Annotated in this window: 52 protein-coding genes (1 of these 52 cut by a window edge); 29 read left to right on the forward strand and 23 right to left on the reverse strand. The window is 72.0% G+C overall.

The features are described 5' to 3' along the window. Positions 1–174: 174 nt before the first annotated feature. The 6 genes from AB0J86_RS35410 to AB0J86_RS35435 are packed head-to-tail and all read left to right on the forward strand — an operon-like array spanning position 175 to position 5,842. Positions 175–843, forward strand: a complete 669-nt coding sequence (locus AB0J86_RS35410) for a glycosyltransferase (RefSeq protein WP_363862065.1) — start codon at positions 175–177, stop codon at positions 841–843. A gap of 48 nt (positions 844–891) precedes the next feature. Beyond that, a complete protein-coding gene (locus tag AB0J86_RS35415; protein ID WP_363862066.1) occupies positions 892–1,779 on the forward strand; it encodes a hypothetical protein in 888 nt (295 codons plus the stop codon). Position 1,780: 1 nt separating this feature from the next. Further along, positions 1,781–3,136, forward strand: a complete 1,356-nt coding sequence (locus tag AB0J86_RS35420) for an O-antigen ligase family protein (protein WP_363862067.1) — start codon at positions 1,781–1,783, stop codon at positions 3,134–3,136. After that, on the forward strand, positions 3,133–3,975 hold the full coding sequence (locus tag AB0J86_RS35425; protein ID WP_363862068.1) for a glycosyltransferase: 843 nt from the start codon (positions 3,133–3,135) through the stop codon (positions 3,973–3,975). Before AB0J86_RS35420 ends, AB0J86_RS35425 begins: the two co-directional genes overlap by 4 nt. Then, positions 3,972–4,835 carry a glycosyltransferase gene (locus AB0J86_RS35430; RefSeq protein WP_363862069.1) on the forward strand — a complete coding sequence of 288 codons (864 nt, stop codon included), beginning with the start codon at positions 3,972–3,974 and terminating at the stop codon, positions 4,833–4,835. Before AB0J86_RS35425 ends, AB0J86_RS35430 begins: the two co-directional genes overlap by 4 nt. After that, positions 4,832–5,842, forward strand: a complete 1,011-nt coding sequence (locus AB0J86_RS35435) for a glycosyltransferase (RefSeq protein WP_363862070.1) — start codon at positions 4,832–4,834, stop codon at positions 5,840–5,842. Before AB0J86_RS35430 ends, AB0J86_RS35435 begins: the two co-directional genes overlap by 4 nt. Before the next feature lie 71 nt (positions 5,843–5,913). Here AB0J86_RS35435 and AB0J86_RS35440 read toward each other — a convergent pair whose 3' ends face one another. Genes AB0J86_RS35440 through AB0J86_RS35455 form a run of 4 tightly spaced genes read right to left on the reverse strand, consistent with a single transcriptional unit; the run spans position 5,914 to position 8,697 of the window. Further along, the gene (locus AB0J86_RS35440; protein ID WP_363862071.1) at positions 5,914–6,102 is read right to left on the reverse strand and encodes a DUF397 domain-containing protein; all 189 of its coding nucleotides are present in this window, start codon (positions 6,100–6,102) and stop codon (positions 5,914–5,916) included. After that, positions 6,093–6,881 (reverse strand): DUF5753 domain-containing protein, encoded by a 789-nt coding sequence (locus AB0J86_RS35445; protein WP_363862072.1) that lies wholly within the window; start codon positions 6,879–6,881, stop codon positions 6,093–6,095. The genes AB0J86_RS35440 and AB0J86_RS35445 overlap by 10 nt, the downstream gene beginning before the upstream one ends. Positions 6,882–6,922: 41 nt before the next feature. Beyond that, positions 6,923–7,831 (reverse strand): NAD(P)-binding domain-containing protein, encoded by a 909-nt coding sequence (locus AB0J86_RS35450; protein ID WP_363862073.1) that lies wholly within the window; start codon positions 7,829–7,831, stop codon positions 6,923–6,925. Then, on the reverse strand, positions 7,828–8,697 hold the full coding sequence (locus AB0J86_RS35455) for an NAD(P)-binding domain-containing protein (protein ID WP_363862074.1): 870 nt from the start codon (positions 8,695–8,697) through the stop codon (positions 7,828–7,830). The genes AB0J86_RS35450 and AB0J86_RS35455 overlap by 4 nt, the downstream gene beginning before the upstream one ends. A gap of 151 nt (positions 8,698–8,848) precedes the next feature. Between AB0J86_RS35455 and AB0J86_RS35460 the strand changes: the two genes are divergently transcribed. Then, positions 8,849–9,208: a helix-turn-helix domain-containing protein gene (locus AB0J86_RS35460; RefSeq protein WP_363862076.1), complete on the forward strand. Its 360-nt coding sequence runs from the start codon at positions 8,849–8,851 to the stop codon at positions 9,206–9,208. Between the two features lie 220 nt (positions 9,209–9,428). Here AB0J86_RS35460 and AB0J86_RS35465 read toward each other — a convergent pair whose 3' ends face one another. The 4 genes from AB0J86_RS35465 to AB0J86_RS35480 form a co-directional block, all read right to left on the reverse strand. Beyond that, positions 9,429–9,983 (reverse strand): GNAT family N-acetyltransferase, encoded by a 555-nt coding sequence (locus tag AB0J86_RS35465; RefSeq protein ID WP_363862078.1) that lies wholly within the window; start codon positions 9,981–9,983, stop codon positions 9,429–9,431. 89 nt (positions 9,984–10,072) lie between these two features. Then, complete coding sequence (locus AB0J86_RS35470) at positions 10,073–10,690, reverse strand: hypothetical protein (RefSeq protein ID WP_363862080.1); 618 nt, start codon at positions 10,688–10,690, stop codon at positions 10,073–10,075. A gap of 72 nt (positions 10,691–10,762) precedes the next feature. After that, positions 10,763–11,572 carry an alpha/beta hydrolase gene (locus tag AB0J86_RS35475; RefSeq protein WP_363862082.1) on the reverse strand — a complete coding sequence of 270 codons (810 nt, stop codon included), beginning with the start codon at positions 11,570–11,572 and terminating at the stop codon, positions 10,763–10,765. Positions 11,573–11,752: 180 nt separating this feature from the next. Continuing rightward, complete coding sequence (locus AB0J86_RS35480; protein ID WP_363862084.1) at positions 11,753–12,079, reverse strand: hypothetical protein; 327 nt, start codon at positions 12,077–12,079, stop codon at positions 11,753–11,755. A 217-nt stretch (positions 12,080–12,296) separates the two neighbouring features. Here AB0J86_RS35480 and AB0J86_RS35485 point away from each other — a divergent pair, with 217 nt between their 5' ends. The 5 genes from AB0J86_RS35485 to AB0J86_RS35505 all read left to right on the forward strand — a co-directional run bounded on the left by AB0J86_RS35485 (position 12,297) and on the right by AB0J86_RS35505 (position 18,321). Continuing rightward, entirely contained in the window at positions 12,297–13,412 is a 1,116-nt protein-coding gene (locus AB0J86_RS35485; protein WP_363862085.1) for an Ig-like domain-containing protein, read from the forward strand. Between the two features lie 114 nt (positions 13,413–13,526). Next, the gene (locus AB0J86_RS35490; protein WP_363862088.1) at positions 13,527–14,642 is read left to right on the forward strand and encodes an FG-GAP-like repeat-containing protein; all 1,116 of its coding nucleotides are present in this window, start codon (positions 13,527–13,529) and stop codon (positions 14,640–14,642) included. Between the two features lie 55 nt (positions 14,643–14,697). Further along, on the forward strand, positions 14,698–15,825 hold the full coding sequence (locus AB0J86_RS35495) for an Ig-like domain-containing protein (RefSeq protein ID WP_363862091.1): 1,128 nt from the start codon (positions 14,698–14,700) through the stop codon (positions 15,823–15,825). A gap of 102 nt (positions 15,826–15,927) precedes the next feature. Continuing rightward, positions 15,928–17,028, forward strand: coding sequence for a VCBS repeat-containing protein (locus tag AB0J86_RS35500; protein ID WP_363862094.1), 1,101 nt, complete (start codon positions 15,928–15,930; stop codon positions 17,026–17,028). Positions 17,029–17,217: 189 nt separating this feature from the next. Further along, complete coding sequence (locus tag AB0J86_RS35505) at positions 17,218–18,321, forward strand: FG-GAP-like repeat-containing protein (RefSeq protein WP_363862097.1); 1,104 nt, start codon at positions 17,218–17,220, stop codon at positions 18,319–18,321. A 110-nt stretch (positions 18,322–18,431) separates the two neighbouring features. Here the strand turns inward: AB0J86_RS35505 and AB0J86_RS35510 are convergent, their stop codons facing one another. From AB0J86_RS35510 to AB0J86_RS35540, 7 genes are all read right to left on the reverse strand, one after another. Beyond that, positions 18,432–19,394 carry a sortase gene (locus tag AB0J86_RS35510; RefSeq protein WP_363862100.1) on the reverse strand — a complete coding sequence of 321 codons (963 nt, stop codon included), beginning with the start codon at positions 19,392–19,394 and terminating at the stop codon, positions 18,432–18,434. 76 nt (positions 19,395–19,470) lie between these two features. Further along, positions 19,471–22,137: a hypothetical protein gene (locus AB0J86_RS35515; RefSeq protein WP_363862103.1), complete on the reverse strand. Its 2,667-nt coding sequence runs from the start codon at positions 22,135–22,137 to the stop codon at positions 19,471–19,473. Beyond that, positions 22,134–23,747 (reverse strand): phosphate ABC transporter substrate-binding protein PstS, encoded by a 1,614-nt coding sequence (locus AB0J86_RS35520; RefSeq protein WP_363862106.1) that lies wholly within the window; start codon positions 23,745–23,747, stop codon positions 22,134–22,136. The genes AB0J86_RS35515 and AB0J86_RS35520 overlap by 4 nt, the downstream gene beginning before the upstream one ends. A 20-nt stretch (positions 23,748–23,767) precedes the next feature. After that, positions 23,768–24,901, reverse strand: coding sequence for a phosphate ABC transporter permease PstA (pstA, locus tag AB0J86_RS35525; protein ID WP_363862109.1), 1,134 nt, complete (start codon positions 24,899–24,901; stop codon positions 23,768–23,770). Positions 24,902–24,913: 12 nt separating this feature from the next. Next, on the reverse strand, positions 24,914–25,942 hold the full coding sequence (pstC, locus tag AB0J86_RS35530) for a phosphate ABC transporter permease subunit PstC (RefSeq protein WP_363862112.1): 1,029 nt from the start codon (positions 25,940–25,942) through the stop codon (positions 24,914–24,916). A 30-nt stretch (positions 25,943–25,972) separates the two neighbouring features. Beyond that, positions 25,973–26,308 carry a hypothetical protein gene (locus tag AB0J86_RS35535; protein ID WP_363862115.1) on the reverse strand — a complete coding sequence of 112 codons (336 nt, stop codon included), beginning with the start codon at positions 26,306–26,308 and terminating at the stop codon, positions 25,973–25,975. A 50-nt stretch (positions 26,309–26,358) separates the two neighbouring features. Further along, on the reverse strand, positions 26,359–27,081 hold the full coding sequence (locus AB0J86_RS35540; RefSeq protein ID WP_363862195.1) for a phosphate ABC transporter ATP-binding protein: 723 nt from the start codon (positions 27,079–27,081) through the stop codon (positions 26,359–26,361). Positions 27,082–27,565: 484 nt separating this feature from the next. Here AB0J86_RS35540 and AB0J86_RS35545 point away from each other — a divergent pair, with 484 nt between their 5' ends. Both AB0J86_RS35545 and AB0J86_RS35550 read left to right on the forward strand, forming a co-directional pair. Then, a complete protein-coding gene (locus AB0J86_RS35545) occupies positions 27,566–28,756 on the forward strand; it encodes an esterase-like activity of phytase family protein (RefSeq protein ID WP_363862118.1) in 1,191 nt (396 codons plus the stop codon). A gap of 339 nt (positions 28,757–29,095) precedes the next feature. Beyond that, positions 29,096–30,148 (forward strand): substrate-binding domain-containing protein, encoded by a 1,053-nt coding sequence (locus AB0J86_RS35550; RefSeq protein WP_363862121.1) that lies wholly within the window; start codon positions 29,096–29,098, stop codon positions 30,146–30,148. 112 nt (positions 30,149–30,260) lie between these two features. On the opposite strand, the gene AB0J86_RS35555 is transcribed toward AB0J86_RS35550, so the two are convergent. The 5 genes from AB0J86_RS35555 to AB0J86_RS35575 form a co-directional block, all read right to left on the reverse strand. Beyond that, the gene (locus AB0J86_RS35555; RefSeq protein ID WP_363862124.1) at positions 30,261–32,093 is read right to left on the reverse strand and encodes a 3-hydroxybutyryl-CoA dehydrogenase; all 1,833 of its coding nucleotides are present in this window, start codon (positions 32,091–32,093) and stop codon (positions 30,261–30,263) included. A 214-nt stretch (positions 32,094–32,307) separates the two neighbouring features. Beyond that, entirely contained in the window at positions 32,308–33,303 is a 996-nt protein-coding gene (locus tag AB0J86_RS35560) for a polyprenyl synthetase family protein (protein ID WP_363862127.1), read from the reverse strand. 59 nt (positions 33,304–33,362) lie between these two features. After that, the gene (locus AB0J86_RS35565) at positions 33,363–34,241 is read right to left on the reverse strand and encodes a methyltransferase domain-containing protein (protein WP_363862130.1); all 879 of its coding nucleotides are present in this window, start codon (positions 34,239–34,241) and stop codon (positions 33,363–33,365) included. A 37-nt stretch (positions 34,242–34,278) separates the two neighbouring features. Next, on the reverse strand, positions 34,279–35,316 hold the full coding sequence (locus AB0J86_RS35570; protein WP_363862133.1) for an alcohol dehydrogenase catalytic domain-containing protein: 1,038 nt from the start codon (positions 35,314–35,316) through the stop codon (positions 34,279–34,281). A gap of 31 nt (positions 35,317–35,347) precedes the next feature. Beyond that, positions 35,348–36,529, reverse strand: a complete 1,182-nt coding sequence (locus AB0J86_RS35575; protein ID WP_363862136.1) for an acetylornithine transaminase — start codon at positions 36,527–36,529, stop codon at positions 35,348–35,350. A 359-nt stretch (positions 36,530–36,888) separates the two neighbouring features. Between AB0J86_RS35575 and AB0J86_RS35580 the strand changes: the two genes are divergently transcribed. Further along, positions 36,889–38,235: a cytochrome P450 gene (locus AB0J86_RS35580; protein WP_363862138.1), complete on the forward strand. Its 1,347-nt coding sequence runs from the start codon at positions 36,889–36,891 to the stop codon at positions 38,233–38,235. 51 nt (positions 38,236–38,286) lie between these two features. After that, positions 38,287–39,372, forward strand: coding sequence for a Zn-dependent alcohol dehydrogenase (locus tag AB0J86_RS35585; protein WP_363862140.1), 1,086 nt, complete (start codon positions 38,287–38,289; stop codon positions 39,370–39,372). Positions 39,373–39,523: 151 nt separating this feature from the next. Here AB0J86_RS35585 and AB0J86_RS35590 read toward each other — a convergent pair whose 3' ends face one another. Continuing rightward, positions 39,524–40,411, reverse strand: coding sequence for a bile acid:sodium symporter family protein (locus AB0J86_RS35590; protein WP_363862143.1), 888 nt, complete (start codon positions 40,409–40,411; stop codon positions 39,524–39,526). A 285-nt stretch (positions 40,412–40,696) separates the two neighbouring features. On the opposite strand from AB0J86_RS35590, the gene AB0J86_RS35595 reads away from it, so the two are divergent. From AB0J86_RS35595 to AB0J86_RS35650, 12 genes are all read left to right on the forward strand, one after another. Then, positions 40,697–41,800, forward strand: a complete 1,104-nt coding sequence (locus tag AB0J86_RS35595) for a polyprenyl synthetase family protein (RefSeq protein WP_363862146.1) — start codon at positions 40,697–40,699, stop codon at positions 41,798–41,800. Further along, on the forward strand, positions 41,797–43,389 hold the full coding sequence (locus tag AB0J86_RS35600; RefSeq protein WP_363862149.1) for a prenyltransferase: 1,593 nt from the start codon (positions 41,797–41,799) through the stop codon (positions 43,387–43,389). Before AB0J86_RS35595 ends, AB0J86_RS35600 begins: the two co-directional genes overlap by 4 nt. Beyond that, the gene (locus AB0J86_RS35605) at positions 43,379–44,329 is read left to right on the forward strand and encodes a hypothetical protein (protein ID WP_363862152.1); all 951 of its coding nucleotides are present in this window, start codon (positions 43,379–43,381) and stop codon (positions 44,327–44,329) included. Before AB0J86_RS35600 ends, AB0J86_RS35605 begins: the two co-directional genes overlap by 11 nt. Before the next feature lie 41 nt (positions 44,330–44,370). Further along, a complete protein-coding gene (locus AB0J86_RS35610) occupies positions 44,371–45,735 on the forward strand; it encodes a cytochrome P450 (RefSeq protein ID WP_363862155.1) in 1,365 nt (454 codons plus the stop codon). Continuing rightward, complete coding sequence (locus AB0J86_RS35615; RefSeq protein ID WP_363862158.1) at positions 45,732–45,938, forward strand: ferredoxin; 207 nt, start codon at positions 45,732–45,734, stop codon at positions 45,936–45,938. The genes AB0J86_RS35610 and AB0J86_RS35615 overlap by 4 nt, the downstream gene beginning before the upstream one ends. Before the next feature lie 12 nt (positions 45,939–45,950). Next, entirely contained in the window at positions 45,951–47,840 is a 1,890-nt protein-coding gene (gene dxs / locus AB0J86_RS35620; RefSeq protein ID WP_363862161.1) for a 1-deoxy-D-xylulose-5-phosphate synthase, read from the forward strand. 16 nt (positions 47,841–47,856) lie between these two features. Then, positions 47,857–48,822 carry a 4-hydroxy-3-methylbut-2-enyl diphosphate reductase gene (locus AB0J86_RS35625; RefSeq protein WP_363862198.1) on the forward strand — a complete coding sequence of 322 codons (966 nt, stop codon included), beginning with the start codon at positions 47,857–47,859 and terminating at the stop codon, positions 48,820–48,822. 23 nt (positions 48,823–48,845) lie between these two features. Continuing rightward, complete coding sequence (gene ispG / locus AB0J86_RS35630; RefSeq protein WP_363862201.1) at positions 48,846–49,997, forward strand: flavodoxin-dependent (E)-4-hydroxy-3-methylbut-2-enyl-diphosphate synthase; 1,152 nt, start codon at positions 48,846–48,848, stop codon at positions 49,995–49,997. Positions 49,998–50,252: 255 nt separating this feature from the next. Continuing rightward, the gene (locus AB0J86_RS35635; protein ID WP_363862163.1) at positions 50,253–51,341 is read left to right on the forward strand and encodes an AMP-binding protein; all 1,089 of its coding nucleotides are present in this window, start codon (positions 50,253–50,255) and stop codon (positions 51,339–51,341) included. Between the two features lies 1 nt (position 51,342). Then, complete coding sequence (locus AB0J86_RS35640) at positions 51,343–52,746, forward strand: phenylacetate--CoA ligase family protein (RefSeq protein WP_363862165.1); 1,404 nt, start codon at positions 51,343–51,345, stop codon at positions 52,744–52,746. 30 nt (positions 52,747–52,776) lie between these two features. Then, the gene (locus tag AB0J86_RS35645) at positions 52,777–53,793 is read left to right on the forward strand and encodes a TauD/TfdA family dioxygenase (protein ID WP_363862168.1); all 1,017 of its coding nucleotides are present in this window, start codon (positions 52,777–52,779) and stop codon (positions 53,791–53,793) included. A gap of 13 nt (positions 53,794–53,806) precedes the next feature. Further along, a complete protein-coding gene (locus AB0J86_RS35650) occupies positions 53,807–54,190 on the forward strand; it encodes a nuclear transport factor 2 family protein (RefSeq protein WP_363862171.1) in 384 nt (127 codons plus the stop codon). 135 nt (positions 54,191–54,325) lie between these two features. Here AB0J86_RS35650 and AB0J86_RS35655 read toward each other — a convergent pair whose 3' ends face one another. Next, complete coding sequence (locus tag AB0J86_RS35655; RefSeq protein WP_363862174.1) at positions 54,326–54,985, reverse strand: response regulator transcription factor; 660 nt, start codon at positions 54,983–54,985, stop codon at positions 54,326–54,328. 403 nt (positions 54,986–55,388) lie between these two features. On the opposite strand from AB0J86_RS35655, the gene AB0J86_RS35660 reads away from it, so the two are divergent. Further along, on the forward strand, positions 55,389–56,363 hold the full coding sequence (locus AB0J86_RS35660) for a ScbA/BarX family gamma-butyrolactone biosynthesis protein (protein WP_363862177.1): 975 nt from the start codon (positions 55,389–55,391) through the stop codon (positions 56,361–56,363). A 67-nt stretch (positions 56,364–56,430) separates the two neighbouring features. On the opposite strand, the gene AB0J86_RS35665 is transcribed toward AB0J86_RS35660, so the two are convergent. Further along, positions 56,431–56,755 carry the 3' portion of a ScbR family autoregulator-binding transcription factor gene (locus AB0J86_RS35665; RefSeq protein ID WP_363862180.1) on the reverse strand. It continues 323 nt past the right edge of the window, so only the last 325 of its 648 coding nucleotides appear in the window; the start codon falls outside the window, past its right edge; its stop codon occupies positions 56,431–56,433.

Here is a 56,755-nt window from a genome sequence, read left to right on the forward strand (position 1 = left end):
CTGCCCGACGAAGACATCAAGCCTGACGGGATTCGTCGGGCACGGTGGGCCCCACCCCCGACCCGCCTCCCAGCCCCACACCCGACCCGCCTCCCAGCCCCACACCCGACCCGCCTCTCGGCGCCGACCCCGGACCGCACGCCAGCCACGCCGCCCGCCCACACCCCGACCACCGTGCCCACGCCGCGCAACGAACTGCCGGGCGACCGGAAGACCATCGTCTACCTCGGCGTGATCAACCCCCAGGACCACGTCCGCGCCGCGGTGCTCGCGGCCGAGCGGCTGCGCGCGCTGCGCGGCGGGGCGGACTGGCGGCTGGTCGTCGCCGGAGACGGGGACTGCCTGCCCGAGCTGCGGCGGCTCGCCGCCGAGCGGGGCATCGAGGACGTCGTGCGGTTCACCGGCTGGCTGGAGGCGGACGAGGTCGACGCGCTGCTCCGCTCGGCCACGATCGGCATCCAGCCCGACCCGCGTACCCGGATGGCCGAGCTGTCGACGATGGCCAAGACGGTCGAGTACGTCGCCCGGGGGCTGCCGGTGGTCGCCGTCGACCTGCTGGAGACGCGCCGCACAGCGGACGCGGCGGCCCGCTACGTGCCGGACGGGACCCCGGAGGAGCTGGCCGAGGCGCTGCACCGGCTGCTCGGCGACGACGAGGCCCGTACCGCGATGTCGGTGGTGGCCCGGCGACGGTTCGCCGAGCAGCTGGCCTGGGACCACCAGGCCAGGTCGTACATCCGGCTGTGGCGGCGGCTGCTCCCCGGCGGACCGGCGGACCACGGCTGCGTACCGGTCGGCGACGAAACAGACACCGCCCGCACGACACCGGGGCGACAGCACTGATTCCCGTTACCTGCCGACAGTCACTCGCGCCCTAGAAGGGGTCGTTCCATGGACCTTCTCGACCTGCTGAAGCTGATGTTCCGGCGGTGGTACGTCACCGCGCCGGTCGTCGCCGGAACCATCGTCGCGGCGGTCGCGCTCGGCATCTCGATCCAGCCCGAGTACAAGACCAGCGCGGCTGTGCTCCTGGTGCCGCCGACCGTCACGGCACCGGCGCAGCCGGACGGCCCCCCGCAGCCGGGGAACCCGTGGCTGCGGGTCGGCGAGAACGCGATGGCGCAGGCGGTGCAGATCACCGTCTCCGCGCACGACGCGCGTACCCGGGTCCGGGCCGCCGGCGGCGACTCCGGCTACGAGGTCAGCGTGATCACCCGGAGTTCGATCCTCAGCGTCGAGGTCACGGCGGCGAGCCAGGCCAGCGCGCGGGCCACCGTGGTCGAGCTGACCCGGCTCGTCAAGGAGGTGGTCGCGAGCCAGCAGGCGCCGTACCACCCGCGGGCCGGCGAGCAGATCACCACCGAGGTGCTCGATCCCGGGCTGAACATCGTCCAGTCCCGCTCCAACGTGCTGCGGGCCCAGATCGTCGTGGGCGTGATCGGCCTGCTCTTCGCCGCGGCGACCGCCGTCCTCTTCGACGCGGTGGCCCGCCGCCGGGCGGTGCGACGGCACGGCGCCCGGCACCCGGTGGGCTCCGCCGCGCTCCTCGGCGGTGGCGCCGCGGCCGTCGCCCCGGTGCCCGCCACCGGCGTCACCCCGGCTCCGGTACCGGCCGGACCGCCGCTCGACCCGGCCGGCGCACCCACCCAGGCCGGTGCACCCGCCCCGGCCGCCACGGCCAGGCCGGCCGGGGTGCCGGGCGGTCCGGCCGGCGTGCAGCCCGGCGGCGGGCTCCTGCTCGGCGCCGGCCGCAGCGCCACCGAGAGGCCGGCCGACTGAGGTGCCGACCTACCTCTCGGCCCGGCGGTCCACGACCGTCTACGACGGCCTCCTTCCCGCGCGCGGCCGGCTCCGGGGCGCGGCGGCCGGGGTCGTCCTCGCCACGATGCTGGCGTACCTGCTGCCCTCGCGACTGATCTTCCCGCCCCTGAGCGACCTCGGTAAGCCGGGCATCATGCTCGCGCTCGGGCTGCTGGTCTGGTGGGGGCTGAGCCGCCTGCACCCGACCCTGTGCACGACGGGCCGGCAGCCGATGCGCTGGGCCATCGCCGGTTACCTCGTCACCATCGGCGCCTCGTACATCGCCGCGCAGTCGCGGGGCATGTCGCCGCTGGAGTCCAACGGCGCGCACCGAGCCATGATCACCGCGCTGGCCGGGGCCGGGATGCTGCTCACCGCCGCCGACGGGGTGCTCACCCGGGAGCGCATCGACCACGTGCTGCGCTGGCTCTGCTGGGGCGGCACGGTGATGGCGCTCTTCGCGCTCAGCCAGTTCGCGCTGCGCCGGGACTTCACCACCTACCTGCGGCTGCCGCCGCTGCTGGCGTTCCAGCGCGACCTGATCGGCTTCGACGCCCGAGGCGGCGGAGGTCTGGTCCGCGTCGCCGGTACGGCCGGCCACTACATCGAGTTCAGCGTGCTGATGGTGATCGGGCTGGTACTGGCCATCCACTTCGCCCGGTACTCGGTGTCGCGGCGGGACCGTCAGCTCTACGGCGCGGTCGCGGTCCTCCAGGCCGGGGTGATCCCCATCTCGCTCTCCCGTACCGGGGTGTTGGCGCTGGCCGCCGCCATCCTGCTCTTCGTCCTGGTCTGGCCGCTGCGCACCACCTTCAACGTACTGGTGGTCGGCTGTTTCCTGGCGGCGGCGATCCAGGTGGTCCGACCCGGCCTGCTCGCGACGCTGCGGGCGCTGATCCTCGCGGGCGACAACGACCCGAGCGTGCGGGGTCGCCTGGAGGACTACGACTTCGTCGGGCCCTACATCCGCGAACGCCCCTGGTTCGGCCGCGGCTACGGCACCTGGCTGCCCTCGCTGTACCAACTCCTCGACAACCAGTGGCTGGTGACGCTCGTGACCACGGGCGTCGTCGGGGTGACCGGGCTGGTCCTCCTCTTCCTGGCCGGGGTCGTCCTGGCCGGGCGGGTACGCCGCTTCGCCGGCGCCGAACGCGACCGCGACCTGGCGGGGGTGCTCGCGGTCGCGCTCGGGGTCGCCGCGGTCTCCGCGTTCACCTACGACGCGCTCTACTTCACGACCTACCTCCTCACCGTCCACCTGCTGCTGGGCCTCGTCGGCGCGCTGTGGCGGGTCACCCGCGCGGAGCGGATCAACCAGAGTCAGGGAGCGCCGTGACCGGCATCGACATCCTCATGATCACGTACAACCGGCCGGAGTACGTCCGGCTGTCGCTGCCGCACCTGCTCTCCACCTGCCCCGACGACGCCCGGGTCTGGCTCTGGCACAACGGGACCGACCGGGCCACCCTCGACGTGGTCGAGGAGCTGCGCCACCACCCGCGGGTGCACCGCTACCGGCACAGCGTGGAGAACGCGGGGATCCGCGAGCCGACGAACTGGCTGTGGCGCGAGGCGACCGGCGAGTACCTCAGCAAGGTCGACGACGACTGCCTGCCGGTGCCGCCGTGGCTGTCGGTACTGCGCCGGGCGCACGAGGACGTGCCGGACTTCGGCGTGATCGGCACCTGGCGCTTTCCGGCCGAGGACGTCGACCAGCGGCTCGTCGCGGCGAAGCTCGCCGACTATCCGGGCGGGCACCGGCTGCTGCGCAACCACTGGGTGCAGGGCAGCGGCTACCTGCTCAAACGGGAGATGGTCCGGCGGGCGGGCCCGATCGCCGCGTCCGAGTCCTTCACCACCTGGTGCATCCGGGCGGCCCGCCTGGGCTGGATCAACGGCTGGTATCACCCCTTCCTACAGGAGGACCATATGGACGACCCGCGCAGCCCACACACGATCTACCGCAGCGACGCGGAGTTCCTGGCCCGCCGGCCGCTGTCGGCGCGGCGTACCGGCGTGACGACGGTGGCGGAGTGGACGGAGCAGATGCGGCACTCCGCCCGGGTGGTGCAGGCGGCACCGCTCGACCTGCGCGAGTACTCGGGCTGGCGGCGGCACCGCCGCAACGCCGTACGCCGGATCCGGCTCGCCCTGACGGGGCGTGCCCCGTGGTGACCAGCGTGATCATCCCGGCGCACAACGAGGAGCGGGTGCTGCGGCGCGCCCTGGACCGGCTGCTCGCCGACGCCGAGCCGGGCGAGTTCCAGGTGATCGTGGTGCCGAACGGCTGTACCGACGCCACGGCCGAGGTGGCCCGGTCGGTGCCCGGGGTGACCGTGCTGGAGCTTCCCGGGTCGTCCAAGACGGCGGCGTTGAACGCGGGCGAGTCGCTGGCCGCCGGCTTCCCCCGGATCTACCTGGACGCGGACATCCCGCTCTCCACCGCCGGGCTGCGCGCCCTGGCCGCCGCGGTGGGCCGGCCGGGACCGAACGGCACCGAGGTGCTCGCCGCCGCGCCGCGCCGGGTGGTCGACACCACGGCCCGGCCGCTGCTGGTACGGGCGTACTACGCGATCAACCGCCGGCTGCCGGCGTACCGCGGCGCCCTCTTCGGCCGGGGCGCGGTGGCCCTCTCGGCGACCGCTCGGGCCCGCTTCGACCACTTCCCGGAGTCCTTCGCCGACGACCTCTACCTCGACTCGATCTTCCGGCCGGAGGAGAAGGTCGAGGTGAGCACGGCCCAGGTGGTGACCGAGCCGCCCACCCGGACCCGGGACCTGGTCCGCCGGCTGAGCCGGGTACGCGCCGCGAACGCGGCCCTGCGCGCGGTCGAGCAGCGGGTTCCGGGGTCCCGGCGCGGCTCGTGGCTGGTCGACGTGGTGCTGCCCCGGCCGTGGCTGCTCCCGGCGGGCGCGTGCTACCTCGCGATCACGCTGACCGCCGAGGTGCTGGCCCGGCGGGCCGGGAGCCGGAACATCTGGAGCTACGGCCGGGACGAGTCCAGCCGGGCGGCGGCGGGAGGGGCGGGACGATGACCCTGCCGGTGAGCGTGATCGTCGTCTCGTACCAGACCCGCGAGCTGCTGCTGCGCGCGCTGGCGGCGCTGCGGTCGGCGTGCCAGGGCGAGCCGTACGAGGTGATCGTGGTGGACAACGGCTCCACCGACGGTTCGGCCGACGCGGTCGCCGAACTCTTCCCCGACGCACGGCTGTTGCGGCTGCGGCACAACGTCGGCTTCGCGCGCGCGGTCAACGCCGGCGCCGAACGGGCCCGCGGCCGGTGGCTGCTGCTGCTCAACCCGGACACCGAGCCGGTGGGCGACGTGATCGGCAAGTTCGTGGCGTTCGCGCGGGCCAACCCGGAGCACCGCGTCTACACCGGCCGTACGCTGCGCCCCGAGGGCGGCGACGACGGGCACTCGGCCTTCGGCCTGCCGTCGGTGTGGGGGTACGTCTGCTTCGCCACCGGGCTGACCACCCTGTTCCGCCGCTCGCGCTGGTGCAATCCGGAGGAGTTGCCGGGGCTGGACCGCTCGACGCCGAGCCGGGTGCCGGCCGCCTCCGGCTGCCTGCTGCTGGTGGAGCGCGCGCTCTTCACCGAGCTGGGCGGGCTCGCCCCGGACTACTTCATGTACTGCGAGGACATCGACTTCTGCCTGCGGGCCGCCCGGCACGGCGCCGACCCGGTCCTGGTGCCGCAGGCCCGGGTCGTCCACCTCGGCGGGGCCGCCTCCACGGGTGTCGGCAAGCGGGTGATGCTGCTCCAGGGCAAGGTCACGTATCTGCGGCTGCGCTGGTCCCGGCCGCGCGCCGCGCTGGGCCGGGCGCTGCTCGCCGTCGGCGTCGCGGTACGCGCCGCGGGCTCGCGGCTCACCGGCCGGGCCGACCACTGGCCGCGGGTGTGGGCGCAGCGGCGGACCTGGCGCGCGGGCTGGCCGCCGGTGGCGGAGCTGCCGCCCGTGGAGCTGGTCGGCTCGCCGTCCGACGGCGCGGCACCGCCAGCTCGCGTCCCCAGCGATCTTGGTGTGGAACGGCCCCGGTAAGGGCCACTTCGTACCAGGATCGCCTACGCGGCAACGCCCCCGCGCCGGCCGGGGGCGTTGTGGTTCGCGGATCAGCGGGTCTTGACGGCCTCGACGAACGTACGCCACGCCTCGGCGGCGAAGGTCAGCGTGCCGCCGTCACGGTCCTTGGTGTCGCGTACGAGCACGCGCCCGGGGAGGTTGTCCGCGACCTCCACGCAGTCACCGCCGTTGTTGCCGCTGTAGGTGCTCTTGCGCCAACGCGCGCCGATCATGTCCATGATCTTGCCGCTTCCCTGAGCAGGTCCAGGGATTGCGCCTGGGAGAGAGCCTCCGCCCGGATGCGTTCCCACCGTCGATCCAGGGTAGCAACGTCGCCGATCTGCTGGATGATCTGCGCTTGCGCCTGGCTGTCGACGTGTGCGACCCGCTCCCCGCCGGGCAGCTCGGCGATGGTGAACGGGCCGCCCCAGCCGGGATACATGCCCACCGTGGACGGCACCACGTGCAGCCGCACCGCCGGCAGCTGGGCGCACTCCACGAGATAGTCGCACTGCTCCCGCATGAGGTCGCGGTCGCCATAGACGGAGGCCCGGAGAATGCCCTCGTCCACCACGGCGGTGAACAGCGGCGGGCGCTCCCGGCGCAGGATCTGGTGCCGGTCGATCCGGGCGGCGACAAACTGCTCGACCTCGTCCTCGGTGAGCGCCTCGCCCGCGAGCGTGGCCCGCGCGTATGCCTCGGTCTGGAGCAGACCCGGCACCCAGGCCAGCTGGAAGCTGCGCAGCGCGACCGCCTCGCGCTCGATGTCCGTCCACGGGCGAAACCACGCGGGCTCGGGACGTTTCAGAATGTCCGGCCAAAGGTCCACGACCTCTCGCTTCAACAACCGCGCGACGTCCGCGCGATGCCTCGACTGCGGAACGCGCCCGGGGGTGACCCACCGCGCGGCGGTCTTGGGCGTCATTCCGATCTGTGCCGCGAGGCTCTCCGCCGTCTGTCCCGTCTCGACCATCGCCTCGCGAACGTCGATCAGCGGGAACAGCGGCACGTACCGCATGCGTGCCGCTGTTCCCGCTGTCCAGGATCATCTCGGGACGGTCAGCCGCGCGCCCTCATCACCTCGTAGAGGGCGGTCCAGTTCTCGGTACCGTGGCCGGCGGCGATCGCCCGGTCGTAGTGCGACTTCACCGCCGCCGGCAGCTCGGTGTCGACGCCGGCCGCCGCGCTGGTCCGCAGGATGTGGTCGGCCGTGGCACCCATCATCAGCGCCGTACTGAGGGCGCCGGGATGTTCGCCGGCCTCCAGCCGCCGGGCCAGCTCCGCGCCGTCGCCGACCATGGCGGGGATCCCGGTGAGTGTTCCCAGCGCGCCGGGTAGGAACTCGGCCGCCGGCACCCCGGCGGCGGTGACGAGCGCCGTCGCGTGCAGCAGGCTCGACAGGGCCGTGAGGAAGACGTCCAGGTGCGCCTGATAGAAGAGCTGAGCCAGTCCGGGGTCGGCGCCGAGGTACCTCGGCTCCCCGATCAGCCGCAGCACCGGTTCGTGCGCCGCGAAGACGTCCTCCGGGCCGCTGTAGAACACGTACGAGCCGGGGCTGCCCACCATCGGCGCGGGCACCATCACCCCGCCCGTCACGAACGCCGCGCCCCGTCCGGCGGCCCACTCGGCCGCCTCCCGGGAGGCGTCGGGGGTGTCGGAGCTGAGGTTGACGAGCGCCTTGCCTGCCAGGCCGCCGGAGCGCCCCGGGTCCCTGGCCAGCGGGCCGAGGATGTCGTACATCGCCCGGTAGTCGGTGAGGCTGAGCAGGATCAGCTCGCTCGCGGCGACGGCCGGCGCGGGCGTGGGCGCCGCCGTGGCGCCCTCGGCGACGAGCCCGTCGGCGCGGCCCGGCGTACGGTTCCAGACGGTGACCGGGTGCCCGGCCCGCAGCAGGCTGGCGGCCATCGCCCGGCCCATCGGACCGAGGCCGACGACCGTGACGGGGGCACGCTTTCCGGTGGCGCTCATCGGGTGGTCCTCAGTTCCTCGAAGATCCGGGCCGTACCGAGGCCGCCGAGCCCGGCGGCGATCTGCCGGCGGACGTTGTCGTGGATCGGCCTCAGCACGCCCGCGTCGACGCCCTGGTCGGCGCTGGTCCGCAGCAGCGCGGCGAGCGCGGCCTCGGTGAACTCCAGGCTCTGCTGGCCCGCGCCGGCGTAGTCCTTGGCGTCGACCGTGGCCGCGAAACCGGCCAGTTGGCCGGCCATGGCCGCGAGGAAGGGCGCCTGGCGCTCGGCGAACTCGGTCGCCGGTACCCCGTCGGTGGCGAGCATCGCGGCGCCGTGCAGGAAACCGGCGAACATCGCGTACATGCCGACGAGCATGGCCATGTCGTTGAGCGAGGCCATGCCGGCGTCCGGCCCGAAGTAGACGCTTCCGCCCCAGCGGTCGAGCAGTGGACGGTGCCGCTCGAACGCGGCGGCCGAGCCGCTGTAGAAGATCGCCGAGCCGGGACGGCCGATCATCTGCGGGACCGCCATGATGGCCCCGTCGAGGTAGGTGATGCCGCGATCGGCGGCCCACCCGGCGAGTTCGCGCGACTCGCGCGGCGTCGTGGTGGTCAGGTTGATCACGGTACGCCCGGCGAGGCCGGCGGCGACCGGGTCGAGCACGTCGTGCACGGACCGGTGGTCGAAGAGGCAGACGACGATCGGCCCGTCGCCGGCGATGGCCTCCTCGACGGTGGCGGCGACGGTGGGGCCGCGCTCGGCGAGGGCCCGCGCCCGGTCGGGATTGCGGTTCCAGACGACGGCGGGCGCCCCGCCGTCGAGCGTCGCGGTCGCGAGCGCGCTGCCCATCGCGCCCAGTCCCAGGAACGTGGTGCCGGTGGTCATCGGTTTTCCCTCTGCTCTGCTCGGTGGGATGGGTGGCGCGCCGAGCACCATCGTTCGCGGGTACTGTCGTGGCGACAAGTACCCACTAAATTGTTCGATACTGACGACTTCGTAAGTATTGGGCGTGACCTCGGAGAACGCGGAGGGTTCGATGGCATCGAGCGACCGGCGCGGCCCGTACGTCTGCGGCCTCGACGCCGCGATGGACGTGGTCTCGGGGAAGTGGAAGTCGCTGATCCTCTGGGAACTGCACCACCACGGCACCCGCCGCTTCGGTGAGCTGCGGCGGGGCCTGCCCGGCGTCAGCGAGAAGATGCTCGTCCAGCACCTGCGCGAGATGGAGCAGGACGGGCTGATCGACCGTGAGGTGTACCGCGAGGTGCCGCCCCGGGTCGAGTACTCCCTGACCGAGCACGGCCGGACGCTCAACGAGGCCCTCCGCCCGTTGGGCGCGTGGGGGACGAGGCGACGCGAGCGCCTCGCGGCCGAAGGCCGGCTCACTTCGGTGTGAACTCGGGCGTTCCTGATAGGAACAGCCGGACCACATGCCCCCACTGTGGGCGCCGGCCCTGCTGACCGGCGCCGACACCGATGTCGTCGTGCTCGACGTCCCTGGGCCGCTGACCTGCGGCGCGGATCGCACGAGCCACCGCCACCGGGAATCCCGACCGACGCGGACCGGGCCAATCCCAACGCGTAGGCGGCAGCCGCCGCGACGCCGCCCCCAGAGGTCAGTCAGGTCGAACCGTCTCGGTCGGGCCCGCCGTCGACAGCGCGGCGAAGAGGAGACGGTCGCGCCAGCCGTCACGGGTCCGGACCTGGTCGCGCAGGTGTCCCTCAGGCCGCATGCCGATCTTCGCGAGCACCCGGGCGGAGCCGAGATTGTCCGGATCGCACGTCGCATTGATCTTGTGCAGTCCCAGCCCGTCGAAGCCGTACCGCAGCAGCGCGGCGGCCGCCTCGGTGGCGTACCCCCTCCCCCACCGCGACGGCGCCAGCGCGTAGCCCAGGGTGCCACGTCGGTGCGCCGCGCTCGTGACCCGCAGCTCGATCGAACCGACCAGGAGGCCCTCGGCGCGCTCGACCACGGCGAGCCCGAACCTGGTCCGGGGCAGCGCGCGGGCGTCGTGCGTGACCTCGCGGAGGAAGGTGGTCGTCTCCTCGGGCGTGTTCGGCCCCCAGTCGGTGAAGCGGGTGACCCGGGGATCGCTGGCGAAGGCGTGGACGGGCGGGTGGTCGGCGGGTGCGAACTCGCGGAGCAGCAGCCGGGTCGTGTGGAGTTCCATCCTCGCGATCATGCCGCAGCTCCGGCCCCGTCCGCCGGCCGTGTGCAGCCGGCCGCTCCGTCAGCCGGCCGCGTCCGCCGGCCACTCCGTCAGCCGGCCGCGGCGATGCGGGCCCGCCACAGGTGGGCCGGGTGCACCAGCGCCAGCGCCTCGTCCAGCCGGCGCCGCCCGTCGTGGTCCAGCAACGGCAGTACGCCGCCGAAATCGGTCTCGTCCTTCTCGCGCACGTGCTTGGCCTTGAAGAGCAGCACGAACTCCGGGACCAGGTACGGGACGCCGTCCGGCGCGTACCGGATGATCTCGTCGTACGGCCGGCGGATGCGCTCGTCCCGCCGGCAGATCCAGGTACCGCCCTCGTGCGGTTCGCGGAACACGTCGAAGCGCCACCGGTTCGCGGCCCGCTCGCAGGCCCAGGTCTGGTGGGTCAGCCGCAGCGCCTCGGGCGTGGCCGGAAAGACCTCGCCCTCGTGCGGCACGTGGAAGTCGCAGTCGGCGAAGCGGGCCGCCACCCGCTCGAACCCGGCGGCCGGGACCGCGATCTCCAGGTCGTCGTGCGGGCGGGTCCGCGCGCCCCGGAAGAGGTCGAGCGCCCAGCCGCCCGCCACGTACCAGGGCACGTCCAGCCCGGCCAGGCGATCGGCCAGCGTCCGGGGCGGCCACGCCTCCCACGCGTCGAGATCCGGCGGCATGGCGCCCAACACTGCCACAGATACAGAGAACGAGTGGCTGTCCAGCCCTGAGACAGCCACTCGTTCTCGGTATTCGCGCGAACCGAACAGCTAGCCGGCCTGGCCGGGCGGTGGGCCGGTCACGGGCTGGTCGGCGAAGACCGCGAGGGTACGGTCGGCGTACGCGCTGGCGTCCCCGACCTCCATCGGCCCGTCCCAGGTGGTGGGGAGCGGCACCGGCACAGCCGGGTTGACGTGGCGGACGACCTCGTCCAGCACCGTCTCCGCGTCGCCGACCCAGAGGTGCTTGGCCCCGGGCACGCCGATCACCTCGGCCTGCGGTACCGCCGCGAAACGCCGCCGCGCCTCGTCCGGGCGCAGGTAGTCGTCGAACTCGGGCACCAGCGCCACCAGCGGCTTGCCCGACCCGGCCCAGGTGGCCAGGTCCTGGTCGGTGGAGAAGCGCAGCGGCGGCGAGAGCAGGATGGCGCCCGCCACGTCGGGTTCGCAGCCGTACTTGAGGGCCAGGTCGGTACCGAACGACCAGCCGAGCAGCCAGAGCTGCGGCAGCTCGGCGAACTCCGCGTACTCGATGGCGGCGGCGACGTCGAAGCGCTCGCCGACGGCGGCGTCGAAGGCGCCCTCGCTGGTGCCGCGGACGCTGCTGGTGCCCCGGGTGTTGAACCGGAGCACGGCGAGGTCGGCCAGCGCCGGCAGGCGCCAGGCGGCCTTGCGCAGCACGTGGCTGTCCATCATCCCGCCGTGGGTGGGGAGCGGGTGCAGGCAGATCAGGGTGGCGACGGGCGCACGGTCGGCCGGGCGGGCCAGCTCGCCGACAAGGCGCAGCCCGTCGGCGGTCTGTAGCTCGATCTCCTCGCGCCGGGCGGGGAGGATGGAGGAGGCACGGATCGGAGCGCTCATCCGCCAAGTTTCGCCCGGCCCGGACGGAACGTCCCGCCGGTATCCGGCCGGGGTGACGAATCTCCCTCGGCGGTGGTCCCGCCCCTCGCCGGCCCGGCTCCGCACGATCGCCCGCACCTGCGACCGGGCACGATCGGCCGTGGCGCGGGTCTGGGCTCAGCTGTGGCGCCGGGTCCGGTCTCAGCCGTAGTGCGGGGCGCTGCGGGAGCGCTGGATGTTGGGGCCGCGCCGATCGCGCGCCCGCCAGCAGCCGGTGTGCCAGTGCCGGCGGTCGCTGAGGTCGCCCCGGCCGTCGGCCGGCCACGCGACCACGTGCGCCACCCCGGGGCGGATCTCCTGGTCGCAGCCCGGGCAGCGGTACGTCTTGACGGCCGCGCCGCCGGGGACGCCGCGCACCTGCCACTCGCCGTCGCGCCACGACTGGACCGCCTCGACGCCGCGGCGGGCGCCGTCCGGGTCGAGTGGCGCGGGCGGCTCGGGGCGGGGCGGGTTGCGACGCGGGCTCACGTTCGTCAAGGGTACGGCCTGCGGCCGGGGCACCGATGATTGCCCGCAAAGCCGTGCCTCCGTCACTAAACCGACTATCACGCGTCAACGAGCATGTCCCACCCGAAAAGCCTCATGTCAGATCGCTGTCAGCTTGGCCGGATATCGCCCAAACCGGGCTAGCGTCCGCAAATAGGGGGCCGAGGGCTGGACGACCGGAATCAGCGAAGGGGCCATCATGTGGAGGAAGTGCGCTGCGGCGCTGTCCGTACTGCTGATGGTGGGCGCGCTGGGCGGCGCCTGGCCCGGCGCCTGGGCCGGCGGCCGGAACGAGGCGATCACCGGCGACGTGAACGGGGACGGCTTCCAGGACCGGATCTACCTCGGCTCGGTCGCACCGGCCTCCTGCTCGGTCATCGTGCAGTACGGCACGCCCTCCGGGGCGCTACGCCCGCCGGTCGCGTACACCTATCTTCGCCCCGGCCTGACCGGCCCGGAGACCCCCTGCCCCGACGTCGGCGTGGCCGTGAACCTGGTCGCCGCCGACCGGGTCGATGATCTGGTGGTGGCCTGGTTCGCCGGGCCGCCGCAGACGGTCCCCTACAACATGCTGGTCCTCGCCCGTAACTTCATGCCGTCGTTCGGCCTCGTTCAGGCGATCTTCCAGCCCACCCTGATGAACACCGCCGACTTCAACGGCGACCACCGCCCGGACGTCTATTCCGTCACGGACCAGGGCCAGGGCTTCGAGACCTACCTGAGCCTCGGCAACGGGACACTGGCTCCGGGACCGGAGCGGTGGTGCGCCGTCGGGCTGCTCGAATACCAGCTCAAGGACTTCGACCGCGACGGCGGCATGGACGTGTTGATCTCCTTTATCGAGGGCTGCGCCGACCACGCCCCAGGGGTGGTGGTGGTGCTGGACGACGGCAGCTACCAGCTGCTGCAACACGACCTGACCTTCCAGCGGCGTTGGAGCGCCAAGGTCGCCTATGTCAACGGCGACGCCATTCCGGATGTGCGGACGGTGGCCGGCGGCAGCGGCGAGATCGAGTACTTCATCGGGGTCGGCGATGGCACCTTCGTCGCCTCGCCGCGGGCCGTCGCCGACCGGGTCACCATCGTCGACAACGCCCGGACCAACATCCCGGTGCTCGCCAACGACTACGTCACCACGTCCGCGACGGTCACCATCGCGGAACCACCCCGGTACGGCACCGCGCGGGTCACCAGCAGCCGCACCGTGGTCTACAGCCCGGCCGCCTCGCATCCCGCGACCGACCGGTTCGTCTACCGCGTCACCCAGGACGGGAGAAGCAGCACCGCGGCGGTCAACATCAGCTTCACCGACTGACGCGTCTCGCCACCGTCGCCGGACCGGACCGGCCACCGCAGCGGCGGAGCGACGCCCGATCGCCTCCCGACAACCCGTACAGACCGGCCGGTCGCCTAGGTCGAGGAGTTCGACATGTGGGGAAAGAGAACCGCCGCGGGACTGGTCCTCGCGATCACCGCCACGGTGGGCGGGGTCGGAGTGTTCGCGCCCGTGGCCCGGGCGGGAGCGCCCGGGGAGGCCATCTGGGGGGACGTGAACGGGGACGGCTTCATCGACCGGGTCTTTCTCGGCAACGTGCAGCCCTCCTCCTGCGCCGTCATCGTGGAGTACGGCCGACCGGACGGCGTCCTGCTGCCGCCGACCGCCTACACCTACCTGCGGCCGGGCGGTACCGGCCCGGACATCCCCTGCCCGGACCTGGGCGTGGCGGTCGACCTCACCGACGACGGCATCCAGGAACTGGTGATCGCCTGGTCGGTCGGTCCACCCCCGACGCTCAGCTACAACCTGCGGGTGCTCGACAACAACTTTCAGCCGGCGTTCGGTCTCACCGAGTCGATCTTCGCCCCGCAGTACATGGGCATCGCCGACTTCAACGGCGACGGCCGCCCCGACGTCTACGCGGTCAGCGACGAGGAGGGCTTCGCCACCTACCTGAGCCTCGGCGACGGCACCCTGACCATCGGCCCCAAGGCCTGGTGCTCCGGGCCGCTCGACTACCTGCTCTACGACTGGAACCGGGACGGCGCGGTGGCCGCCCTGCTCTCGTACACCGACGCCTGCACCGACCACGCGAACGGTGTCGTCCACGTGACCGGAAACGGTAGTTTGCAGTTCCTGCAACACGACCCGACCGGCACCCGGACCTGGCAGAGCAAGGTCGCCTTCGTCAACGGGGACAGCTGGGCCGACATCCGGACGGTGTCCGACACCGGCGAGGTCGAGTACTTCATCCAGCCACCGGGCGGCGGCACCTTCGTCAAGTCCCCCACGGCCAACCACGACCGGGTCGTCGTCAGCGACGACCGGGCCGTCACCATCCCGGTACTCGCCAACGACTACGTCACCACCTCCGCCCGGCTCACCATCGTCGAGCCGCCGCGCTACGGCACCGTACAGGTCACCAGCAGCCGCACCGTCGTCTACCGCCCGAACCCGGACCACCGCGCCAGCGACCGGTTCGTCTACCGCGTCACCGAGGGCACCCGGAGCAGCAACGCCGCCGTGAACATCCGGTTCACGGGCTGAACCACGAGCGGCGGCCGACCTCGGCCGGCCGCCGGCTTCAATCGAGGAGGCGGTCATGTGGGGAAGACGACTGACCACGGCGGTCGTACTGGCGACCGTGGTCGTGGCCGGTGGGTTCGGCCCGGGCGGGACGGCGCCCGCCCGGGCCCAGACGCCCGGAGACCCGGTCTTCGGAGACGTGGACGGGGATGGGTTCCGGGACCGGATCTACCTGGGCACCGTCGAGCCGGGGCAGTGCGCCGTGATTGTCGAGTACGGCCGCCCCGGCGGGATGCTGATGCCGCCGGTCGCGTACACGTACCTGCGGCCCGGCGGTACGGACGTCCGCTGCCCGGACATCGGGGTCGCGGTCAACCTCGACCTCGACAACGACGTGGACGAGCTGATGGTCGCCTGGTCCGGTGGTCCGCCCCCCACGATCGCCCGGAACCTGCTGGTGCTGGGACCCGACTTCATGCCCGCGTTCGGCATCTCCACCTTCGTTTCCCGTCCCCGCTACCTCGGCTCGGCGGACTTCAACGCCGACGGTCGGGCGGACGTCTACGCGCTGAGCAGCGCGGATCGCGGCCTGGAGACGTACTACAGCCTCGGCGACGGCACCCTGACCGTCGGCCCGCTGCGCTGGTGCGCGGGCACGGTCGAGCCGGCGTTCAAGGACTTCGACCGCGACGGGGCCACGGCCGCCGTGGTCGCGTACACCGAGGGCTGCTCCGACGACGCGAACGGGGTGGTGAAGGTGAGCAGCAACGGCGACGTGCAGCAACTCCAGTACGACCCCGCGGGGGTGCGGCAGTGGCAGGCGAAGGTGGCCTATGTGAACGGCGACAGCCTGGCCGACATCCGTACCCTGGCCCTCGACACCGGTGAGATCGAGTACTTCGTACAGGTGCCCGGCACCATTCCGGCCCGGTTCGTGGAGTCCCCCACGGCCGTCCACGACCGGGTCACCATCAGCGGCGACCGGGCCGCCACCATCCCGGTGCTCGCGAACGACTACGTCACCACCTCGGCCCGGCTCACCATCGTGGAACCGCCCCGCTACGGCACCGCCCAGGTCACCAGCGCCCGCACCGTCGTCTACCGCCCCGACGCCGACCGCCGTGCCACCGACCGGTTCGTCTACCGCGTCACCGAGGGCCTCCGCACCAGCAACGCCGCCGTCAACATTCGGTTCGCGGAGTAGGTGTCTGATATCAGTCCATAATACTGCTATTCCGGTAAATACCACTAATCTCCCCGGAGGAGCGGCCCGCACGGGGCTGACGGAACGCCTTCGGGAGGCGCCATGTGGAGAAGGCGGATCGCGACGCTGGCCGCGACGGCGGCACTGGCTCCGGCGGGAGCGGTGGCACCGGCTCCCGCCTGGGCCGGCGGTCAGGGCGACCCGATGTACGGGTACTTCAACGCCGACCGCCTCACCGATCGGGCCGCCCTGACCGTGGGGCCGGCCGGCGAGTGCGTGGTCGTGGTCCACCTGGGCCGCGTCGGCGGCGGGTACCTCCCCGCGTCCAGCTACGTCTACCTGCGCCCCGCCGAGCCGGGGACCTGTCCGGACCTCGGGGTCGCCGTCGACCTCGGTACCGACGGCACCACCGAGCTGGTCGTCGGCTGGTTCTCCGGCCGGCCCGCCGGCGTCGGGCACGACCTGCTGGTGCTGCGCGCCTTCCGGGTGGCGACCGGCTTCGCGGCGATCTTCCAGCCCAGCTACATCGGGCTCGCCGACTTCAACGGCGACGGTCGCCAGGACGTGTACGAGTGGACCGACCAGGGCGAGGGCTTCCGCACGTACCTGAACACCGGCACCGGCGGGCTGACCCCCGGCCCGGTCCGCTGGTGCTCGGGCCGCCCGGAATTCCGGCTCGTGGACCTCAACCGCAACGGCGCCATGGACGTGGTCATCTCCTACCTGGAGGGCTGCGGCGCCTACTTCAGCGGCGTGGTCGCCGTGCTCGACAACGGGACGGCGGTCGACCTCGAAGGCGATCCGGACGGGCTCGCCTACTGGGGGGTCGAGGTCGCCGACGTCAACGGCGACACCATCCCCGACGTGGTCGCCACCAACCGCGTCGACGGCCGGCTGGACCACTTCATCGGCTGCGGCGACGGCACCTTCGTCCGGGCGACCCGGGCGGTGCAGGACAAGCCGACCGTCAGCGCCACCCGCCGCACGAACATCCCGGTGATGGCGAACGACTACGCCACCACCGCCGCGCGGCTGGCCATCGTCACCCCGCCGCTGTACGGCACGGTGAGCGTCACCAGCAGCCGCTCAGTGGTCTACACGCCGAACGCCCGCTCGGCCGCCCGCACCGACCGCTTCGTCTACCGGCTCACCGAGTACGGCCGCACCAGCAGCGCCGCCGTGACCCTGCGGGTCTCCGGCTGACCGCGGCCGGCCGCGGTGATCCCGTCCCCCGACCGACCTCCCACATGCTCCGCCCGAACTGCTTCTTCACCCAGCCATAAGGGCTGGCAGATCGAGGTCAGCGGGAGGGGCAATTCGGTCGGAACGGGCTAATGTCGCCATAGGTGCCGGCCCGGTCGGGACCGGCCAGGAGCACTTAGGAGGCGCGCCATGTGGAGTAGACGCATCGGCGCGATGCTGGCGACGATGATCTCAACGGTGGTGGTGGCGGAGGTCGCGGCGACCGACGCCAGGGCCGCGCCGGCAGACCCCATCTACGGCGACCTCAACGGGGACCACCTGATGGACCGGGTCACGCTCGGCGTCGCGCCGCCGAACCGGTGCGGCGTGACGGTGGAGCTGGGGCTGGTGGGCGGCGGTTACCAGGCGCCGCGACGGTACAGCTACCCCGAACCGGGCGGCGCCTCGCTGGGCGCCTGTCCCGACATGGGGGTCGCGGTCGACCTCGGCGGCGACGGCGTCGTCGAACTGGTGCTGGCCTGGTTCGACGGACGGCCGCCCGGTTACCTCAACGACCTGCTCGTGCTCCGCAACTACACTCCGGTCGCCGGCTTCCGCGCGATCTACCAGCCCAGCTCGATCGGGCTCGCCGACTTCAACGGCGACGGGCTGCAGGACGTCTACGAGTGGACCGACCAGGGCGACGGCTTCGTCACGTACCTCAACACCTCGGCCGGGACGCTGGTGCCCGGTCCGGTGCACTGGTGCTCCGGCCGGCCGCAGTTCGTCCTCGCCGACTTCGACCGGGACGGCGGGATGGACGTGGTCATCGCCTACTACGAAGGGTGCGGCGCCTACTTCAGCGGGGTGGTGGTGGTCCTCGACGACGGCACCGTCGTGCACGTGGAGGCCGACGTTCTCGGCGAGGCGATCTGGCGGGTCGGGGTGGAGGACTTCAACGGCGACACCATTCCCGACCTGGTGACCGAGAACCTGGCCACCGGCGAGATCATCCACCACATGAACAACGGGTACGCGGTCTTCACGCCGGGTCCGATCGCCAACGACGACAAGGCGGTGGTCTCCCCCACCCGGAAGACCAGCATCGCGGTCATGGCCAACGATTTCGCCACCGGTGCCGCCCGCCTGAGTATCGTCACCCCGCCGGCGCACGGCACAGTGACGGTCACCAGCGCCCGGACCGTGGTCTACCAACCGGCCGGCGTACCCGGACCGCGGGACCGATTCGTCTACCGGCTCACCGAGGACGGCCGCAGCGATCCGGCCGCGGTGAACCTCACCTACGGCGGTTAGCGCCGGCCTCGTGCCGCTGCCTGGTGCCCGGTCCGGTCGCCGGCACCAGGCAGCGGAAGCCCTGGAACCCGGAAGCCCACGCAGCCGGTCGCTCGGGGACGCCGGCGGCGTCAGGTCAGGTTCGGCAACAGACGGGCGGCGTTCTCGTACAGCTGCCACGCGAGCGCGACGAAGACCGGCGTGCCGACCAGCCAGGTCTCCCACCGGCCCCAGTATGCCCGGGCCCACGTGGCGGCGGCGGAGAAGATGGCCAGCGCCTGCAACCAGAGCACCAGCGGGAACCACGCCCCCGGGTCGCCCCGCAGCGGCTTCTCGTACGGCGGGATGAACTGGAGCCGCCCGGACGGTACCGGCTGCGGCGGGTCGAGCAGCGTCGCGTCCACGTACACGGTCCGCTCGGCCCGGAGCAGGCCGGTGTCCTCCGCGGTGACCAGGATCAGGCGACCGCCCCCGGCGGGCAGCGGCGGGGCGGCCGGATCGCCGTCGCGGCGGATCCGGTCCACCCGGTAGACGAAGGTTCCCTGGCCGGTGACGGCGCGGATCTCGTCGCCCTCGACGAGCCTGTCGACGTGGGCGAACGGGCCGCCGAACGTGCCGCGCCGGCCGTAGACGTGCGACACCCCCGGCTGGCCGGGGAGCACGGTGTCCCGCTTGTGGCCGAGCCCGCCGAACAGGTCCCCCGAGGCGGTCCCCTCCACCACGACGTGGTCGAGCTTCAGCCCGGGGATCTGGAGTACGGCGACCGGCGTGCCGGCCGGGATGGCGCCGCCGACCGGGGCGACGGCGTTGGCGAGGTCGGCGCGCATCCGGTCCCGCAGGACCTCCTGCTCCCGCTGCGCCTGCATCGGGGTGACCAGGACCAGGTACGCCACGAACCCGAGCATCAGCGCGGCCAGGGTCGCCATCGCCCGGACCGCCAGCCGTACGCCCGGCGGGGCCGGCGGGTGTGCCGGCCGCGTACGTCGTGGCGCCGGCTCGGGTGCCCGCGCCGCCGGCTCCGGGCCAGGCTCGGACGGTCCGGGCGGAACCGGGGCCGGCTCCGCCCCGGGCCGGTCGACGGTGACGGTCGACATCGGTGACTCCTCCCCTACGGTCCGGGGCGGGCGGATCGGGTCCACCCCGGACTCGGACGACACTGCGGACGAACGGTCAGCGACCGTCGGTGAACCAGCGGCGGGTCGGCCCCGGAATCCGGTACAGGAACCGGCGTACCGGGTGACCGGGCTGGCCGGCCATCAGCACCACCGGGGCGCCGGCCGCGGCCAGCAGACCGAGGATCAGCACCACCGGCAGGATCCACCGGCCGAGCGCCGAGTTCTCCGCGCGGGTGGACGCGAGGGTGGCCGGCCGCGAGGCACCCGGGCTCGGGGTGCCGCCGGCGACGCTCGGCGAGGCGCCCGGGGACGGAGTCGACCCGCTGCCGCTTCCCCCGCCGCCGTTGTTCCCGAGGTCGTTCTCGACGTCGTCGCGTACCCGGTCGGGCAGGTCGGGTGGGGGTAGCGGCACCTGGCCCGCCTGCGCCTCGACCGCGTCGGCGGCGGTGGTCGCCTGCTGGCGCAGCGGGTCCGGCAGCGGCACGTACCCGTTGGGCAGCTGCCCGACGGCGGTACCGCGGGTCTGGCCGTCGGTGGCGGCGTACCGGACGAACTTCGCGTAGTCCCCGGCCGCCCTCTTCTCCACACCGGCGGTCGCCGCCGCCGCGTAGACCAGGAACGACCCCGGGTACGCGGTCTTCGGCAGCGCCTGGTGGTCGACCGAGAGCGTGCCGGTCTTCTCGTCGAGCCTGGTGTAGCCGAGCGAGCGGAGCAGACCGGCGTCGGTCGGGGCCACGAAGCTACGGGCGCCGTCGGCGGCCCGGAACGGCGTCTGCAGTTCGGCCATCGGCAGCCCGTACGCCCGGGCGTACGACACCGTCGTGACCGCGAGGAACTTTCGGTTCGGGAAGAACGACGGCGCCACCCGCTTGAACGACCAGGTCTGGCTCCCGACGTCGAAGCTGCACGAGCTGCGCGCCGGCCGTCCCTCGGAGAGCGCGAGCGAGGCGTCGTCGAGTCCGCTGAACCCGTTGGCGATCTGGGTCAGGTAGGCCACCGGCGACGCGGTGTCGCACTCGGTCCGCAGGTCCTTCTTGATCTCCTGGTCCCGCAGCTCGGACCGGCTGGCGGGGAAGGGCTTGTTCCGCCAGAGGGGGTTGACCACCATCCCCCACGGGTCCGGCTTACCGGAGAGCCACTCGACCGCCTCCGGGTCCGCGGCGATGTACCGGGTCAGCTCCCAGTACGCGTCCGAGTCGTTGGTGACGACGAAGGGGCTCTCCAGGTTGATCAGGTTGTTGTTCCCCGGCATGGCCGCGATCTCCGGGTTGGCCTCCTTGAAGTCCTGGTCGACGAAGACGGAGAAGGGATTGCCGCCGATCGTGGGGTGCCCCTGGTTCTGGCCGACATCCCGGAAGTTGACGGTCGGGTACGACTGGGTGAGCAGCTTGGCCAGCAGGCGCGGGGTTAGCCGCAGCGTCGGCAACGCCACCTTTTGCCCGTTGTGGTCGATGAGGAACGAGACCGCGAACCCGGTGGCCGCGACCGGGGCGTGCGCCACCGGGCGCGCCGACTCGTCGCCCGGCGGCACCGGTTGGGTGGTCAGCACCGCGTCGGCGGCGTACCCGGTCGCCGACCTGCTGCGGATCGCGATCCGGGCCACCGACTCGGGCTGCCGGGTGTGCCCGAGCTTCGGCATGCCCGGGTCGGTGCAGAACTTCCCCGCCCACTGCCGCATCGCCAGGTCGGCCGGCTCCGAACCGTACACCGCGCGGCGGGGGCGGGGGTCGGTCGCCGCACAGGTGTCCGCCCGGGGCGCGAAGCTCAGCGGGAAGACGAACCGGTTCCGCCAGTTCGACGCCCGCGCCCAGTTGCCCCGGCCGATCAGGTACGGATTCCCGCTGTTGTACGTACCGTCGCTGCCGGCCGCGTTGTTCGGGCCGGCCGTGCACGCCGGGGCGGCCTCGGCGGTGCACTCGGGGTCGAGGATGGGGATCACGACCAGGGCGCACGCCACCCGGTCCGAGCAGCCCAGGCTCGGGTACGTCTGCTCGTCGCGCGCCTCGAACTCGACGCCCTGCCGAGACGTACCGTCGAGCGTGGTGTACTCGATCAGCTCGTTGCCGGGGAAGTTCTCGGTACCGAAGTCGGGCGGGAACTCGGTCGAGCCGTCGACGAGCGGCCCCGCGTCGAAGAGGTACGGGGCGGTGCGGTTGGCCGCCTGGAACGGCACCGACCAGACGGTGTCCCGGTTGCCCTCCCGGTTGGGCAGCAGCCCGTCGGTGGCACCGTCGAGCGCGTCGTCCTGCGGGCGGTACGGGCCGTCCCAGCCGTACCTGTTCTGGTAGCAGGTCGAGATGGTGGGATCCGACCCCCGGCACTGGAGCACCACCACCGGGTACTCCAGGTAGTTGTCCTGACCGGACTGGCCGGGCAGGACCAGTCCGTTGTGGCTGGGATGAAAGTTGCTCCAGGAGAGGGCGATCTTCTGCCGGTTCACCAGGTTCGTGGTCTGCGAGACGGTGACCTGGGCGCCGTACAGCTTGTTGCCGTCGCCGTTCTCCAGGTCGAAGGTGCAGGTCAGCTCGGTGCACTTGCGGCTCGGTGGTTCCTCCTCGGCGCTCGCGGCCCGCTGCGGCCCGAGCACCGGCACCACCGCGACGAGCGCCGCGACCAGCACCGCCGCGAGCGCCGCGGCCCCCCGGCGGAGACCGCCGGTCCGCCCCGGGTCACGGCCGCCGTGGCCTCGGCGAGTTCTGCTCTCCTGCCGGACGCCGTTCATTGCCCCTCCCCGCGATTACGGCCCAACCGCCGCCCGACCAGCGCCGGCACGATCATCACCAGCAGCAGCTCCAGGCCCGCGAGGATCGCGAGCGCCGTGCTCATCCCGTCCCCGCGGAAGCCGGCCAGTTCGGTGGCCGACCCGAGTACGGTCCCGTTCGCCTCGGCGCCACCGGTGGCGTTGTCGGCCACCCCGTCGCCGTCGGTGTCCACCGGCGCCCCGCCGTCGGGCACCCCGTCGCCGTTGGCGTCGGTGCCCGTACCGGAGCCGGTTCCGCTGCCGCTGCCGGTTCCGCTGCCGCTGCCGGAGCCGTTGCTCCCGCCACCGCCGGAGCAGGGACCCTGCCCCCTGGCGTCGCAGGCCGGCGGCATCGGCGCCTCCGCGGCGAGTTTGTTCCGGTTCGGGTTGCGCGAGTCGAACGTCGGGTTCGGGCAGTTGCCGATGTTCTTGTTGGTCAGGTCGGCCGGATCCAGTTTGGAGATCCGTTTGACCTGGTCGAAGCCGGCCGCCACGAGGTTGCGCGGCAGCGGCGAGTAGCCGAGGGCGCCCGCGTCGCGCTGCCCCTCGCAGAGGAAGTAGTACGCGAAGTCGGCCAGCGCCTTCGCCTTGCCCGGGGTGAGCCGCTGGTCGTTCGCAGCCGTCGGCAGGATCATGTACGAGTACGACGAGAGCGGGTACGCCCGCGGGTCGTCGTTGACGTAGACCTTGTCGAGCACCTGGGTCAGGTAGAGCCGGGGGTCGCTCCGGTTCTGGTTGATCTCCGCTCGGGTCAGCGCCACCGCGACGTTGTAGTCGGTCGGCAGCACGTAGAAGCCCTTCTGGTTGAGCATCTTCGCCACCGGGTAGTTCTTGTTCCGGGCGTAGGAGTACTCGACGTAGCCGATGGTGCCGTTGCCGGCGTCGGCGGCGACGAAGTCCGCCACCTGGTCCGAGCCGCTCCGCGCGACCTGGCGGCCCTTGCGGGGGTAGTACGAGAGCAGCCCCCGGCACCCGCAGTAGCCGCGCCAGCGCGCGGTCTGCTTCTTGTCCAGCCAGGTGGTGAACTGGGCGGTGGTGCCGGAGCCGTCCGAGCGGACCACCGGGATGATGTCCAGCGCCGGCAGCGCCCGGCCGTTGTTGTCCGCCGTGATCGCCGGGTCGTTCCACTTCGTGATCTGGTTGGTGAAGATCTTGGCGATGGTGTCGCCGGAGAGGCGCAGGTCCCGGTAGAGCTGGCCGTTGACCCGGAGCTGGTACATGAAGGCGGTACCGCCGGCCACGATCGGCATGTACGCGTACGGCCGGTTGCTGTTGTCGGCCTCGCCGGTGACCGGATCGGTCCCCTGGTACGGGATCTCCGAGACGCCGAAGTCGTTCTGGTACTGGGCGAAGTTCTTGCGGCCGGCGGAGGAGCCCGTCGCGGTGTAGACCACCTGGTTGCCGAACTGCCGCACGTCCCGGGTCCACTGGCTGATCGCGTTGGCGCTCCAGGTCGAGCCGGTCCCCTCGATCTGCTCGTACGGCGCGGCCCGCGCGGGCGTGGCCGGGCCGACGGCGAGCAGCGCCGTCAGCCCCATCGCGGCCAGCGATCGCGGCACCCGCCGCCACCGCCGCCGTCTCTCGGCGGTCATCTCTGTCTCCTTCGGGAAGTTCACGGTCGGCGCCCCCGCACCCGGTGCGACGCGGCGAGCCGGGCCAGGACGAAGAGCAGCAGCACGAGGCCGAGCAGCAGCGTCGCCGCGCCCCAGGCCCGCACGATGTAGGTCGGCTCGCCGGAGCGGACGAGCGAGTAGATGTAGAGCGGTAGCGAGTTCATCGAGTGGTCGAGCGGGTTGGCGTTGAGAAACGTCGAGGCGCCGGAGGTGAGCAGCACCGGCGAGGTCTCTCCGACCCCCCGGGCGGTACCGAGGATCAGGGCGGTGGCCAGCCCCGGCCGGGCGGTGGGCAGGACCACCCGCCACACGGTCTGCCAGTGCGACGCGCCGAGCGCCAGGCTCGCCTCGCGCAGCCCGCCGGGGACGACCCGCAGCACCACGTCGGCGGCGCGGGCGATGATCGGCAGCATCATCACCGAGATGGCGCAGGCGGCGGCGAAGCCGGAGGCGGGAAAGCCGAGCGCGACCCGCAGCACGGTGTAGACGAACAGCCCCGCCACGATCGAGGGGAGCGCGGTCATCGCCTCGACCAGGGTCCGGACCACCCGGGCGAACCGGCCGCCGACCTCGGTGAGGTAGACCGCACAGCCGACGCCGAGCGGCAGCGTGACGACGATGGCGATGCCGATCTCGATCAGCGTGCCGACGACGGCGTGCAGCACCCCTCCGACGTCCAGCGGTTGCAGCGGGCCCGCCTCGGCCATGTCCTGCGTGTAGAAGTTCGCGTACCCGAGCGCCTCGCGCCCCTTGAGGACGGTGTAGCCGATCACCGCGAGCAGGCCGGCCCCGACCACCGCGGCGCCCGCGTGCACCACGGCCGACGCCAGCCGGTCGGCGATGGTGGTGGGCGGGTGCCGCAGGAAGGTGACGGTGAGGTAGACCCCGAGGAACACCACGTACCAGCAGACGACGAAGCCGAGCAGCCCGGAGGTCGGGAAGAGCCGCTCGTAGCCGATCCAGACCAGCGCGAGGGCGGCGAGCGCGGCACCGGCGGCGGCGAGCAGGTCGTCGACGGTACGGGCGGTCGTGACCCGGCGTACCTCCGGCTCGTCGGCCGGCCCGCCCGGCCGGTCGCCGGTTGCCGGGTCCGGCGGCGGGCCGGCCGGCGGGGTGTCGAGAAGCTGTGTCATCGGCGTCCCGCCTCAGATCTCGGTCGCCGCGCCGCTGCGGCTACGGTTGACGATGATCGCGGCCAGGGTGTTGACCACGAGAGTGATGAGGAAGAGCACGAGGCCCGCGGTGAGCAGGGCCGAGAGCTGCGAGGGGCTCGCCTCGCCGAAGCGCAGCGCGATCAGCGACGAGGTGGTGATCGTGCCGACCTCGAGGATGCGCAGCTTCAGGTCGAACGCCGGCGAGATGATCAGCACCACCGCGATCGTCTCGCCGAGCGCGCGGCCCAGGCCGAGCATGGTGCCGCCGATGATGCCGCCCCGACCGAACGGGAGCACCACCGAGCGGATCATCCCCCACCGGGTACCGCCCAGCGCCAGCGCCGCCTCGCGCTCGCCGACCGGCACCTGGCCGAAGACCTCGCGCATGACCGAGCAGGCGATGGGGAGCACCATCAGCGCCACCACGATCCCGGCGATGAAGGCCGACGCGGTGTAGCGGGTCTCGGACCAGATCGCCGCGTTCGGGTCGACCGGGTCGGCGGCGGTACCGACCTCGAAGATCGGGATGAACCCGAGCTTGCCGTGCAGCCACCGGGCCACGAAGCGCAGTTGCGGCTGGAAGAGGGCGACGCCGACCAGGCCGTACACGACGGACGGTACGGCCGCCATCAGGTCGACCAGCGAGACCAGCGTCCGTCTGAGCCGCCGTGGCGCGTACTCGGCGATGTAGAGCGCGGTGAGCAGGGCCAGCGGGAACGCCACCGCGATCGCCACCAGCGCGACCAGCACGGTACCGAGCACGATCGCGGTGATGCCGAGTCGGTTCTGCTCCGGGTTCCAGTCGTTCTCGGTGAAGAAGCTCCAGCCGTACGCCCGCAGGGTGGGCACCGCCTGCAGCGACAGGAAGAGCCCGATCCCGCCCATGACGAGCAGTACGAGCGCGCCGTTGCCGTACGCGACGCCGCGGAACACCCGGTCGACGAGGGGCTTGGTGGCCCGGACCGGCCGGGGCCGGTCCTCGTCCGGCGCCCGCTCGGCCGGCTCAGCCGGTGCTGCCATCGTGGCACCCTCCTCGGGAGATGGATCGGTTCAGAAACGGGTACGGGCGTCGAGGGTGGCGGTGGGCGCCTGCTCCTGGAACCGCCGCGCCGCCCGTACGCAGTCGATCCGCCGCTGGTACGGCCGGACCGCCACGGCCAGCGGCTCCTCGCCCTCGACCCGCATCTGCCACCGCCAGAGCAACTGGTCGTCCAGGGCCGCCTCGTAGCTGGCCGTGCCGGCGGCGGCCCGCACCGCGGCGGCGGCCCGGGCGGCCCTGTCCAGGTCGGGAAAGGAGCCGGGCGACGTCCCGAGCGGCCGGTGGTTGTCGCCCACGAGGCGCCAGACGACCGAGGTGTCCTTGAGGGTGTGGAAGCGAAATCTCACTACGGGAACTCCGCGAGGTCGGGGGCCGCCGCCCGGGCTGCCGGGCCGGGTCAGCCGAATCGGCCTTGCACGTAGTCATGGGTCCGGGCGTCGCTCGGCTCGTTGAAGATCGTGTACGTGGAGCCGGACTCCACGATGTGCCCCGGTTCGCCCTCCTCGGCGAGGAAGAACGCGCACTGCTGGGAGACCCGGGCGGCCTGCTGCATGTTGTGCGTGACGATCACGATGGTCACGTCGTGGGAGAGCTCGGCGATCGTCTCCTCGATCCGCCGGGTCGAGGTGGGGTCGAGCGCGGAGCAGGGCTCGTCCATCAGCAGCACGTCCGGGCGTACCGCCAGGGACCGGGCGATGCAGAGCCGCTGCTGCTGGCCGCCGGAGAGGGCCCCGCCGGGCTGGTGCAGGCGGTCCCGGACCTCGCGCCACAGGCCGGCCCGGACGAGGCACTCCTCGACCAGGTCCTGCCGTTCGCGGCGGCTCGCGCGGATCCCGTTGAGCTTGAGTCCGGCGGTGACGTTGTCGGCGATCGACATGGCCGGGAAGGGGTTCGGCTTCTGGAACACCATGCCGATCCGGCGCCGCGTCTCGGTGATTTTGCGGCCCGATTGGTAAATGTCCACCCCGTCCAGCAGCACCTCGCCGGCGAGCGACGATCCCGGGACCAATTCGTGCATCCGGTTCAGAATTCGGAGGAAGGTCGACTTTCCGCATCCGGAGGGGCCGATCAGCGCGGTGACGGTACCGGCGGCCATGGTGAGCGAGACGCGGTCGAGCACCTTGCGGGGACCGAACCACGCGGAGACGCGACGGGCGTCCAATGTGGAGCCGCCGACGCCGGAATGGTTCGACAGAACGGCGGTGTCGCCGAAGCGGTCGTCGTCGTCCGGCGGGGACAGCGGCAGCTCAGCCGCCGTACCGTCGTCGCCCGCCGTCCCGGAAACGGGGGCAAGCAACTCCAAAGTGGTACTTGTCCGCTCTTCCGGGATTCTTTCCGACATTGTTACTCCTGACGCATCGACGTCACGCTGTCCGGTCACATCCCCTCGCAGTGAGGTAACCGGCTCTATACGTACGGCGACAGGAGCACACTCCCGAAGGTGAACGTTTGGTTCCGCTCGTTCATTGCTTTGTCACCAAGATCTAATCCTGGGCACTCGGTTGACTACTGCACGTGTGTCGACCACCGATTTTTAACCGGAGCGACAGCAACGGTCGATCGGATGGCCGAGCCCCATTCCGAAACCAGTTGAGGAGAACGAAGTGCCAAACGTTCCTCGTACTGTATCGACGTTCGCCGCTGTCGTCACCGTCGTAGGCACCGTGGTCGCCGGTACCGCCGGCACCGCGAGCGCCGCCGGTGGCGCCGACGCCACCGCCAAGCGCCCGCCGGTCCGCTCGTACACCGACGTCGCCGTACCCGGTTACGCCTTCCGCGTGATCGGCGAGAGAACGCTGCCCGCCCGCTACCGGTACGCCGGCGTCGGCGGCCTCTCCGGCATCGACTACAACGCCGCCAAGGACCGCTGGTACGCGATCAGCGACGACCGCTCGGAACACCTGCCGGCCCGGTTCTACACGTTCGACCTGGACGTGACCGCCACCGGCCTCGGCGAGCCCCGCGTCACCGACATCACCCTGCTCAAGCGGCCCGACGGCAAGTTCTACCCGAAGGGTTCGGTCGACCCGGAGGCGATCCGCTTCGACCCCGCCGCCGGCGACCTCACCTGGACCAGCGAGGGCGAGCGGCTGGTACCGACCGACGGCACCGCGCCGACGCTGGTCAGCCCCGGCGCGTACCGGTCGACCACCGGCGGCGCGAGCACCGCCGAGCTGACCCAGCCCGCCGTCCTGGCCGCGAGTGCCGGCGAGACGGGCCCGCGCCGCAACCTGGCACTGGAGGGGCTGACCCTCTCGGCCAACGGCAACGGCGTGATCACCGCGATGGAGGGTCCGCTGCTGCAGGACGGCGCCGAGCCGACGCCGACGAGCGGCGCGCCGGTCCGCGTCACCCTGCACAGCAAGGCCACCGGGCAGCCGGTGAACCAGCTCGTCTACCAGCTCGACCCGGTGCCGGCCGCGTCGCCGACCGGCGGGGCCGCCAGCAACGGCGTCACGGAGATTCTCGCCGTCGACAACTCGCACTACCTGGTGCTGGAGCGCGCCTACATCGAGGGCGCGGGCAACTCGGTCCGGCTGTACGAGATGGACATCGCGCGGGCGACCAACGTGCTGAACACGCCGTCGCTGGCCGGCGTGACCTACACCCCGACCACCAAGCGGCTGCTGGTCGACTTCGGCGCGTTCGGGCTCGGCACCGTCGACAACATCGAGGGGATGGGCTGGGGCCCGACGCTGCCGAACGGCGAGCGCACCCTGGTGCTCGTCTCGGACGACAACTTCTCGTCGAGCCAGCAGACCCGGTTCGTCGCGCTCGGGGTCACCCTCGGGTGACGGCGGTACCCGGCGGGCGTACCCCGGCAGACCCGGTCGAGGGACGTCGCCCCTGGTAGTCACCGCCCGCGAGCCGGTCGGGCGGCTGGGTCGGGCGGCCCGGAAGGCGGCCGGGCCGGGCGGGCCCGGGAGTAGGCGCGACCCGCGCCATCAGCCCGGAGGGAGAGCCCTCCGGGCTGATGGTGATTTATCCGCTTTGCCGTTGTGTGCCCGTTTACACGACCGCAATGTCGCGCAGGCGCAACGGCTCAACTCCGTTCGGTATCGATCGACAGGCTTCTCTCGTCCCGATCGGGACGGACGCAACGTGGGATCCGTCCTCACCAGAAGGAGAAGTCCATGCGTCAGACCACCCGCAGGAGCGTCGTCGTCGCCCTCGGCGCGGCGGCCCTGTCGGTCGCCCTGGGTGCCGGCAGCGCGCAGGCCGACCCCGGCGCCGGCATCACGCCGGCCGCCACCGACATCGTCGGCGTCGGCTCCGACACCACCGAATTCGTCGTGCAGGACCTCGTCGACCTCTGGAACACCACGCACACCCCGAAGGCCTACTCGTTCCACGCCACCGGCACCAGCCCGATCACGACGAAGAGCGGCTGCGCCTCGATCACCCGCCCGAACGGCTCCTCGGCCGGCATCACCGCGCTGCTGAACACCGCCGCCGTCGGCGGCAACGACTGCGTCGACTTCGCCCGCTCCTCCCGCGCGATCACCGCGGCCGAGGACGCCACCCTCGACGCGTACGCCTTCGCCACCGACGGCCTGCGCATCGCCGTACCGCGTGACAACGACGGCGCCGGCTCGGACGTGGCCAGCAACAAGCCGGCCAGCCTCGTGCTGAACACCGCCAACCTGGCGATCCTGTACCGCTGCCAGGCCGACATCGCCGGCTCGAACGCCGACTTCGACGGCGTCGAGGAGTGGTCGGACCTCGTCGCCGGCGCCACCGGCACCCCGCGGCCGATGATCCCGCAGGCCGGCTCCGGCACCCGCTCCTTCTTCCTCCAGGCCACCGGCCTGACCGAGGCCGACCTGCTCACCCAGAGCGAGGGCGGCTGCGTCCAGGAGGTCCAGGAGCACGACGCCACCCCGGTCAACGCCAACGCCGGCGCCTTCGCGCCCTTCTCGACCGCCCGGTTCGTCTCGACCGTCGCGCCGGTCAAGACCGCCGACAACGGCACCAACAAGCCGATCAACCTGCTCGGCGACAACATCCCGAGCGGCGACAACGCCGCCCACTTCTCCGCCACCCGCCAGGTCTTCAACGTGGCGAAGACCAGCAAGTCGGGCACCGGTACCAACCTGCGCGCGTTCCTCAACTGGATCACCACCGACGCCGGCGCCTGCTCGGTCATCAAGAGCAACGGCTTCACCCCGGTGAACAACATCTGCTGATCACGCTCGCCACACCGGTGCCCGGCGGACGCGTTCCGCCGGGCACCGCCGCGTACGTCCTCGTCGGTCGGCCCGAACGACGTGGGCAGGACCGGAGCCGGCCGGGTACCCGTCAGCGGTGAGTGTGGTCGCGGAAGCCGCGACCCGCCTTGCGCCCCAGGTAGCCGGCGGTGACCAGGTGCTCCAGCAGCGGCGCCGGGGCGAACCCGGGCTCGCGCAGCTCCAGGTAGAGCTCGCGCTGGATGGCCAGCGCCACGTCGAGGCCGACCACGTCGAGCAGCTCGAACGGGCCCATCGGGTAGCCGCAGCCCAGCTTCATCGCGTTGTCGATGTCGTCGGCGGTGGAGTACGACGCCTCCAGCATCCGCACCGCGTCGTTCAGGTACGGGAAGAGCAGCGCGTTCACCACGAACCCGGAACGGTCGCCGCAGACCACCCCGGTCTTGCCGAGCGCCGCGACGACCGCCCGCGCGGTGGCCACGGTCTCCGGCGCGGTACGGATGGTCCGGACGATCTCGACGAGCCCCATCGCCGGGGCCGGGTTGAAGAAGTGCAGCCCGACCACGTCGGCCGGACGCTGGGTCGCCATCGCGCACTCGATCACCGGCAGCGACGACGTGGTGGTGGCCAGCACCACCCCCGGCTTGCAGATCTCGTCGAGGCTGGCGAAGAGCGCCTTCTTCACGCTCAACTCCTCGACCACCGCCTCCACCACCAGGTCGGCGTCGGCCAGGTGCTCCAGCGTGGCCGACCAGGTGACCCGGGAGAGGCAGGCGTCCCGCTCCGCCTCGTCGAGCCGGCCGCGCACCACGCCCTTGTTCAGCGAGGTCTTGACCGCCTCGCAGACCCGCGCGGACTTCTCCGCGCCGCGGGTCACCGAGATCACCTCGTACCCGGCCCGGGCGAAGACCTCGATGATGCCGGTGGCCATCGTGCCGGAGCCGACCACCCCGACCTTGCTCACGCCCGCCGTGCCGATCGGTCCGGCACCGGACGGGCCCGCGGCCTCGGCGGCGGGCTCCGCGGCGCCGGTCACCGTAGCGGACGGGGTCTGGTCGTCCGGTACGACCACCGGCGAGCCGGGCCGCTCGTAGGTGTAGAAGCCGCGGCCGGACTTGCGGCCGAGCAGGCCCGCCGTGACCATCTGCTTGATCAGCGGTACCGGCGCGTGCCGGCGGTCCCGGCCGCCGCGGCGGTACATGGTGTCGAGGATCTCGTACGCGGTGTCCAGGCCGATCAGGTCCATCAGCGCGAGCGGACCCATCGGCAGCCCGCAGCCGAGCCGCATCGCCGCGTCGATGTCCTCGCGGGTCGCGTACCGGGACTCGAAGAGCCCGACCGCGTGGTTGAGGTAGCCGAAGAGCAGCGCGTTCGCGATGAAGCCGGCCCGGTCGTTGATGGTCACGTCGACCTTGCCGAGCCGCGCGCAGAGCGCCTCGACGTCGGCGACCACCTCGGGCGCGGTGACCACCGTGCGGACCACCTCGACCAGCTTCATCACCGGCGCCGGGTTGAAGAAGTGGATCCCGATGACCTGGTTGGGCCGGTGCGTGGCGACCGAGATCTCGGTGACGCTCAGCGAGGAGGTGTTGGTGGCCAGGATGGCCTCCGGCTTGCAGACCCGGTCCAGCTCGGCGAAGATCCGCCGCTTGAGGTCGAGCCGCTCCGGCACCGCCTCGATCACCAGGTCCACCTCGGCCAGGGCGTCGAGCCCGACGGCGAAGGTGACCCGGGAGAGCAGCGCGTCCCGCTCCGGCTCGGTGAGCTTGCCCTTGCGTACCGCCCGGTCGGCCGAGCGCAGCAGCGTGGCCCGCCCGCGCTCCAGCGCCCCCTCGGAGATCTCGACGGCCACGACGTGAATGTCGTTGCGGGCGAAGACCTCGACGATCCCGGCACCCATGGTGCCCAGCCCGACGACGCCGACGCTGGTGAAATCGCGTGCCACGGCCCGGCCCCTCCCGCTGCGGGCGACCGCGTTAACGGCCGCTCAGGTTATGCGCGCGAGTCTGCCACGTGACGCTGGGTTGTCGAGTCGCGGTGGCAAATCTCACCGGCCCCGCTCGCGGGCCGCCGAGCGGGACGAACTCGGCGGTCCCGGTTCCGCGGCGCGCCCGGTCGCTCAGCGGACGACGAAGTCGCCCAACGGACGACGAAGTCGCTCAGCGGACGACGAAGCGGAAGAGTTCCGTCAGTTCCCGCTGGCTCTCCGGGCGCAGCCCGGCCCGCCCGACGTGGTCGAGGGCCACGTCGAGGTACCGCCGCGAGAGCTGCTCGGCGGCGGCCCGGCCGCCCGCCCCCTCGATCAGGTCGGCCTGTGTCTGGAGGTCGTCGTCGGTCCACTCCTCCGTCCGGGTCCGGAGCATCCCGGCGAGCCGCGCGCCGTCCGGGTGACCCGAGCGCAGGGCCAGGATGACGGGAATCGTCTTCTTGGTCCGGCGCAGGTCACTGCGGGCCGGCTTGCCGGTGACCCGCGTGTCGCCCCAGATGTCCTCCACGTCGTTGGCGACCTGCCAGGAGAGTCCGAGGTTGCGCGCCGCCTCGCGGAGCGCCGCGACGGTCGGCTCGCCCGCACCCGCCAGTACGGCGCCGGTCGCGGTCGAGGCCTCGAGCAGGGCGGTGGTCTTGTCGCAGGCGCGCAGGTAGTGCTCGACCGAGACCTCCTCGACCCCGCGCCGTTCCAGGGCCAGGTCCGCCGACTGCCCGTCGATCATCGACGTCAACGCGGCGACGAGGATCGCGTGGGCGCGGTGCCGCTGGCCGTTCTCCGCCTCCTCGACCTGGCGGAGCGCGGCCGCGACGAGCGCGTCCCCGGCGAGGGTGGCGAGGCCGGTACCGAAGACCACCCAGGCGGTGGGCCGGCCCCGCCGCTGTTCGTCGGCGTCCATGATGTCGTCGTGGATGAGCGAGAAGTTGTGGATCAGCTCGACGGCGACCGCGCCCGGCACGGCGCGGCCCGGATCCGCACCGGTGCCGGTCGCCGCGAGCAGGGCCAGGCTGGCCCGCAGGAGCTTGCCCGCGCCGTGCTCTCCGGTCGGCTGGCCCGCCCGGTCCGACCAGCCGAAGTGGTAGCCGCAGATCCGCGCCAGGTCCGGTTCCAGCCGCAGGACCGCGTCCTGGAGCGGGGCCGAGACGAGCCGCCGGGCGCGCGCCAGCACCGGCGGAGGCGTTCGCGGCGGCGCGTCGGGCAAGGTCCGCGTGGCGGAGACGCTGGCGCTCACCGCTCGGCGCCGACGACCCGCTCGGCGGCGACCACCAGATAGTTGAGCGTGTTCTTCCGGTAGCCGGAGAGGAACGGCTCCTCCACCCCGGTCTTGAGGTTGCTGTGGCTGCGCAGTTCCCAGTACGGGATCGCCTCGACCGTGAGGTCGCGGACCTGCGACGGTACGAGGCCGTTCTCCACCAGGGCCCGCAGGTAGGTGCTCCGCTTGTGGATGTGGCAGACGTAGTGCTCGTCGATGGCGGCGACGTCGTCCGACTCCGCCGCGACCGCGTCGTTCTGGCACCAGGTGACCAGCACGTACCGGCCACCGGGCCGGAGCAGGCGGGCGAACTCGCGGAACGTCTCGAACAGGTCGACGTACATGGTGGTCTCGTTGCTGACGATCGCGTCGAAGGAGCCGTCCTCGAACGGCGTCTGGGCCATGTTCGCGTAGTGGAACTGGACCTTCTCGTCGCAGCGGCGCCGCTTCGCGAGGTGCTCGGCGAACTCGATGTGGTGGGTGCAGAAGTTCACCCCGTCGACGCGGCAGCCGTACCGGTCGTAGATCATGAAGGACGTGCCACCCCGGCCGGAGCCGGCGTCCATCACCCGGTCCTGGGGCGACAGATGGGTCAACTCGTCGAGGATGAGGCTCACCTGGTCGGTCTCCAGGCGGTGCATCTCCTTCAGGATGAGCTGCTCGCGCTGCGGTTCCGGCGCGGTCAGCAGGTTCCGGTTGAACTCCCCGGCGGCGTAGTGGTGGTGGTACAGGCCGTCCATCTCGCCGAGCAGCAGGTTGATCGGGTCGCTCTGCTTGGTCTCCCAGTGATCGTTGAGGTCCTGCTCGTAGCTGGACCGGATCACGTTGTTCTTCGGACGGGTCTCTACGGTCATCGCTGTGCTGCTCCTTGTCGGCCGCTGAACTGGGTGGTCAGAGACGGATCATCGCCTTGAGGGTTCGCCGCGCATCCATGTCCGCGTATCCGTCGGCCGCCTCGTCGAGCCCGATGGTCGCGTCGAAGATCGGTGCGGGATCCAGCGCCCCGGAGAGGACGTCCGGCAGCAGTTCGGGGATGTAGGCCCGGGCCGGCGCGATCCCGCCGCGCACCGCCACGTTGCGATAGAACATCTGGCGGATGTCGAGCGCCTGCTCGCCGCCGTGCGGTACGCCGACGAACCCGACCGTGCCGCCGTCGGCGGTGACGCCGATCGCGGTTCGCATCGACTCGACGGTCCCGACCGCCTCCACCACGCTGTGGAAGCCCTCGCCACGGGTCAGCTCGCGCAGCTCGGCCACGACCTCCGCACCGGGGCCGAGCCGCACCTCGGTGGCCCCGAAGCGCTCCGCGAGCCGGGTACGGTCGCGGTGGTGGCCGAGTAGCACGATCCGTTCCGCGCCGAGGCGGGCGGCGGCCATGACCGCACAGAGCCCGACCGCGCCGTCACCGACGACGGCCACGCTGCCGCCCGGCGCCACCCCGGCGGCCAGCGCCCCGTGGTGACCGGTGCAGAGCACGTCGGAGAGCGTCAGCAGGGCGGGCAGCTGGGCCTCGTCGACGTCGGCGGGCAGGCGGACCAGGGTGGCCTCGGCGAACGGTACGCGCACCGCCTCGCCCTGCCCGCCGTCCGCGCCCGGCTGCCCCCAGGAGCCCACCTGACGGCAGGAGGTGTGCAGCCCGGCGGCGCAGCGCTCGCAGGTGCCGTCCGACCAGACGAAGGGCGCGACGACCCGGTCGCCGCGGCGCAGCCGCGACACCTCGGCCCCCACCTCCTCCACCACGCCGAGGAACTCGTGGCCGATCCGCTGGCCGGGCTGCCGCTCCACCACGCCGCGGTACGCCCAGAGGTCGCTGCCGCAGATGCAGGCGTGCGTGACCCGGACGACCACGTCCCCCGGTTCGCGGATCGCCGCGTCCGGCACGTGCTCCACCCGGATGTCCTTCGGGCCGTGGATCGTCACCGCGCGCATCGGGGCCCCCTCGGTCCACTGCCGCGCCCGGTCATCGCCGGTCCAGCAGGGTCGGTAGCGCGTCGACGAAGGACTGCGCCTCCTCGTACGTCAGGATCAGCGGCGGTGAGATCCGGACGACGTCCGGTCGTACCGCGTTGACCAGGAATCCCGCCCGCCGGGCCGCCTCCTCGACCTGCCCGGCCACGGCCTCGCGCAGCGCGAGCGCGAGCCACAGTCCCCGGCCGCGCACCTCGGCGACCAGCGGAAGCTCCAGGCGGGTGACGCGCTCCAGCAGCCACTCGCCGAGCTTGCCGACGTGGGCCAGCAGGCCGTCGCGTTCGATCACCTCCAGCACGGCGAGGGCCGCCGCGCAGGAGACCGGGTTGCCGCCGAAGGTCGAGCCGTGGTCGCCCTTGGCGAAGGTCGAGCCGAACCGGCCGAGGCCGACGCAGGCGCCGATCGGCAGCCCGCCGCCGAGCCCCTTGGCGAGGGTGAGCACATCGGGTACCACCCCGGCGTGCTGGTGGTAGAACCAGTTCCCGGTCCGGCCGATGCCGGACTGCACCTCGTCGAAGACCAGCACCGCCCCGGTGGCGTCGCAGACCTCGCGGGCCGTACGCAGGTAGCCGTCGGGCGGCTCGACGATGCCGGCCTCCCCCTGGAACGGTTCGAGGATGACGCCGGCGCACTCGGGGGTGACCGCCTCGACCAGTGCCTCGGGCACGCCGTACGGCACGAACCGCACCGGCCGGCCGAAGGGGCCGAACGGGTCGCGGATGGCGTCCCGGCCGGTGACCGCGAGGGAACCCAGCGTCCGGCCGTGGAAGCTCTCCCGGGCGGCCACGACGTAGCCGCGCTCCGGTCCGGCGTGGCGGCGCACCAGCTTGAGCGCCGCCTCGTTCGCCTCGGTGCCGGAGTTGGCGAAGAAGACCCGGCCGTCGGCGCCGAGCAGGCCCAGGATCCGTTCGGCGAGGCGTACCTCGGGCTCGTGCAGGCTCAGGTTGGAGATGTGGGCCAGGGTCGCCACCTGGGCGCGTACCGCCTCGACCAGGTCGGGATGGGCGTGGCCCAGGGTGGAGACGGCGATACCACCGATCAGGTCGAGGTACGGGCGACCGTCGACGTCCCAGACCCGGCAGCCCTCGCCGCGCCGTACCGCGACGGGAGGCAGGCCGTAGTTGGACATCAGGGCCGCGGCGAACCGCTCCTGTAGCTGCCTGGTGGAGCTCATGCGCGCACAACCAACATCGCGGGCCTTTCCTGGGACGACGTCTCGTGGAAAGCGGGGAACCGTTCAGGATTGACAGCCGGCCGCGGTGGGAGGCCCGAATCGACCGGGCCGTGGGGCGGGGGCTTTCTCGCGGTACGCGATCGAAAGCCATGTGACCACACGGGATCGACGCCTGGCAAGGCGTGAAACGAAAAATTCCCCAACGCATAGTCGATTGCCTATCGCCGTTGTTCACTTCGTTGCCGCGACGTCGATATCCGCTGCACGCGTGTCGGCGTTAGAGGCGTTGCCGTCGGCTGTCGAAACAAGGACAGTGAACGCGGACAAAGGGTTTCCACGACGACTTCCGGGGGGAGCCGATGTCGGTAGATACCATTCCTGACGCCGCCGGTCTGCCATTGATCGGCGCGTTGCTGGATTTCCGGCGGGACCCGCTGGAGACGTACCTGCGGGCGCAACGGGACCACGGCGACGTGGTCCGTTTCACGGTCGGTCCGCCGGGGCTGCGGCAGGAGTTCTACGCCGTCTTCTCGGCCGAGGGAGCGCAGCAGGTGCTGGCCCGCTCGGTGGGTTTCCGCAAGGACGACGCCTTCTACGACGAGATCCGGCAGACCTTCGGCAATGGGCTGTTGACCAGCCAGGACGCCGACTACGTCCGGCAGCGACGGCTGATCCAGCCGCTCTTCACGCGCCGGCGGGTGGACCGGTACGCCCGGGCGATGTGCGAGGAGACGAGCGCGACGCTCGCGGAGTGGCGGGACCGCGACGGTGAGGTCATCGACGTGCTCGCCGAGGTGACCCGCCTGACCCAGCGGGTCGTGACCCGTGTGCTGTTCGGCGCCGCCAGCGAGGAGGCGGCCGACGTCGTGGGGCGCAACTTCCCGCTGTTGGGGGAATGGATGCTGCGGCGCGGCTTCTCCCCGCTGCCGCTGCCGCGATGGGTACCGACCCCCGCCAACCGGCGGGCCGCCGCCGCCCGGCGGGAGCTCTACGAGGTGTGCGACCGGATCATCGCCGAGCGCAGCTCCGGCGGGGCCGAGCACGGTGACCTGCTCAACCTGCTGCTACAGGCGGGCGACGACGAGGACGACCGGCTCGCACCGGCGGAGATCCGCGACCAGGTCCTGGTCTTCTTCCTCGCCGGCCACGAGACCACCGCGACCTCCATGATGTTCGCCCTCTACCTGCTGGCCGGCAATCCGGAGGTGCAGCGGCGGGCCCGGGAGGAGGCCGAGCGGGTGCTCGGCGACCGGATGCCCGAGGCGGCGGACTTCGACCGGCTCGCCTACGTGCACATGGCGATGAAGGAGGCCATGCGGCTGTATCCGCCCTCGCCGGGGATCAGCCGGCGGGCGACCGCGGACACGGAAATCAACGGGCAGGTCATCCCGGCCGGGAAGATCGTGCTACTCAGCCCCTGGGTCACCCAGCGCCACCCGGCGTACTGGCCGGACCCGGAGCGGTTCGACCCGGAGCGGTTCACCCCGGAGCGGGAGGCCGCGCGCCCCCGGTACGCGTGGTTCCCCTTCGGCGGCGGTCCGCGCGCCTGCATCGGGCAGCACTTCTCGATGCTCGAGGCGGTCCTGGCGATCGCGCTCATGCTGCGCGAGTACGAGTTCCACCCGGTCGACACGGAGATCAAGCTCACCCAGAAGCTCGCCCTGCGCTCGGTCGGCCCGATCCGGTGCCGGATCAGCGCGCGCTGAGCGTGCGGACCGTGACCGGCCCAGGCGGCCGGCAGGAGAGGAAGGATCAGGATGCGGGCGGCAGTGCTGCACAGCGACGCCGGAGGCAAGCTCGACCTGCGCGACGACGTGACGACGGTGAACCCGGGCCCCGACCAGGTGAAGATCAGGATCAGGGCGACCGGGGTCTGCCATTCCGACCTGTCGGTACTGAGCGGAGGTCTGCCCACGACCGACAGCGCGCTGGTGGTCGGGCACGAGGGGGCCGGGGAGATCGTCGAGGTGGGCGAGCGGGTCACCGCCGTACGCCCCGGCGACCACGTACTGGTCAACTGGATTCCCGCCTGCGGCCAGTGCGCCGAGTGCCACAACGGCGAGGCGCAGCTCTGCATGGCCTTCATGGCGGACCTCTTCGCCAACCCGCGCTTCCGCCTCGGTGACGTCCCCGCCTTCGGCATGGCCGGCACCGGCACCTGGGCGGAGGAGATGGTGGTGCCGTGGCAGGCCGCCATCACCATCCCGCCGGACGTCCCGTTCGCCCACGCGGCCCTGCTGAGCTGTGGCATCGCGACCGGCGTGGGCGCGGTCTTCAACACCGCCCGGGTCCGCCCGGGCTCGTCGGTCGCGGTGATCGGCCTCGGCGGGGTGGGGCTCGCCGCCGTACAGGGGGCGCGCATCGCCGGCGCCTCGACCATCCTGGGCGTCGACCCGGCCGAGGCCAAGCACCCGGTCGCGGCCCGGCTGGGGGCGACGGCGACGGTGGTCCCCGACGACCTGGAGAAGCTCAAGGACGAGCTGACCGGCGGCCGGGGCTTCGACTACGTCATCGAGGCGGTCGGCCGGGCCGCGACGATACGCCGGGCCTGGGAGATCACCCGGCGGGGCGGCGACGTCATCGTGGTGGGCGCGGGCGGCCCCGACGACATCGTCGGCATCAGCGCCTACGAGTTGCTCTTCGCCAGCCGCAACATCAAGCCCTCGGTCTACGGCGGGTGCGACTTCCACCGGGACCTGCCGGTGCTGCTGAGCCTGTACCGCGGCGGCAAGCTCGACATCGAGAGTCTGATCAGCGCCCGGATCGGGTTCGACGATCTCAACGACGCGGTGGCCGCCCTGCGGCGCGGGGAGGCGCTCCGCCAGGTGGTGCTCTTCGACTGACCCGTGCCCCCGTCGGGTCCGGCGGGCACCACGCGGGCGTCGGGCGCCGGGGACGGCCCCGGCGCCCGCATCCGTCCCGGCACCCGCTTCCGCATCCGTCCCGGCGCGCGGTCGGCCCGGTCGGTCCCGGGCCACGCCCCGGCCGGGCCGGTCAGCCCTGGGTGACCCGCAGCGGCGACCGGCTCCGCGTCAGCAGGGCGACCGCCGCGGACGCGCAGGGGATGGTGATGATGGCGTAGACGATCGCCGGTACGGCCATCTGGGAGCTGTCGAGCATCGTCGGGTTCAGCGCGATGGTGACCGCCAGACCGCTGTTGTGGACGCCGACGTCCATGGCCGCGGCGACGGCCTGCCGCCCGCTCACCCCGAGCAACCTGGGCACGACGTAGCCGACCGTGAGGCTCAGCAGGCAGAACGACGTCGCCGCCAGCCCGGCCGCGCCGAGGTAGTCCAGGATCCGTTCGCGCTCGGTGTAGCCGGTGAGCACGGCGATCACCGCCAGGAACACCACCGAGAGCAGCTTGATCGGGCGGTCCATCCGGTCGGCGAAACCGCCGGCCCGGGCCCGGACCGCCATCCCGGCCAGCACCGGGACGAGGATCATCAACAGCAGTTGGCCGATCTCGCCGAAGCCGAGCCGCACCTGCGCCGCGTGGTCGGGCAGGAAGTGGTCCACGGCCAGGTTGACCACGATCGGCAGGGTCGCCACCGACAGCAGCGAGTTCACCGCGGTCAGGCTGATGTTCAGGGCGACGTCGCCGCGGGCCAGGTGGCTGAAGAGGCTGGCCGTGGTGCCGCCGGGCGACGCCGCCAGCAGCAGCATGCCGACGGCGAGCGGCGCGGGCAGGTCGAGCGCGAGCACCAGCGCCAGGCACAGCACCGGCAGCAGGACCACCTGGCAGCACAGGCCGACGAGTACGGCCCGCGGAGAACGGGCCACCCTGGTGAAATCGGCCGGTGTGAGCGACAGGCCGAGTCCGAACATCAGGATCGCGATGACGAGCGGCAGCAGCGCGCCGGTGATTGCGGACAGGGACATGACGGATCCTCCCCGCTGACTATGTCTCTGGACTGCTAGGACATTGACTGATGTTCGATGGAATTTCAATGTCCCGGAACATGGAGACGACACATGTACATCCGTGGCACCGCTGTCGACATCAGTGGCGTTGCTGATGTGATTTACACCGGGGTATGTTTTGGATCGTCCGATGGCTTAACCGTTGAGTTTCCGAAAGTTCGGTGGGTGCCGTCCGGCGAATATCGGCGCGCCCGAAAATAGTCGCCGCCACGCTTTCCGACCACCGCGAGATTCCGAAAGGAAATGGCTGACGACGTGATGTCCATCGACGCGCAGACGTATCCGGTGTCAAGAATCGACCTCGTTGAGGTCCGGGTGGCGATCGACGAGAAGCTGCGTGAGTTCTTCGCGGGCAAGGCGACCTGGGCGAACGGCTCCGAACTGGCCGACGTGGTCGACGCGCTCCGCGACTACCTGTTGGGCGGGGGCAAGCGGCTGCGGCCGCTGCTGGCGTACTGCGGCTGGCGCGCCGCCGGCGGAAAGGCCGGCCACGACCCCGCGCTGCGGGCCGCGGCCTCGCTGGAGCTGTTCCACGCCTTCGCGTTGATCCACGACGACATCATCGACGTCGCCGAATCCCGCCGCGGCCGGCCGTCGCTGCACCGGACGCTCGCCCGGCGGCACGGGGACCGGGGCGACGCCGCGAGCGTGGAGCGGCTCGGCACCAGCAGCGCGATCCTCGTGGGCGACCTGGCCATGGTCTGGTCGGACGAGCTGCTGCACGCGAGCGGGATGAGCATGCGCCAGCTCGCGGCCGCCCGGCCACTGCTCGACGCCATGCGTACCGAGCTGATGTACGGCCAGTACCTGGACCTGATGGGCACCGGGGCCGCCCCGCGGGACGCCGGCGCCGCGCTCACCATCGCCCGGTACAAGAGCGGGAAGTACACGATCGAACGTCCGCTGCACATCGGTGCCCGGCTGGCCGGCGCGGACCAGCGGCTGCTCGACGCGTGCAGCGCCTTCGGGCTGCCGATCGGCGAGGCCTTCCAGCTCCGCGACGACCTGCTCGGGATCTTCGGAGATCCCGTGGTGACCGGGAAGTCCCGGCTGGACGATCTGCGCGACGGCAAGGGAACCGTCCTGCTCGCGCTCGCGCTGCGGCGGGCCGACGAGTCCGGGCGGGCCACGCTGACCCGGCTGGTCGGCGATCCCGAGCTGGACGAGGAGGGCGCCGCCCGGGTACGCCGCGTCTTCGTCGACAGCGGCGCGGTCGGGGTGGTCGAGGAGATGATCCAGGAGCGGCTGCGGCAGGGGCTCGCGGTGCTCGACAGCGCGCCGTTCCAGCCCGAGGCCGCCGCGGCCCTGCGGGAGATGGCGCACGCGGCCACGGTGAGGGCGGCATGACGACGCCGGTCACGACCACCGCCGCGGACGAACTCCTGCGCGCCTCCGCCGCGGACGAGTGGGCACTGATCAGCCCGTCGGTCTACGAGTCGGGCCGGATCGTCTCGGACGCGCCCTGGCTCGCCGGGCACCAGGCCCGACTCCGCTATCTCTGCGCCGAGCAGGCCGCCGACGGCGGCTGGGGCATCGCGGGATTCCGGCTGGTGGCGACGCTGAGCGCGACCGAGGCGCTGCTCACCGCGGCGCGTCGGAGGGCCGCGGTGGACCTGGCCGTACCCCACGAGGAGGTGGTACGCGCCGCGGCGCGCGGCGTCGAGGCGCTGCGCCGCTGGCTCGGCGGACCGCCGGAGCCGCTGCCCGACCTGGTCGCCATCGAACTCGTGGTGCCGCGCCTCGTCGACCTGGTCAACCAGCACCTGGCCGACCACGAGGCCGAACCGGAGCCGTACCTGCCGGCCTCGGTGCGCCGGTCGGTGCTCACGCCGCCGCCCGGTACCGATCCCGACCTGCTGGCCCGGGTACGGGCGGCCACGGCCGCGGGCCGGCCGATCCCCCCGAAGCTGTGGCACAGCTGGGAGATCCTCACGCCCGGCCGGCCCCGCGACGCGCTGGTCCGACCGGTCCACGGCAGCGTCGGCTGCTCGCCGGCCGCCACGGCCGCCTGGCTCGGCCTGCCCCCGGACCTGGGCCATCCCTGCGCCCGGTACCTGCACACCGTGCAGGAACGAGGGGCGGGCACCCTGCCGGTGGGCGCGCCCATGCCGTACTTCGAGCGGTCCTGGATCCTCAACATCTTCGCCGGGCACGGGGTACCGCACGTCGTACCGGACGCGCTGCTGGACAGCCTCGAAGGTTCGCTGGGAGAACAGGGCGCCCCGGCCGGGCACGGGCTGCCGGTCGACGCCGACGACACGGCGGCCGTGCTGCTGGCCCTGGAGTCCCACGGCCGCGGTCGCCCGCTCGACCCGCTGCTGGCCTACTTCGACGGCGAGCGGTTCTTCACCTACCCCGAGGAGCGCACCGCCTCGCCCAGCGCGAACGCCCACGCCCTCGACGCGCTCGCCTACCGGGCGGCCCGGCATCCCGAGGAACGGGGCCGCCTCTCCGGGCCGATCCGGGCCACGGCGCGGTGGCTCGTGGGGGCCCAGAACCCCGACGGGAGCTGGCACGACAAGTGGCACGGCTCCCCGTACTACGCCACCGCCACCTGCGCGAAGGCGCTCGCCGCGCACGGCGGCGACCGGGCCCGGCCGGCGGTGGACCGGGCCGTCGACTGGATGCTCGCCACCCGCCAGGGCGACCGCTGGGGGCACGGTACGGGCACCGTCGAGGAGACGGCGTACGCCGCGTGGACCCTGCTGCTCGCGGCGGGCGGGACCGACCGGGCCGGGGACGCGGGGGCCGGGCACGTCGAGGACGCGCTGGCCGCCGCCGAACGCACGCTGGCCACCGGCCGCGTCACGGCGTCGAGTCCCCCGCTCTGGATCGGCAAGGACGTCTACACCCCGGTCCGGATCGTCCAGGCGACCTGCCTGGCCGCGCTGCACAGCCTCCGCCAACGGCCGAGGGGAGGCAACGGTGGACACTGAGGAGCTTCTCGTACCCTGCCCGTTCCCGGACCGCGCCAACCCGCTGGGCCCGGCGGCGGCCGAGTACGTCCGGCAGGTGGCGACCGAGATCGGGCTCACCGGATCGGCCAGCTCGGCCGTGCTGCACGGCATGGCGCTCGGCGACGCCGCCGCGCTGACCTACCCGGACGCGCCGCTGGAACGGCTGCGCGTGGCCACCCTCTGGATCGCCTTCCTGGTGCTCTTCGACGACGCGTGGAGCGACCTGCTGGAGCTGGAGGGCGGCTGGCGCGAGCGGGTCCTGGCCAAGCACGACGCCATCCACGCGGTGCTGGACGGCCGCCCGGCCCCGACCGACGACCCGCTGCTGCGGGTGCTGCACCGGATCCTGACCGACATCGGCCGGGTCGACCCGGGGTGGGACACCGGCCGGCTCCGCCTGGAGATCCGGCGGTACCTGGCGGGCACGCTGTGGGAACTGGACCAGCGGGCCCGGGGCCGGATCCCGGACCTCGTCCCCTACCTGGAGATGCGCCGGGTGTTCAGCACCATGGGGGTGCAGCGGGAACTCGGCTACTTCGTCTGGGAGATGGCCCTGCCCGAGGCCGTGCGCACGCACCCCTGCCTGCGGCTGGTGGACGTGGTGGTGGCCGACTACGGCTGCGTCGCGAACGACCTCTACTCCCTGGCCGTCGAGCGCGGCCACGGCGTCACGTCGAACATCGTGACGGTGCTCCAGCACGAGTACGGCTGGGACGAGGCGGCGGCGACCGCGCACGCGGTACGGCTCGCCGCGCAGGCGCTCGACACGTTCCACGACGTCCGGACGGACCCCGCCCGGTTCGGGCTCCCCGTAGAGGCAAACCTGCTCCGCTACTTCACGCACTACGAGGCGTTCATGTCCGCCGCCGTCCGCTGGCCGGCCCGCTCGGCCCGCTACCGGGCCGGTCTGGCGGAGTGACCGGTCGGCGACCTCCCGACGACCGCGAAAGGCAGGTAACCGTGTCCACCACAGTCAACCCGTCATCCACGGCGGTCCGGCCCCCGCGCGCGCCGGCCGCCCTGCCGCTCGTCGGGCACGGCCTGCAGCTGGTCCGGCGCCGGCTGGAGTTCCTCCAGGAGGTCCGCGCGCACGGTCCGGTCGTACGGGTCCGGCTCGGCCCGACCACCGCGTACCTCGTCAACGACCACACCCTGCTGCACCAGCTGCTGGTCACGGACGCCGCCCGCTTTCCCCGTGGCATCCACTTCCAGAAGGCCAAGTCGGTCGCCGGCAACGGCATCATCACCGCCAGCGGGGCCGCGCACCGGCGGCAGCGCCGGCTCGTGCTGCCCGCGTTCAACCGCAAGAAGGTGCACGTCTACGGCGAGGTGATGCGCGAGTTCGCCGCGGCGCGGGTGGCGGCGTGGCCGGAGGGCGAGCCGATCGAGCTGAAGCCGGAGTTCGTCTCGCTGGCCACGACGATCGCCACCAAGAGCCTCTTCGCCACCGAGCTGGGCACCGCCGCCGTCGCCACCGTGGAGCGCGCGCTGCCGGTGCTCACGCGCGGGGTCAGCCTGCGGGCGATGGACCCGACCGGCCTGCTGGAGAAGCTGCCCACCTCGGCCAACCGCCGGTTCGCGGCGACCATGCGGGAGCTGCACACCGTCATCGACCAGATCATCGCCTCGTACCGGGGTCGGGAGCAGTCCGGCGACGACCTGCTCTCGATGTTCATGATCGCCCGGGACGAGGAGACCGGCGAGGGGATGACCGACGAGCAGCTGCGCGACGAGGTGATCAGCATCCTGCTCTCGTCGGCGGAGACGACCGCGCTGACCATGAGCTGGGCCTGTCACGAGCTGGGGCGCAACCCCGAGGTGTTCCGGCGGCTCCAGGCGGAGGTCGACACGGTGACGGGCGGCGAGCCGCCCCGGTACGAACAGCTCTCCGAACTCGACCTCACCCGGCGGATCGTCAAGGAGACCCTGCGGCTGTACCCGCCGACGTACTTCCTGTCCCGCAGCGCGGTGGGCGACATCGAACTCGGCGGCTACCTCATCCCGGACGGCAGCACGGTGCTCTACTCCTTCTACTCCCAGCACCGCGACCCGGCGCTGTTCCGGGACCCCGACCGCTTCGACCCCGACCGGTGGCTGCCCGAGCGGTCGGCGGACGTCACCCCCGCCGCGTACGTGGCCTTCGGCGAGGGCGCGCACCGCTGTGTCGGGGAGGCGTTCGCGTACGCCGAGGCGATGACGACCCTGGCCACCATCGCCGGTCAGCGCACCCTGCACCCCGTGCCGGGCCGGCCGGTACGCCCGGTGGGAACGGTGACGCTGAGCCCGAGCGACCTGAAGATGGCCTTCCGCCGGAGGCCGCGGTGACCGGGGACGGGCGGGTGCTGGTCGACCCGGAACGATGCGTCGGCGCCGGCCAGTGCGTCATGTACGCGCCGGACGTCTTCGACCAGACCGAGGAGGGCGTGGTGCGGCTGCGGGGTCCCCGGGTGGACCCGGACGAGTGGCCGGACGTGGTGGAGGCCGTGGCGCGGTGCCCGGTCGGGGCCATCGCCCTGCCGGCCGGCTGAGGGGAGAAGACCTTGTTGACCGACGTCCGCGACCCGCACGCGCTCAAGGGGCTCACCGCCGAGCAGCTCGTCGAGCTGAGTGGTGAGATCCGGGAGTTCCTCGTCGAGTCCGTCGCCCGGACCGGCGGCCACCTGGGGCCCAACCTCGGCGTGGTCGAGCTGACCCTGGCCCTGCACCGCGTCTTCGACTCGCCCCGGGACTGCATCCTGTGGGACACCGGCCACCAGGCGTACGTGCACAAGCTGCTCACCGGGCGGCAGGACTTCTCCCGGCTGCGCAAGATGGGCGGCCTCTCCGGCTACCCGAGCCGGGCGGAGTCGCCGCACGACTTCATCGAGAACTCGCACGCCTCGACCGCGCTCTCCTTCGCCGACGGCCTGGCCCGGGCCTTCGGCGTGCGGGGGGTACGGGACCGCCGGGTGGTCGCCGTCGTCGGCGACGGCGCGCTGACGGGCGGCATGGCCTGGGAGGCGCTGAACAACATCGCCTCGGCCGACCGACCGGTGATCATTGTCATCAACGACAACGGGCGGTCGTACTCCCGGACCATCGGCGGCCTCGCCAAGCACCTCTCCCTGCTGCGGACCAGCCGCGGGTACGAGGACTTCCTGCGCTGGGGCAGGAACCTGCTGGAGGAGATGCCGGTCATCGGCGGGCCCGTCTTCGATCTGCTGCACAGCGCCAAGAAGGGACTGAAGGACCTGGTCACCCCGCAGGGGATGTTCGAGGACCTGGGCCTGAAGTACGTCGGCCCGATCGACGGGCACGACGTGGCGGCGACCGAACTCGCCCTGCGGGCCGCGCGCGACTTCGGCGGCCCGGTGATCGTGCACTGCGTCACCCGCAAGGGGCGCGGCTACCAGCCGGCCGAGGAGGACGAGCGGGACTGCTTCCACGGCATCGGCGTGATCGACCCGGTCACCGGCCGGGTGGCGCCGACCGCCTCGCCGGCCCCCTCCTGGACCTCGGTCTTCAGCGAGGAGATCACGAAGATCGGCGCGGCGCGTACCGACGTCGTGGCGATCACCGCCGCGATGCTGCACCCGGTCGGGCTGCACAGGTTCGCCGAGGCGTACCCGGACCGGGTCTTCGACGTGGGCATCGCCGAGCAGCACGCGATCACCTCCGCGGCGGGGCTGGCCGCCGGCGGGCTGCACCCGGTGGTCGCCGTCTACGCCACGTTCCTCAACCGCGCCTTCGACCAGGTGCTGATGGACGTGGCGCTGCACCGGGCCGGCGTGACCATCGTGCTGGACCGGGCCGGGATCACCGGGGACGACGGTCCCAGCCACAACGGGATGTGGGACATGTCCGTCCTGCAGGTCGTACCCGGGCTCCGGATCGCCGCGCCGCGCGACGGGGCGCAGCTGCGGGCGCAGCTGGCGGAGGCCGTGGCGGTCGCGGACGCGCCCACCGTGGTCCGCTTCCCGAAGGGGCCGGTGCCGACCGACATACCCGCCGTCGACCGGCTCGACGGCGTCGACGTGCTGGCGCACAGCGGCACCAGCGCCGAACGGGCCGATCTCCTGCTCGTCTCGGTGGGCGCGATGGCCCAGACCTGCCTGGAGGTCGCCCGGCTGCTGGGCGAACGCGGGATCAGCACCACCGTGGTCGATCCGCGCTGGGTCAAGCCGGTGAACGGACGGCTGCTGGAGCTGGCCCGGGGACACGCGCTCGTGGCGACCGTGGAGGACAACCTGCGCGTCGGGGGCGTCGGCGCCGCCATCACCCAGGCGTTGCAGGACAACGACGTGCCCGTCCCGTGCCGCAACTTCGGCATCCCCGCCGGCTTCCTGCCGGTGGGCAGCCGGGCCCAGCTGCTGTCCCAGGCGGGGCTCACCGCCCCGGCGTTGAGCGACGAGATGCGACGCCTCCTCGTCCATCCGCAGACCATCCCCTGAGAGGAGGGAGGAAATGATGGAGCGTCCGCAGAAGCGTGTGCTGCTGGCCGGCCCGCGGGGCTACTGCGCGGGTGTGGACCGGGCCGTACAGACCGTCGAGAAGGCGCTGGAGCTCTACGGGCCGCCGGTCTACGTCCGCAAGGAGATCGTGCACAACCGGCACGTGGTGCGCGGCCTCGAACGGCGGGGCGCGGTCTTCGTCGAGGAGACCGACGAGGTCCCGCCCGGGTCCACCGTCGTCTTCTCGGCCCACGGCGTCGCCCCGGACGTGCACGTCGCCGCGCGGGCGCGCAGCCTGCGGGTGATCGACGCGACCTGCCCGCTGGTCACGAAGGTGCACAACGAGGCACGCCGGTTCGCCGCCGACGGGTACGACATCCTCCTGATCGGCCACCAGGGACACGAGGAGGTGGCCGGCACGGCCGGCGAGGCGCCCGCGCACATCCAGGTCGTGGACGGACCGGAGGACGTGGACGCGGTCACGGTACGGGACCCGGCCCGGGTCGCCTGGCTCTCCCAGACCACCCTCTCGGTCGACGAGACCATGTCGACCGTCGAACGGCTCCGGAGCCGGTTCCCCGACCTCGTCTCGCCACCGAGCGACGACATCTGCTACGCCACCCAGAACCGCCAGCAGGCGGTCAAGGTGATCGCGCCCTCGTGCGACGTCGTCATCGTCGTCGGCTCGGAGAACTCCTCCAACTCGCGCCGGCTCTGCGAGGTGGCCCTGGAGGCCGGCGCCGGCGGCGCCCACCTGGTGGATTTCGCGCACGAGATGGCCGAGGAGTGGGTGCGGGACGCGAGCACGGTCGGGGTGACCGCCGGGGCCTCGGTACCCAACGACCTCGTCGAGGACCTGCTCGGCTGGTTGCGCGAACGCGGCTTCACCGAGGTCGAGGAGGTGACGACGGCGGTGGAGAGCACCGTCTTCGCCCTGCCCCAGGAGCTGCGCACCGAGCTGCGCCGGGCGTCGGGAGAGTGAGCGCCGTGCGTACGGAGCTGGGCATGCCGGCCGTTCCGCCGCCTCCGCTCGCGCCCCGGCGGACGAGTCGCCAGATCATGGTGGGTTCGGTGCCGGTGGGTGGGGGTGCGCCGGTGTCGGTGCAGTCGATGACCACGACGTTGACCGCTGATGTGAATGCCACGTTGCAGCAGATCGCGGAGTTGACGGCGGCGGGTTGTCAGATCGTGCGGGTGGCGGTGCCGTCGCAGGACGACGTGGAGGCGTTGCCGGCGATCGCGCGCAAGTCGCAGATCCCGGTGATCGCCGATATCCACTTCCAGCCGAGGTATGTGTTCGCGGCGATCGACGCCGGTTGCGCGGCGGTGCGGGTGAACCCGGGCAATATCCGGCAGTTCGACGACAAGGTCAAGGAGATCGCTCGGGCGGCTTCGCAGGCGGGGGTGCCGATCCGGATCGGGGTGAACGCCGGCTCGCTGGACAAGCGGTTGTTGGCCAAGTACGGCAGGGCCACGGCGGAGGCGTTGGTCGAGTCGGCGTTGTGGGAGTGCTCGTTGTTCGAGGAGCACGGGTTCCGGGATATCAAGATTTCGGTGAAGCACAACGATCCGGTGGTGATGATCCGCGCGTATCGGCAGCTCGCCGAGCGGTGTGACTATCCGTTGCATCTGGGGGTGACCGAGGCGGGTCCGGCGTTCCAGGGCACGGTGAAGTCGGCGGTGGCGTTCGGTGCGTTGTTGGCCGAGGGGATCGGGGACACGATCCGGGTGTCGTTGTCGGCGCCGCCGGTGGAGGAGATCAAGGTCGGTACCGCGATTCTGGAGTCGTTGGGGTTGCGGGAGCGGGGCCTGGAGATCGTGTCGTGTCCGTCGTGTGGGCGGGCGCAGGTGGACGTGTACAAGCTGGCCGAGGAGGTCACGGCGGGTTTGGAGGGGTTGCCGGTGCCGTTGCGGGTCGCGGTGATGGGCTGCGTGGTCAACGGGCCGGGTGAGGCGCGGGAGGCGGATCTCGGGGTGGCCTCGGGTAACGGCAAGGGGCAGATCTTCGTCAAGGGGCAGGTCGTCAAGACCGTCCCCGAGGGTCAGATCGTGGAGACGCTGATCGAGGAGGCCCTGCGGCTGGCCGAACAGATGGGCGCCGAACTCCCCGAGGAACTGCGCGGCCTAGCCGCCACCCCGACGGTCACCGTCCATTAGCCGCTCGCCCCGGAGCGCGGATGCCACGGCCCGGCGCCCGACCGGGTGCGACACGGACGACGGTGCCGGACCACCGACGGGTTCGGGGGCGGCGTGCCCGCGAACGGACGGTCCCGGACCACCGACGGGTTCGGGGGCGGCGTGCCCGCGACGGGATCAAGCCTGACCGCCCAGAGCGGGCATGCCGCCCCCGAACCGGAACCACCGACCACAGCCACCGACCACCCGCACGACGAGACGAAGGAGAGGGACGAGATGACGTCACCGCTGGACCTGCCCTGGGACACCCCGCCCGCCGCCGAGGAGCTGATCGAGGCGGCGATGGAGTGGCACTTCAACCCCCGTACCGGCTCGCCCTTCTGGCTGGAGCAGGCGAAGAAGCTCGACTTCGACCCGCGCCGCGACGTCCGCACCGAGGCGGACCTGCGCCGCCTGCCGAACATCGTCGACCTGCTGCGGGACGTGAACGTCCGGGACCTGATACCGCGCGGCTACGGCGACGACCACGGGCAACCGGTGATCGCCGAGAGCGGCGGTACGAGCGGCGCGCCGAAGCGGGTCATGTGGATGCCCGAGACGCTGGAACGCGCGACGGCCTGGCACGCGGCGGGTCTGGCCAAGCACGGCCCGATCCGGCGAGGCGACTGGCTCTGCATGGGGCCGACCGATCCGCACATGGCCGGCTACCTGATCCGTGCCACCGCCGCGCACTTCGGCGCGATGTGCTTCCTGCTGGACCTTGACCCCCGCTGGGTCAAGCGGTGCATCGAACGGGGCGCGCTCGAAGAGGTGGCGCTCTACACCGAGCACGTCGTCGACCAGGCGGAATGGATCCTGCGCAGCCAGGACATCTCGGTGCTCTACAGCACCCCGCCGCTGCTGGAGGCGCTGGCCCGCCGCGACGGGCTGGTCGAACTGATCAACGAACGGGTCGACATCATCGGCTGGGGCGGCACCAAGATGGACACCGCGGATCGCAACCGCTTCCGCAAGGAGCTGTTCCCGCAGGTGAAGATGGTCGGCGGGTACGCGAGCACGATGATGGTCGGCGGGATCGTCGAGCGGCCCGGCACCGTCCCGGACGAGCCCGCGGTCTTCGATCCGCCGTCGCCGGTCACCATGTTCTCGGTGATCGATCCCGAGACGGGCGAGAACGTCCCGTACGGCGAGCGCGGGCAGATACTGCAGCACCACATCAGCCGCGGCCTGCTCCTGCCGAACAACCTGGAACGCGACTCGGCGATCCGGCTGCCGCACCCGGACGGGCGGGCCGGCGACTCGGTCTCGGAGGTCGAGCCCGTGGTCGAGTTCTCCGGCAAGCGCGTCGTCGAAGGCATCTACTGAGATGGCCGAGAGCCTCTACCGGGTACTGCGCGACATGCGCCGGGCGCGGAAGGGCGGGCCGGAGGCCGTCCGGACCCGCCGGGTGGCGCGGCTGCGCGAGATCGTGGCGCACGCCCGCGCCCGCTCGCCCTACTACCGCGAGCTGTACCGTGACCTGCCGCCGGAGGTGGACGACGTCCGCCTGCTGCCGGTGACCCGCAAGCCGGAACTCATGGCGCACTTCGACGAGTGGGTCACGGACGAGCAGGCCACGCTGGCCCGTGCCCGCGCGTTCGTCGACGATCCGGGGCTGGCCGGTCAGCTCTTCCTCGGCCGGTACCGGCTGGGTACGAGTTCCGGAAGCACCGGGGTACGCGGCATCTTCCTCTTCGACGACAGCAGCAACACGGTGACCAGCGCGATGGCGCTGCGCGCCTTCGGGCGGTGGCTCGGCTGGACCGATGTGGCCAAGGTCGTCGCCGGTGGCGGGCGGGTGGCGGCCGTCCTGGCCACCGGGGGGCACTTCGGCTCGTCGACGGTGTTGCCGCGGACGGCCGGCGGCCGGCGGCTGGGTAAGGACCGGATTCGGGTCTTCTCGGTCTTCTCCCCCATGCCCGAGCTGGTGGCGCAGCTCAACGACTTCCGTCCGAACATCCTGATCGGGTACGCGGGACAGATCGCGCTGCTCGCCGGCGAGCAGGAGGCCGGCCGGCTGCGCCTCGCACCGACCCTGGTGATGCTCGGTGCGGAGGGCCTGTCGGACAGCGGCTACGCCAGGGTCAGCTCGATCTTCAACGCCAAGATCGGTAACGGCTACGGCGCGTGCGAGTTCATGTCCGTGGCGGCCAGCTGCGCCCACGGGTGGCTGCACGTCAACCACGACTGGGTCATCGCGGAGCCGGTGGACCGCGACTACCGGCCGGTACCGCCCGGGGAGACCTCGCACACCGTGCTCATCACCAACCTCGCCAACCGGGTGCAGCCGGTGCTCCGGTACGACCTGGGCGACTCCCTGCTGATGAGCCCTGGTCCGTGCCCGTGCGGCGACCCGTTCCCGGCGATCCGGGCCCAGGGGCGGGCCAGCGACGCGCTGACCTTCCACGACGAACGGGGCCGCGCCGTCGCCGTGGCGCCGGTCGCGCTCGCGGGCGTGGTCGACCGGGCGCCGGGGCTGGAGTTGGCGCAGGTCGTGCAGACCTCCCCGACCAGCCTGCAGGTCCGGGTCCGGGCCGCGCACAACGCCGATCCCGAGCAGGTGTGGCGCAACATCCACGCCGAGATCGTCCAGTTCCTCGCCAACCACCACCTCGACGGCATCGACCTGACGCGCAGCGAGGAACCACCGCAGCAGTCCGCCGGCGGGAAGTACAAGTTGATCATTCCGTACGCGCCGGACCCGATCGACGCGCGTGCCGTCGAGAACTAGCGAGCAGAGAGCGAGAGGGCAGTGGGTCAGATGTCACTTCGAGGTCGTCGCGGCACCGCCCGGGTCGCGGACGGCCGCTACGAGCTGCGTACCGAGGAGGTCGATCAGGTCGGCCACGTGGTGACCCGGCTGCGTGGGCGGGTCTCCACCGTCGACGCGCCCGAGGCCGTGGACGAGTCCCGCCTCCTGAACGGGCTCCTGCCCGAGGGTCTGCTGCGGGCGCTGGAGGACTTCCGGCGGTTCGGCAACGACCAGGGCACGCTGACCGTACGCGGGCTACCGGTACCGTCGGACCTGCCCGACACCCCCTGCGTACCGAACTCGGTGGCGCGGGAGTGCACCCCGTCGGCGGCCCTGCTCCTGTTGCTGATGTCCCGGCTCGGTGATCCCATCGCGTACCGGGAGGAGAAGCACGGCGCCCTGATCCAGGACATCTGCCCGGTCCCGGGCGAGGAGGACCAGCAGCAGAACACGGGTTCCGTCTACTTCGAACTGCACACGGAGAACGCGTTCCACGCGAACCGCCCGGACTTCCTCGGTCTGCTCTGCCTGCGTCCCGACCACGACCGGCAGGCGGCGTCCATCACCAGCTCCATCACCGAGGCGCTGCTGCACCTGGCGCCGGAGCACGTCGAGGTCCTGCGCCGGCCCCGGTTCCGGACCAGGCTGGCGCCGTCGTTCTGCCGCGGCCAGGAGAGCCGGCCGTACGTCGAAGCGGCGCCGGTGCTCGCCGGGACCCCGGAGCTGCCCCTGCTCTCGGTGGACTTCGACGACACGCTGCCCCTCGACGCGGACGCCCGGGAGGCGCTCGACGCGCTACACCTCGCGCTGCGCAAGGTGCAACGCGAGTCGGTGCTCTACGCCGGCGACCTCGTCATCATCGACAACTCGACGACCGTGCACGGCCGCAGTCTCTTCGTGCCCCGCTACGACGGGCGAGACCGTTGGCTGCAGCGCCTGTTCGTGGTGAACACGCTGCGTACCGTCCTTCCCGCGCTGGAACAGGACGGCACCTACCGCTGCCGGCCCCTCGCGGTCCCGGCCTGACGACGGGGGCCGGATGGAGCAGGAGCACCCGAACCTCGCGCTCGTCGACCGCTTCTTCGCGTCCTACCTGCGGCGCGACCTGGCGGCGCTGCGCGCGCTGACCACGACCGACGTCCGGTGGCACTTTCCCGGGCCGCCGCCGCTCGGGGGCGAGAAGCGGGGCATCGAGGAGATCGTGGCCTTCCTCGACGAGATCTCCACCTTCGCCTTCCAGGAGCGGTGCGGGTTCCGTGGCGTGAACGACGATCATCTCGTCGAGTACAAGCGGACGACCCGCGCGGACGACGGACGCGCCCTGGACTGGTGCGTCGTCTGGACGTTCCGGGCCGGCCGGATCAGCGCCGGCGCCCACTTCGTGGTGGACGCCGAGCCGGTGGGTTCCTTCTTCCGCCGCTGATCGCCTCCCCCGGCCCGGCGACGGGCCGCCGAGGGGCTCCCACCGCCCGGCTCCGGCGACGGGCCGCCAGAGGGCCTCCTCCGGCGACAGGAGGGGACCCGCCGGCCGGGGAGCGCCCCGTCGTCTTCCGGCGCGTCAGGCCGCCGGGGTGTAGTACCTCGACCGGTAGGCCAGGGCGATCGCCTCACCGCGGCTGCGCAGGCCGAGCTTGCGCAGGATGCGGGAGACGTAGGCCCGTACCGTCGCCGTGGTGACGGACATGATGGCGGCGATCTCCTCGGTCGACTCGCCCCCGGCGAGCCGCAGCAGCGTCTCGCGTTCCCGGGGCAGCAGTATGCGGGCGATGTCCGCGGCTGTGAGCCCGTCGTACTCCTCGGACTCGAAGCGGTCCGCCAGATAGCCGATCAACTGCTTCGTCAGCGGCGGCGAGACGAACGCGCCGCCGGACTCCGCGGCGACCAGCGCCTGGGGCAGGTCGTTGACGAGCCGGTCCTTCAGCAGGTAGCCACTCGCGCCACGGCTCATCCCGCGCCAGACCATGGCCCCGGTGCCGGTCACCGCGATCAGGACGATGGCGGAGGCGGTGTCGGCGATGAAGGCGGGGATGTCGTTGCGGTCGTCGGACAACAGCGTGTTCGACAGTACGACGACGTCCGGCTGCTCCTGCCTCGCCATGTCGAGGGCGCGCCCCAGGTCGTCCACCTCGCCGACCAGTTCGTGGTCGACCTGGCGGTCGAGGATCTTCCTTACCAACTTGCGTCCCACCGGATCGGCGTCGGCGACAAGCACCTGCATCAGACGATTCCCCCGTTTCTAGAGCCGTCATGAATTTCGAGGACGCACGCCCCGACACAGCGGCGCACCGCCTCCTTGAACCGCGAGATCTGCCATGCGAAGCCCAAAAAGATCACGCCCGCCGAGGAGGGCACGACAGGAAGCGCTTGGTCAATAAAAAAACCGACCGGCCCGTTTCGTCAACTCCGGCCAGAATGATCGCAACAGCTTGCAGGATTACTCATATCCGGAAGTTGGCCTCAAAAAGGACTAAGGACGAAAGCGTACAGAACCGGCATAAGGTCGGAAAATTTTTCCTCACCAGCAGATCGACAACAGTTGTGACATAGATCACAATCTACATTAGGCTTTGATGGGTATCTTTTTTAGGACCGGCCTCCGCCCTCGATGAGGAGGATTGGCGATGAGCAATCGGGGAGCTCGCACGCCGGTTCCTTCGATCGTGGGACCTCACACCGACACGGCCCCAATAGTCGATCTCGGGGCGACGAGCAGACTGTCCTACGACTCCACCGTTCCCCGACGTCTCGTTCACCGCGCGGCGGTGGCCGGTGCACTCCTCACGGATTGGCGCCAGGTCACCGAGGACATATTCGTCTGCGCCGTCCAGTGGCCACCGGGGCAGAGCCTCTACGGCGCGCGTGACGGTCGCTTCGACTCGATGTTGATCGCCGAGACGATCCGGCAGGCGGGCATCCTGGTGGCGCACGTCGGCTACGGGGTGCCGGAGAGCCACCGGTTCGTGATGCGGTGGCTGCGTTGGCGGTGCGCCGTCGACCGGCTGGACTTCGCCGGCGGCCCGTTCGAGAGCGTCGCCACGGTCGCCGTGAGCGAGGTGCAGCGGAGGTCGGCGACCGTGGGCGGGTTCCGGATCGACGTCGACCTGTGGCGCGAGGGACAGTGGTTCGCCCAGGGCTCCGGTTCGGTCCGCTGCCTCAGCCCGGCGGTCTACCGGCGCGTCCGCTGGGCGGACTGCCCGCGTCCACCCGACCCGCCCCCGGTGGTACCGCCCGCCCCGCCCGAGCTGGTCGGCCGGGAACTGGCCCGCGACGTCGTGATCGGGCCGTACGAGGACCTCGGGGCGTGCGCGCTGCGGGTCGTGCTCGACCATCCGGTGCTCTTCGACCATCCGGTGGACCACATACCCGGGATGCTGCTGTTCGAGGCGATGCGGCAGGCCGCGATCGCGGCGACCGGCGGCCGGCTCAGTTCGGTGGCCACGGCGCAGGCACAGTTCACCTCCTTCCTGGAGCTGGACCATCCGTGCCGGGTACTGGTCGAGCCGCCGGCGCCCGCCCGCCCACCGCACCGGACCGAGGTCAGGTTCGTACAGTCCGGACGCGAGGCGGCCCGGGGTGTCGTGGAGCTCGTCAGCTGAGCGGGGGAGGATGCTCCTGCCGCGCCGGCCACCGCGGGCCGGGCCACCGCGACCGGCGGCCCGGGCGTCACGCCTCGCGCAGTTCCTTCGAGGCCGACGTCAGGAAGCCCAGGTAGTAGGAGAGCTTCCGGCTCAACACCAGTCCGGGCAGAATGATCCGCCACATGTCGGCCACCCGTTCGACCACGTCCCGCCGGTCGTCGAGCACCTGGGCGACCAGGTGGATGCCCGTGAAAGAACTGACGATGAATTGCGCCACCCGGTCCAGTTCCACGTTGGTGCGTACGTCGAGCTCGCTGGTGGCCTGTTCGAGCAGTTGGACGCTGAGCGATATCCAGTCGAGGTACGGGTCCGGCATCGGTACCTCGAACGTGCCGTTCTCCAGCGTCAAC

The sequence above is a fragment of the Micromonospora sp. NPDC049559 genome (assembly GCF_040676675.1).
GTDB lineage: Bacteria > Actinomycetota > Actinomycetes > Mycobacteriales > Micromonosporaceae > JBFAPK01.

What these genes read in the sequence shown, in the direction of transcription:
- AB0J86_RS35415 (WP_363862066.1), top strand. Translation starts at nt 892, where the DNA reads ATGGACCTTCTCGACCTGCTGAAGCTGATGTTCCGGCGGTGGTACGTC.
- AB0J86_RS35435 (WP_363862070.1), top strand. Translation starts at nt 4,832, where the DNA reads ATGACCCTGCCGGTGAGCGTGATCGTCGTCTCGTACCAGACCCGCGAG.
- AB0J86_RS35440 (WP_363862071.1), bottom strand. Translation starts at nt 6,102, where the DNA reads ATGGACATGATCGGCGCGCGTTGGCGCAAGAGCACCTACAGCGGCAAC.
- AB0J86_RS35445 (WP_363862072.1), bottom strand. Translation starts at nt 6,881, where the DNA reads ATGCGGTACGTGCCGCTGTTCCCGCTGATCGACGTTCGCGAGGCGATG.
- AB0J86_RS35450 (WP_363862073.1), bottom strand. Translation starts at nt 7,831, where the DNA reads ATGAGCGCCACCGGAAAGCGTGCCCCCGTCACGGTCGTCGGCCTCGGT.
- AB0J86_RS35455 (WP_363862074.1), bottom strand. Translation starts at nt 8,697, where the DNA reads ATGACCACCGGCACCACGTTCCTGGGACTGGGCGCGATGGGCAGCGCG.
- AB0J86_RS35460 (WP_363862076.1), top strand. Translation starts at nt 8,849, where the DNA reads ATGGCATCGAGCGACCGGCGCGGCCCGTACGTCTGCGGCCTCGACGCC.
- AB0J86_RS35465 (WP_363862078.1), bottom strand. Translation starts at nt 9,983, where the DNA reads ATGGAACTCCACACGACCCGGCTGCTGCTCCGCGAGTTCGCACCCGCC.
- AB0J86_RS35475 (WP_363862082.1), bottom strand. Translation starts at nt 11,572, where the DNA reads ATGAGCGCTCCGATCCGTGCCTCCTCCATCCTCCCCGCCCGGCGCGAG.
- AB0J86_RS35485 (WP_363862085.1), top strand. Translation starts at nt 12,297, where the DNA reads ATGTGGAGGAAGTGCGCTGCGGCGCTGTCCGTACTGCTGATGGTGGGC.
- AB0J86_RS35490 (WP_363862088.1), top strand. Translation starts at nt 13,527, where the DNA reads ATGTGGGGAAAGAGAACCGCCGCGGGACTGGTCCTCGCGATCACCGCC.
- AB0J86_RS35495 (WP_363862091.1), top strand. Translation starts at nt 14,698, where the DNA reads ATGTGGGGAAGACGACTGACCACGGCGGTCGTACTGGCGACCGTGGTC.
- AB0J86_RS35500 (WP_363862094.1), top strand. Translation starts at nt 15,928, where the DNA reads ATGTGGAGAAGGCGGATCGCGACGCTGGCCGCGACGGCGGCACTGGCT.
- AB0J86_RS35505 (WP_363862097.1), top strand. Translation starts at nt 17,218, where the DNA reads ATGTGGAGTAGACGCATCGGCGCGATGCTGGCGACGATGATCTCAACG.
- AB0J86_RS35510 (WP_363862100.1), bottom strand. Translation starts at nt 19,394, where the DNA reads ATGTCGACCGTCACCGTCGACCGGCCCGGGGCGGAGCCGGCCCCGGTT.
- AB0J86_RS35515 (WP_363862103.1), bottom strand. Translation starts at nt 22,137, where the DNA reads ATGAACGGCGTCCGGCAGGAGAGCAGAACTCGCCGAGGCCACGGCGGC.
- AB0J86_RS35520 (WP_363862106.1), bottom strand. Translation starts at nt 23,747, where the DNA reads ATGACCGCCGAGAGACGGCGGCGGTGGCGGCGGGTGCCGCGATCGCTG.
- pstA (WP_363862109.1), bottom strand. Translation starts at nt 24,901, where the DNA reads ATGACACAGCTTCTCGACACCCCGCCGGCCGGCCCGCCGCCGGACCCG.
- pstC (WP_363862112.1), bottom strand. Translation starts at nt 25,942, where the DNA reads ATGGCAGCACCGGCTGAGCCGGCCGAGCGGGCGCCGGACGAGGACCGG.
- AB0J86_RS35550 (WP_363862121.1), top strand. Translation starts at nt 29,096, where the DNA reads ATGCGTCAGACCACCCGCAGGAGCGTCGTCGTCGCCCTCGGCGCGGCG.
- AB0J86_RS35565 (WP_363862130.1), bottom strand. Translation starts at nt 34,241, where the DNA reads ATGACCGTAGAGACCCGTCCGAAGAACAACGTGATCCGGTCCAGCTAC.
- AB0J86_RS35570 (WP_363862133.1), bottom strand. Translation starts at nt 35,316, where the DNA reads ATGCGCGCGGTGACGATCCACGGCCCGAAGGACATCCGGGTGGAGCAC.
- AB0J86_RS35575 (WP_363862136.1), bottom strand. Translation starts at nt 36,529, where the DNA reads ATGAGCTCCACCAGGCAGCTACAGGAGCGGTTCGCCGCGGCCCTGATG.
- AB0J86_RS35580 (WP_363862138.1), top strand. Translation starts at nt 36,889, where the DNA reads ATGTCGGTAGATACCATTCCTGACGCCGCCGGTCTGCCATTGATCGGC.
- AB0J86_RS35585 (WP_363862140.1), top strand. Translation starts at nt 38,287, where the DNA reads ATGCGGGCGGCAGTGCTGCACAGCGACGCCGGAGGCAAGCTCGACCTG.
- AB0J86_RS35590 (WP_363862143.1), bottom strand. Translation starts at nt 40,411, where the DNA reads ATGTCCCTGTCCGCAATCACCGGCGCGCTGCTGCCGCTCGTCATCGCG.
- AB0J86_RS35595 (WP_363862146.1), top strand. Translation starts at nt 40,697, where the DNA reads ATGGCTGACGACGTGATGTCCATCGACGCGCAGACGTATCCGGTGTCA.
- AB0J86_RS35600 (WP_363862149.1), top strand. Translation starts at nt 41,797, where the DNA reads ATGACGACGCCGGTCACGACCACCGCCGCGGACGAACTCCTGCGCGCC.
- AB0J86_RS35625 (WP_363862198.1), top strand. Translation starts at nt 47,857, where the DNA reads ATGGAGCGTCCGCAGAAGCGTGTGCTGCTGGCCGGCCCGCGGGGCTAC.
- ispG (WP_363862201.1), top strand. Translation starts at nt 48,846, where the DNA reads ATGCCGGCCGTTCCGCCGCCTCCGCTCGCGCCCCGGCGGACGAGTCGC.
- AB0J86_RS35635 (WP_363862163.1), top strand. Translation starts at nt 50,253, where the DNA reads ATGACGTCACCGCTGGACCTGCCCTGGGACACCCCGCCCGCCGCCGAG.
- AB0J86_RS35640 (WP_363862165.1), top strand. Translation starts at nt 51,343, where the DNA reads ATGGCCGAGAGCCTCTACCGGGTACTGCGCGACATGCGCCGGGCGCGG.
- AB0J86_RS35645 (WP_363862168.1), top strand. Translation starts at nt 52,777, where the DNA reads ATGTCACTTCGAGGTCGTCGCGGCACCGCCCGGGTCGCGGACGGCCGC.
- AB0J86_RS35650 (WP_363862171.1), top strand. Translation starts at nt 53,807, where the DNA reads ATGGAGCAGGAGCACCCGAACCTCGCGCTCGTCGACCGCTTCTTCGCG.
- AB0J86_RS35655 (WP_363862174.1), bottom strand. Translation starts at nt 54,985, where the DNA reads ATGCAGGTGCTTGTCGCCGACGCCGATCCGGTGGGACGCAAGTTGGTA.
- AB0J86_RS35660 (WP_363862177.1), top strand. Translation starts at nt 55,389, where the DNA reads ATGAGCAATCGGGGAGCTCGCACGCCGGTTCCTTCGATCGTGGGACCT.